Annotated in this window: 52 protein-coding genes, 3 tRNA genes and 1 pseudogene (1 of these 56 running past the window's edge); 32 read left to right on the top strand and 24 right to left on the bottom strand. The window is 69.8% G+C overall.

What is annotated here, in order from left to right:
• The 3 genes from MQH10_RS16135 to MQH10_RS16125 form a co-directional block, all read left to right on the top strand.
• A protein-coding gene (locus MQH10_RS16135; RefSeq protein ID WP_242565043.1) for an NAD(P)/FAD-dependent oxidoreductase crosses the window boundary here: on the top strand, positions 1-939 show its 3' portion. It extends 90 nt beyond the left edge of the window; 939 of the gene's 1,029 nt are visible here — the last part of the coding sequence; its start codon lies off the left edge, out of view; the stop codon is at positions 937-939.
• Between the two features lie 32 nt (positions 940-971).
• Positions 972-2,141, top strand: coding sequence for an acyl-CoA dehydrogenase family protein (locus tag MQH10_RS16130; protein WP_242565042.1), 1,170 nt, complete (start codon positions 972-974; stop codon positions 2,139-2,141).
• A 92-nt stretch (positions 2,142-2,233) separates the two neighbouring features.
• A complete protein-coding gene (locus MQH10_RS16125; protein WP_242565041.1) occupies positions 2,234-4,027 on the top strand; it encodes an ATP-binding protein in 1,794 nt (597 codons plus the stop codon).
• A gap of 21 nt (positions 4,028-4,048) precedes the next feature.
• Here MQH10_RS16125 and MQH10_RS16120 read toward each other — a convergent pair whose 3' ends face one another.
• The gene (locus tag MQH10_RS16120; RefSeq protein WP_242565040.1) at positions 4,049-4,744 is read right to left on the bottom strand and encodes an energy transducer TonB; all 696 of its coding nucleotides are present in this window, start codon (positions 4,742-4,744) and stop codon (positions 4,049-4,051) included.
• 173 nt (positions 4,745-4,917) lie between these two features.
• Here MQH10_RS16120 and MQH10_RS16115 point away from each other — a divergent pair, with 173 nt between their 5' ends.
• Entirely contained in the window at positions 4,918-5,766 is an 849-nt protein-coding gene (locus tag MQH10_RS16115; RefSeq protein WP_242565039.1) for a transglycosylase SLT domain-containing protein, read from the top strand.
• A gap of 117 nt (positions 5,767-5,883) precedes the next feature.
• Here the strand turns inward: MQH10_RS16115 and MQH10_RS16110 are convergent, their stop codons facing one another.
• The 3 genes from MQH10_RS16110 to MQH10_RS16100 all read right to left on the bottom strand — a co-directional run bounded on the left by MQH10_RS16110 (position 5,884) and on the right by MQH10_RS16100 (position 9,583).
• Positions 5,884-6,363, bottom strand: a complete 480-nt coding sequence (locus MQH10_RS16110) for a hypothetical protein (protein ID WP_242565038.1) — start codon at positions 6,361-6,363, stop codon at positions 5,884-5,886.
• A gap of 153 nt (positions 6,364-6,516) precedes the next feature.
• Entirely contained in the window at positions 6,517-7,713 is a 1,197-nt protein-coding gene (locus MQH10_RS16105) for a CaiB/BaiF CoA transferase family protein (RefSeq protein WP_242565037.1), read from the bottom strand.
• A gap of 55 nt (positions 7,714-7,768) precedes the next feature.
• Positions 7,769-9,583: an ATP-binding protein gene (locus tag MQH10_RS16100; RefSeq protein WP_242565036.1), complete on the bottom strand. Its 1,815-nt coding sequence runs from the start codon at positions 9,581-9,583 to the stop codon at positions 7,769-7,771.
• 178 nt (positions 9,584-9,761) lie between these two features.
• On the opposite strand from MQH10_RS16100, the gene spbR reads away from it, so the two are divergent.
• Together spbR and MQH10_RS16090 are read left to right on the top strand one after the other, a co-directional pair.
• On the top strand, positions 9,762-10,910 hold the full coding sequence (gene spbR, locus MQH10_RS16095; protein ID WP_242565035.1) for a SpbR family protein: 1,149 nt from the start codon (positions 9,762-9,764) through the stop codon (positions 10,908-10,910).
• 67 nt (positions 10,911-10,977) lie between these two features.
• Positions 10,978-11,763, top strand: a complete 786-nt coding sequence (locus tag MQH10_RS16090; RefSeq protein ID WP_242565034.1) for an NUDIX hydrolase — start codon at positions 10,978-10,980, stop codon at positions 11,761-11,763.
• Positions 11,764-11,778: 15 nt separating this feature from the next.
• On the opposite strand, the gene MQH10_RS16085 is transcribed toward MQH10_RS16090, so the two are convergent.
• The 3 genes from MQH10_RS16085 to MQH10_RS16075 all read right to left on the bottom strand — a co-directional run bounded on the left by MQH10_RS16085 (position 11,779) and on the right by MQH10_RS16075 (position 14,279).
• Positions 11,779-12,261, bottom strand: a complete 483-nt coding sequence (locus tag MQH10_RS16085; protein WP_242565033.1) for an Hpt domain-containing protein — start codon at positions 12,259-12,261, stop codon at positions 11,779-11,781.
• A 76-nt stretch (positions 12,262-12,337) separates the two neighbouring features.
• The gene (locus tag MQH10_RS16080; RefSeq protein WP_242565032.1) at positions 12,338-13,120 is read right to left on the bottom strand and encodes an NAD kinase; all 783 of its coding nucleotides are present in this window, start codon (positions 13,118-13,120) and stop codon (positions 12,338-12,340) included.
• Positions 13,121-13,154: 34 nt separating this feature from the next.
• Positions 13,155-14,279 (bottom strand): DUF2336 domain-containing protein, encoded by a 1,125-nt coding sequence (locus tag MQH10_RS16075; protein ID WP_242565031.1) that lies wholly within the window; start codon positions 14,277-14,279, stop codon positions 13,155-13,157.
• Positions 14,280-14,421: 142 nt separating this feature from the next.
• Between MQH10_RS16075 and glpK the strand changes: the two genes are divergently transcribed.
• Positions 14,422-15,921: a glycerol kinase GlpK gene (gene glpK, locus MQH10_RS16070; RefSeq protein WP_242565030.1), complete on the top strand. Its 1,500-nt coding sequence runs from the start codon at positions 14,422-14,424 to the stop codon at positions 15,919-15,921.
• Positions 15,922-15,930: 9 nt separating this feature from the next.
• Here the strand turns inward: glpK and selD are convergent, their stop codons facing one another.
• Positions 15,931-16,986, bottom strand: a complete 1,056-nt coding sequence (gene selD / locus MQH10_RS16065; RefSeq protein WP_242565029.1) for a selenide, water dikinase SelD — start codon at positions 16,984-16,986, stop codon at positions 15,931-15,933.
• Positions 16,987-17,088: 102 nt separating this feature from the next.
• Between selD and mnmH the strand changes: the two genes are divergently transcribed.
• The 6 genes from mnmH to MQH10_RS16035 all read left to right on the top strand — a co-directional run bounded on the left by mnmH (position 17,089) and on the right by MQH10_RS16035 (position 25,443).
• Positions 17,089-18,156, top strand: a complete 1,068-nt coding sequence (gene mnmH / locus MQH10_RS16060; protein WP_242565028.1) for a tRNA 2-selenouridine(34) synthase MnmH — start codon at positions 17,089-17,091, stop codon at positions 18,154-18,156.
• Between the two features lie 41 nt (positions 18,157-18,197).
• Positions 18,198-19,625, top strand: a complete 1,428-nt coding sequence (locus MQH10_RS16055) for a M20/M25/M40 family metallo-hydrolase (RefSeq protein WP_242565027.1) — start codon at positions 18,198-18,200, stop codon at positions 19,623-19,625.
• Positions 19,626-19,678: 53 nt separating this feature from the next.
• On the top strand, positions 19,679-19,867 hold the full coding sequence (locus tag MQH10_RS16050; protein WP_242565026.1) for a hypothetical protein: 189 nt from the start codon (positions 19,679-19,681) through the stop codon (positions 19,865-19,867).
• Between the two features lie 95 nt (positions 19,868-19,962).
• Entirely contained in the window at positions 19,963-20,733 is a 771-nt protein-coding gene (locus tag MQH10_RS16045; RefSeq protein ID WP_242565025.1) for a class II aldolase/adducin family protein, read from the top strand.
• A 265-nt stretch (positions 20,734-20,998) separates the two neighbouring features.
• Complete coding sequence (locus MQH10_RS16040; protein WP_242565024.1) at positions 20,999-22,207, top strand: efflux RND transporter periplasmic adaptor subunit; 1,209 nt, start codon at positions 20,999-21,001, stop codon at positions 22,205-22,207.
• Positions 22,207-25,443 carry an efflux RND transporter permease subunit gene (locus tag MQH10_RS16035; RefSeq protein WP_242565074.1) on the top strand — a complete coding sequence of 1,079 codons (3,237 nt, stop codon included), beginning with the start codon at positions 22,207-22,209 and terminating at the stop codon, positions 25,441-25,443. Before MQH10_RS16040 ends, MQH10_RS16035 begins: the two co-directional genes overlap by 1 nt.
• Before the next feature lie 345 nt (positions 25,444-25,788).
• Here MQH10_RS16035 and MQH10_RS16030 read toward each other — a convergent pair whose 3' ends face one another.
• The 4 genes from MQH10_RS16030 to MQH10_RS16015 form a co-directional block, all read right to left on the bottom strand.
• Complete coding sequence (locus tag MQH10_RS16030; RefSeq protein ID WP_242565023.1) at positions 25,789-26,313, bottom strand: c-type cytochrome; 525 nt, start codon at positions 26,311-26,313, stop codon at positions 25,789-25,791.
• Positions 26,314-26,386: 73 nt separating this feature from the next.
• Positions 26,387-26,860, bottom strand: coding sequence for a YaiI/YqxD family protein (locus MQH10_RS16025; protein ID WP_272886977.1), 474 nt, complete (start codon positions 26,858-26,860; stop codon positions 26,387-26,389).
• Positions 26,861-26,920: 60 nt separating this feature from the next.
• Positions 26,921-26,996 (bottom strand) — tRNA-Thr (locus MQH10_RS16020).
• A gap of 47 nt (positions 26,997-27,043) precedes the next feature.
• Positions 27,044-28,558 (bottom strand): ArnT family glycosyltransferase, encoded by a 1,515-nt coding sequence (locus MQH10_RS16015; protein WP_242565022.1) that lies wholly within the window; start codon positions 28,556-28,558, stop codon positions 27,044-27,046.
• Positions 28,559-28,768: 210 nt separating this feature from the next.
• On the opposite strand from MQH10_RS16015, the gene MQH10_RS16010 reads away from it, so the two are divergent.
• Positions 28,769-29,212, top strand: coding sequence for a DUF3617 domain-containing protein (locus MQH10_RS16010; RefSeq protein ID WP_242565021.1), 444 nt, complete (start codon positions 28,769-28,771; stop codon positions 29,210-29,212).
• 41 nt (positions 29,213-29,253) lie between these two features.
• On the opposite strand, the gene MQH10_RS16005 is transcribed toward MQH10_RS16010, so the two are convergent.
• Genes MQH10_RS16005 through MQH10_RS15985 form a run of 5 tightly spaced genes read right to left on the bottom strand, consistent with a single transcriptional unit; the run spans position 29,254 to position 33,543 of the window.
• Positions 29,254-29,910: a tetratricopeptide repeat protein gene (locus tag MQH10_RS16005; protein WP_242565020.1), complete on the bottom strand. Its 657-nt coding sequence runs from the start codon at positions 29,908-29,910 to the stop codon at positions 29,254-29,256.
• A gap of 18 nt (positions 29,911-29,928) precedes the next feature.
• Positions 29,929-30,684 carry an SDR family NAD(P)-dependent oxidoreductase gene (locus MQH10_RS16000; RefSeq protein ID WP_242565019.1) on the bottom strand — a complete coding sequence of 252 codons (756 nt, stop codon included), beginning with the start codon at positions 30,682-30,684 and terminating at the stop codon, positions 29,929-29,931.
• Positions 30,674-31,357, bottom strand: a complete 684-nt coding sequence (locus MQH10_RS15995) for an iron-containing redox enzyme family protein (RefSeq protein WP_242565018.1) — start codon at positions 31,355-31,357, stop codon at positions 30,674-30,676. The genes MQH10_RS16000 and MQH10_RS15995 overlap by 11 nt, the downstream gene beginning before the upstream one ends.
• Before the next feature lie 9 nt (positions 31,358-31,366).
• Entirely contained in the window at positions 31,367-32,830 is a 1,464-nt protein-coding gene (locus MQH10_RS15990; protein WP_242565017.1) for an AMP-binding protein, read from the bottom strand.
• Positions 32,827-33,543 carry a thermostable hemolysin gene (locus MQH10_RS15985; protein WP_242565072.1) on the bottom strand — a complete coding sequence of 239 codons (717 nt, stop codon included), beginning with the start codon at positions 33,541-33,543 and terminating at the stop codon, positions 32,827-32,829. Before MQH10_RS15985 ends, MQH10_RS15990 begins: the two co-directional genes overlap by 4 nt.
• Positions 33,544-33,716: 173 nt before the next feature.
• On the opposite strand from MQH10_RS15985, the gene MQH10_RS15980 reads away from it, so the two are divergent.
• The 6 genes from MQH10_RS15980 (at position 33,717) to MQH10_RS15955 (ending at position 39,650) form a co-directional block, all read left to right on the top strand.
• The gene (locus tag MQH10_RS15980; protein WP_242565016.1) at positions 33,717-34,238 is read left to right on the top strand and encodes an RNA polymerase sigma factor; all 522 of its coding nucleotides are present in this window, start codon (positions 33,717-33,719) and stop codon (positions 34,236-34,238) included.
• 100 nt (positions 34,239-34,338) lie between these two features.
• The gene (locus MQH10_RS15975; RefSeq protein ID WP_242565015.1) at positions 34,339-35,007 is read left to right on the top strand and encodes a FecR domain-containing protein; all 669 of its coding nucleotides are present in this window, start codon (positions 34,339-34,341) and stop codon (positions 35,005-35,007) included.
• 95 nt (positions 35,008-35,102) lie between these two features.
• On the top strand, positions 35,103-35,309 hold the full coding sequence (locus MQH10_RS15970) for a hypothetical protein (RefSeq protein WP_242565014.1): 207 nt from the start codon (positions 35,103-35,105) through the stop codon (positions 35,307-35,309).
• A 101-nt stretch (positions 35,310-35,410) separates the two neighbouring features.
• On the top strand, positions 35,411-37,747 hold the full coding sequence (locus MQH10_RS15965; protein ID WP_242565013.1) for a TonB-dependent receptor: 2,337 nt from the start codon (positions 35,411-35,413) through the stop codon (positions 37,745-37,747).
• Between the two features lie 91 nt (positions 37,748-37,838).
• Positions 37,839-39,251, top strand: coding sequence for an amidase (locus MQH10_RS15960; RefSeq protein WP_242565012.1), 1,413 nt, complete (start codon positions 37,839-37,841; stop codon positions 39,249-39,251).
• 81 nt (positions 39,252-39,332) lie between these two features.
• Positions 39,333-39,650, top strand: a complete 318-nt coding sequence (locus MQH10_RS15955) for a DMT family protein (RefSeq protein WP_419720782.1) — start codon at positions 39,333-39,335, stop codon at positions 39,648-39,650.
• Here MQH10_RS15955 and MQH10_RS15950 read toward each other — a convergent pair.
• Positions 39,647-40,066: a DUF1761 domain-containing protein gene (locus MQH10_RS15950; protein ID WP_242565010.1), complete on the bottom strand. Its 420-nt coding sequence runs from the start codon at positions 40,064-40,066 to the stop codon at positions 39,647-39,649. The genes MQH10_RS15955 and MQH10_RS15950 overlap by 4 nt on opposite strands.
• 159 nt (positions 40,067-40,225) lie before the next feature.
• On the opposite strand from MQH10_RS15950, the gene metG reads away from it, so the two are divergent.
• On the top strand, positions 40,226-42,025 hold the full coding sequence (metG, locus tag MQH10_RS15945) for a methionine--tRNA ligase (RefSeq protein WP_242565009.1): 1,800 nt from the start codon (positions 40,226-40,228) through the stop codon (positions 42,023-42,025).
• Positions 42,026-42,034: 9 nt separating this feature from the next.
• Here the strand turns inward: metG and MQH10_RS15940 are convergent, their stop codons facing one another.
• Entirely contained in the window at positions 42,035-43,411 is a 1,377-nt protein-coding gene (locus MQH10_RS15940) for an aminotransferase-like domain-containing protein (RefSeq protein ID WP_242565008.1), read from the bottom strand.
• Positions 43,412-43,619: 208 nt separating this feature from the next.
• Between MQH10_RS15940 and MQH10_RS15935 the strand changes: the two genes are divergently transcribed.
• From MQH10_RS15935 to MQH10_RS15915, 6 genes are all read left to right on the top strand, one after another.
• Entirely contained in the window at positions 43,620-43,988 is a 369-nt protein-coding gene (locus MQH10_RS15935; protein WP_242565007.1) for a DUF983 domain-containing protein, read from the top strand.
• Between the two features lie 81 nt (positions 43,989-44,069).
• A complete protein-coding gene (locus MQH10_RS26880; protein WP_336605117.1) occupies positions 44,070-44,192 on the top strand; it encodes an alpha-L-fucosidase in 123 nt (40 codons plus the stop codon).
• Entirely contained in the window at positions 44,153-45,208 is a 1,056-nt protein-coding gene (locus MQH10_RS15930; RefSeq protein ID WP_336605116.1) for an alpha-L-fucosidase, read from the top strand. Before MQH10_RS26880 ends, MQH10_RS15930 begins: the two co-directional genes overlap by 40 nt.
• Before the next feature lie 52 nt (positions 45,209-45,260).
• A complete protein-coding gene (locus MQH10_RS15925) occupies positions 45,261-45,515 on the top strand; it encodes a type II toxin-antitoxin system Phd/YefM family antitoxin (protein ID WP_242565006.1) in 255 nt (84 codons plus the stop codon).
• A complete protein-coding gene (locus tag MQH10_RS15920; protein WP_242565005.1) occupies positions 45,515-45,943 on the top strand; it encodes a type II toxin-antitoxin system VapC family toxin in 429 nt (142 codons plus the stop codon). The genes MQH10_RS15925 and MQH10_RS15920 overlap by 1 nt, the downstream gene beginning before the upstream one ends.
• Positions 45,944-45,957: 14 nt before the next feature.
• On the top strand, positions 45,958-46,176 hold the full coding sequence (locus tag MQH10_RS15915) for a hypothetical protein (RefSeq protein WP_242565004.1): 219 nt from the start codon (positions 45,958-45,960) through the stop codon (positions 46,174-46,176).
• On the opposite strand, the gene MQH10_RS15910 is transcribed toward MQH10_RS15915, so the two are convergent.
• Both MQH10_RS15910 and MQH10_RS15905 read right to left on the bottom strand, forming a co-directional pair.
• Positions 46,173-46,922, bottom strand: a complete 750-nt coding sequence (locus MQH10_RS15910; protein WP_242565003.1) for a YjbE family putative metal transport protein — start codon at positions 46,920-46,922, stop codon at positions 46,173-46,175. The two genes, MQH10_RS15915 and MQH10_RS15910, sit on opposite strands and share 4 nt — an antisense overlap.
• Positions 46,923-46,962: 40 nt before the next feature.
• Entirely contained in the window at positions 46,963-48,501 is a 1,539-nt protein-coding gene (locus MQH10_RS15905) for an acetyl-CoA acetyltransferase (protein ID WP_242565002.1), read from the bottom strand.
• Between the two features lie 152 nt (positions 48,502-48,653).
• Here MQH10_RS15905 and MQH10_RS15900 point away from each other — a divergent pair, with 152 nt between their 5' ends.
• The gene (locus MQH10_RS15900; RefSeq protein ID WP_242565001.1) at positions 48,654-49,385 is read left to right on the top strand and encodes an IclR family transcriptional regulator; all 732 of its coding nucleotides are present in this window, start codon (positions 48,654-48,656) and stop codon (positions 49,383-49,385) included.
• Positions 49,386-49,388: 3 nt separating this feature from the next.
• On the opposite strand, the gene MQH10_RS15895 is transcribed toward MQH10_RS15900, so the two are convergent.
• Positions 49,389-50,306, bottom strand: a complete 918-nt coding sequence (locus tag MQH10_RS15895) for an alpha/beta hydrolase family protein (protein WP_242565000.1) — start codon at positions 50,304-50,306, stop codon at positions 49,389-49,391.
• A gap of 191 nt (positions 50,307-50,497) precedes the next feature.
• Here MQH10_RS15895 and MQH10_RS15890 point away from each other — a divergent pair.
• Positions 50,498-51,642: pseudogene (locus MQH10_RS15890) on the top strand (aminotransferase class I/II-fold pyridoxal phosphate-dependent enzyme).
• A gap of 995 nt (positions 51,643-52,637) precedes the next feature.
• On the opposite strand, the gene MQH10_RS15885 reads toward MQH10_RS15890, so the two are convergent.
• Positions 52,638-53,762 carry a hypothetical protein gene (locus MQH10_RS15885; RefSeq protein WP_242564999.1) on the bottom strand — a complete coding sequence of 375 codons (1,125 nt, stop codon included), beginning with the start codon at positions 53,760-53,762 and terminating at the stop codon, positions 52,638-52,640.
• 293 nt (positions 53,763-54,055) lie between these two features.
• A complete protein-coding gene (gene rlmB / locus MQH10_RS15880) occupies positions 54,056-54,862 on the bottom strand; it encodes a 23S rRNA (guanosine(2251)-2'-O)-methyltransferase RlmB (protein ID WP_242564998.1) in 807 nt (268 codons plus the stop codon).
• 66 nt (positions 54,863-54,928) lie between these two features.
• Here rlmB and MQH10_RS15875 point away from each other — a divergent pair.
• From MQH10_RS15875 to MQH10_RS15865, 3 genes are all read left to right on the top strand, one after another.
• Positions 54,929-55,014: transfer RNA gene (locus MQH10_RS15875), tRNA-Tyr, on the top strand.
• Between the two features lie 53 nt (positions 55,015-55,067).
• Positions 55,068-55,141 (top strand) — tRNA-Gly (locus tag MQH10_RS15870).
• 31 nt (positions 55,142-55,172) lie between these two features.
• Positions 55,173-55,277: GTP-binding protein (locus MQH10_RS15865; protein ID WP_242565071.1), on the top strand; the 105-nt coding region annotated here is incomplete at its 3' end.

Genomic DNA, 55,277 nt, shown 5'->3' with positions numbered 1-55,277 from the left:
GTGTTCGATCCGTCCGCCTCCTTGGCCAGCGCCTCGGGCATGGCGGCGGGCATGCTGGCGCCGGCGTTCGAGGCCGCCCTCGATCCTGAGGCGCGCGATCATTTCGACCTGTTGCTGGCCGGCCGCGACCTGTGGCCCGGCCTGGAGGCGCGGCTGGGGATCCGGCTGGACCGCAGCGGCGCCCTGGCCGTCGGCTCACCTGCGCATCTGGAGCGCAGCGACCAGGCCCTGCGGCGACTGGGGCTGCACCCCACGGGCATTCCGCGCGGCGCCCTGGCGGACCTCGCGCCCGGGCTCGCGCCGGGCTGGACCTCCGGCGTGCTCACCCGCGAGGACTGGCGGATCGACCCGGCCCAGGCCCTGGCCGCCCTGCGGGCCGCGGCCGAGGCCCTGGGGGTGACGTTCCAGGCGCGTGCGGCCACCGGCTTCGAGGGCGCGGACCGGCTGGTCATCGCCACCGGCGCGGCCCGCGACCTGGGCGTCGTGGCGCCGGAGCTGTCGCGGCTTCATCCCATCAAGGGCCAGCTGGTGCGGGTGATGACCGGCGCCTATGACGGACTGGTGATCCGCGGGGAGGGCGCCTATGCCGCGCCCTTCGCCGGCGGGCTCACCCTGGGCGCGACCATGGAGGCCGGGCGCGACGACCTGGAGATCGACCCGGAGCGCATCGCCGCGCTGAAAGCGGTGGGCGCAGGCCTGTTCCCGGCGGTGGCCGGCGCTGTCGGCGACATCGCCCAGGCCGGGGTGCGGGCGGCGACGCCGGACGGCCTGCCGATGGTCGGGCGCGGACGACACCATGGGGTGCTGTTGGCGGTGGGGGCGCGGCGCAACGGCTGGCTGCTCGCCCCCCTGGCCGCCAGGATCATCGCGGCTTGCGTGACGGAAGGGGAGGCGGGCCCCTATGCCGGCCGCCTCGATCCCGCGCGGTTCTCGGCCTGAATTTCCAAGACTAGACCTCGGGGAGGGGCGCCATGAGCGGTTTCTGGTTCAGCGATGAGCAGGAGGCGATCCGCGAGAGCGTCGCGCGCCTGTGCGCCGGGTTCGACGCCGAATACTGGCGCAAGACCGACGATACGGGCGACTTCCCGGAAGCCTTTGTCGCGGCCATGGCGGCCGGCGGCTGGCTGGGCGCGGCCATGCCCACCGAGCTGGGCGGTTCGGGCCTGGGCCTGACCGAGGCCTCGATCGTCATGCAGGCGGTCGCCCAGTCGGGGGCCGGGTTCTCCGGGGCCAGCGCCCTGCATCTGAACATCTTCGGCCCCATGCCGATCGCCAAGTTCGGGACCGACGCCCAGAAGCGGCGGCACATCCCCCGGCTGATCGCCGGCGAGGACAAGATGTGCATCGGCATCACCGAGCCGGACTCGGGCCTCGACACCACCAGCCTGACCACCCGCGCCGACCGCATTCCCGGCGGCTATGTGCTGAACGGCCGCAAGCTGTGGACGACCTCGGCCCAGCGGGCCAACAAGTTCCTGATCATCGCGCGCACCACGCCGCGCGACCAGGTCAAGAAGTCCACCGAGGGGCTGTCGCTGTTCTACACCGACTTCGACCGCAGCCGGATCGAGGCCAATCCGATCCCGAAGATGGGCCGCAAGGCCGTCGAGTCGAACGCCGTGTTCATCGACAATCTGGAGATCCCGCAGGACGATCTGATCGGGGAGGAGGGGCGCGGCTTCTACTACCTGCTGCAGGGACTGAACCCCGAGCGGGTGCTGTTCGGCGCCGAGGCGGTGGGGTTGGGCCGCGCCGCGCTCGCCCGGGCCACGGCCTACGCCAAGGAGCGGGTCGTGTTCGGCCGGCCGATCGGCCAGAACCAGGGCATCGCCCATCCGCTGGCCAAGGCCTGGGCCGAGCTCGAGGCCGCCAATCTGATGGCCTTCAAGGCCGCCGCCCTCTACGACGCCGGCCGCGAATGCGGGGCCGAGGCCAATGCGGCCAAGTACCTGGGCGGGGAGGCGGGGTTCAACGCCTGCGAGACCGCGATCCTGACCCACGGCGGCATGGGCTACGCCAAGGAGTATGACGTGGAGCGCTATTTCAGAGAATCGATGATCGCCCGCATCGCGCCGATCAGTCGTGAGATGGTGTTCAACTTCATCGCAGAACGTGTGCTGGGGCTGGCCAAGAGTTACTGACCCCGGCCCCAAATTGGGCGTCGGTCGTTTTGGGGGTTAACCCGAAGACAGGCCTAATTCCGCAGTATTCGAGTCTACTCGGGGGCGCGGGCATGGCAAAGGCGACGGGCGAACTGGACACTCTTCCGGAAGGGGAGGTGGCGGCCGCCTATGTCCCTGTAGTTCGTGGATATTTAATCGCCGCCGCCTGCTATTACTGCATCATCGCGGCCGCCCATCCGGTCTATGGAGTCGGCGCGACCCTGATCTATCTGGACGCGCTGGCGATCCTGGCCGCGGGCGCAGCCTTCTATTTCTGGCGACATCTGGGTCGGGCCGCGCTGAGCCTGCTGCGACTTGAGGTCGCAGCCGCGACGATCAATACGCTCTTCCTGATCAATGTCGTCGCCTACCTCACGGTGCACTTCGAACCGCTGAAGCTGGTCTATTTCGTCCTGATGGCCCTGGTGTTCGGCACCTCGGCGCCCAGCCGCCGCGTCGCTTATGGCAGCGTGGCGGCGGCGGTGACCGGCTTCCTGATGCTGGCCCGCGACGCGCCGGGCGATCTGATCGGCCAGTACGCCTTTGTCGGCGTCGCCGGGGTTTTCGCCGCGATCGGCATGTCGACCCTGATGCGCGGGGCGGTGATGCGCGAACTGCGCGCGCGCCTGGCCTCCGACGCCCTGAACCGCCAGCTGCAGGACAAGCTGGTCGAGAATGAGCGCCTGCGGACCGAGGCCCAGGACCTGGTGGTCACGGCCCAGGCCGCCAACCGCGCCAAGACCGAATTCCTGGCCACTATCAGCCATGAGATCCGCACGCCGCTGAACGGGGTGTTGGGCATGGCCCAGGCGATGGCCCAGGACCCGTTGCCGGACGTGCAGCGCGGCCGGCTGTCCCTCGTGCAGACTTCCGCCCGCACCCTGCTAGACGTCGTCAATGACGTGCTCGACATCTCGAAGATCGAGGCGGGCAAGATGGAGCTGCTGCCGGCGCCCTTCTCCTTCGACCGCTTCGCCGAGGCCATGCGCCGTCTCTATGGCAGCCTGGCGGAGGAGCGCGGCCTGAGCTTCGCCTTCGAGGTGGCGCCCGGCGCGGCCGGATGGCGCCTGGGCGATGAGGTGCGGCTGCGCCAGGTGCTGAGCAACCTGATCGCCAACGCCCTGAAGTTCACCGATCACGGCGGCGTCGAGGTGCTGGTGACCGGCGATGCGCGGCGCATCTGCGTCGATGTCACCGACACCGGTGTCGGGATCCCGCTGGAGCGCCAGGCCCAGATCTTCGAGAAGTTCGTCCAGGCCGACAGCTCCAGCACCCGCCGTGTGGGGGGCTCGGGCCTGGGCCTGGCGATCTGCCGCGAGGTGGTGTCGCTGATGGGCGGGACGATCGCCTTCGACAGCGCCCCGGGCGTCGGCACGCGGTTCAGCTTCGAAATCCCGCTGGAGGCCGTGGAGCCGCCCCTGGGCCAGGCGTCCGACCCGGGCGCCGCGCTGGAGGCCGAGTCCGCCCTGCGGGTGCTGGTTGTCGACGACAATCCGACCAACCGCACCGTGCTCACCACCCTGCTGGAAAACCTGGGCGTCGCCTCCGAGGCGGTGCGCAACGGCCATGAGGCGGTGGAGGCCTGGGGGATCGGGACCTGGGACGTGATCCTGATGGACATCCATATGCCGGAGATGGACGGGCTGGACGCCAGCCGCCTGATCCGCGCGGGCGAGGCCGAGACGGGGCGGGCGCGCACGCCGATCGTCGCGGTCACGGCCAGCGTGCTGGCCCACGAGACCGAGGGCTATTACGCGGCCGGCATGGACAATGTCATCGCCAAGCCGATCGAGGTTCAGCGGCTGATCGAGGTGATCGAACAGAGCCTCGCCCAGGCGCCGGCCGCGCGCGCCGCCAGCGCCTGAACAGGGTCTACTGAACAGGGTCTATTGGGCCAGCTTGAAGCGGATCGGAATCCGCACGATGGCCCCGTCGACCGCCTGGCCGTCCTCGGTCTGGGGGCTCATCCGGAACAGGGGCGCGAGCTTGAGGGCCGCGGCGCCGAAGCCCTCGCCGGCCGGCGTCTCGGAGATGGCGCTGCAGTCGCGCACCGTGCCGTTCGCGGCGACCACGCAGGAGAGGCTGGCCGAACCCTCGATCCCCCGGCGCACGGCCCGGTCCGGATAGACCCGGGCGAGGTCGCGGCCATCCGGACGGCTGAGCCAGTGCGGCTGTCCGATCACCGGAATCCTGGGCGGCGTCACGGGCTGGGGCGGATCGACCGGCAGGGTGACCGGGCCTGCGGGCTCCACGTGGTTCAGGGCCGGATCGGGCGGCGGCGTAGGAAGCGGATCCACCGTGGGCTGGGTGAGGTTCGTCGGCGGATGCAGGACCGGCGTCGGTTTGGGGGGCGTGGGCGAGGGGACCGGCGGCCGGAGTTTGTCGATCGTGACGAGGATGGGATCGTCGGACGGGGTGGTCGCCTCCGGCGGCGGGGCGACGAACCTCTGGACGCCCAGATAGCCGAGCACCGCCAGATGGGCGGCGACCGACAGGCCGATGGCGACGGTGGCGGGCCGCGACAGGCGTGGTCGGGACTGGGGAATCCCCGCATAGGCGGGGGTGAACGGACCGGTTGTCATGACGTCTCCTCCCAGGAGCTCTGTTGTGGTCACGACATCAGGGTCGCGCGCCGATCGCGGCCGAACCTTGGCCTTGCGGCAGCGGGACGGTGACCTTCCTGGGGCGGCGCCTGGGGCGACCCGCCGCAGTATGGTTAGCGCGGCGTTAACCATGTCCGTTCACATCTGGCCCCATGGCCATCCAGGGACTCAGGGGCGTCGTCGAGACCGCCATCCAGCGCGCCTCCAGCGCGACGGGGGTCGACTTCTCGTTCCTGATGAAGACGGCCAATCGCGAGAGCAGCTTCAATCCGCGGGCCAAGGCGGCGACCTCATCGGCCGCGGGACTGTTCCAGTTCACCGAGCAGACCTGGCTGTCGACCATCAAGCAGCATGGCGCCAAGTACGGCTACGCCCGCTACGCCGACCTGATCACCAAGGGCTCTGACGGCCGCTACCACGTGGACGGGGCGGAGGCGCGCAAGGCGGTGATGGAGCTGCGGATGGATCCGCACGCCGCGTCCCTGATGGCCGGCGAGCTGGCCTCGGACCACGCCTCCTATCTGCGCGGCCGCACGGGGCGCTCGCCCACCGCCGGCGAACTCTATGCGGCGCACTTCCTGGGGCCGCAGGGCTCGGCCAGGCTGATCGAGGCCGCCCAGACGCGGCCGGGCGCCAGCGCCGCCAGCCTGTTCCCCGACGCCGCCCAATCCAACAAGGCGATCTTCTACCGCGATGGCCGCCCGGCCACCGTGGCCGAGGTCTACGCCAATCTCACCCGCACCGGCGGCGGCGCGCCAGCTGTGGAGGCCCCTCAGGTCACGCCCGACCAGGGCTTCGTCCAATACGCCTCGGCCCGTAACTCCGACCGGCTGAAGGAACAGGCGGCCCTGGTGGACCTTATCCTGCGCGGGCCGCAGGGCGTGGACGGGCTGTCGACCGGCGGCGGGAGCCGCGGCGGGACCGCGGGGCTGGCGAGTTCGATGTTCTCGACCGAGATGCTGCGGGTGCTCTCTGACGCGCGGGACGACCGGAAGAGCTAGACGGGCGCGATCGGGCGTTTGGTGGCTGCTGATGGCACCCAGCTGGCGAAAACTGAACGTTTGAATTTGGGCCTAAACCCAACGGGCGAAATCAACCGTGGGCGGACTTCTCGCGATCTAACGAGCCCAGGGCTCAAGCCCGGCAACGATGATCGCAATAAGTCCAATGGGGACTGAGGCAGTGGCGACGAGAAGGAGTCCCCGGTTCGCGCTAGCAAATGAAACCTGAGATCCCGACATCGCCGCTTGATTAGCTCGTCGCAGTGGGGGCACCACCCAACTGATGCCATTTGCACCAAGCGCGGCGACCGGTATTGCCACCAGAGAGCAACCAAGCACCACGTAGACGGCTGTGGCGCCGGTGACCTGCCCTTTGTGGAAGATGGCGAAGGTTCGGAAAAGCAGGCCGCCCACGAGCAGAGCCAACGCGTAAAGCGCCACCTTCTCGAAGATGGCTACCGACGAGGATATCCGCTGTTTAACATCGCGCGTCTGTCGGAAATCGTCAGTCCGACTTCGCAGCCGCCTGAACCAAAAAATGCCGAGCAGTAACAACCCCAAGAAACCGAACGACCAGACCGTTTCAGCGAGAGACATGCGAGGTCGTCGTCCTTCCGTTTGCGAGCGTCACGTTCGCAGGTTGTAGAGAGTTCGCAATCGACCCTTCGGCGGCCCTGACGAGTACTGCTTCCGGGCAGCGGCTGCTCACCGCTAAGTCCATCCTCGGCGCGCCAGCCACCGGCGCGCCCGTCAGGCCGCCGCGCCCTCGGCGATCATCGCTGCGACCTCGGCCTCGCCATAGCCCAGTTCCGCCAGCACCTCGCGGGTGTGTTGGCCGAGCACCGGCGCGGGGGGGCGGCTGACGGCGTCGGCGCCGGGGAAGCGGGCCGGGGCTGCGGGGGAGCGGAAGGTGGAGCCCTGGCCGTCCTCGACGCCCACCCAGGCGCCGGCGGCGGCGACCTGGGGGTCGGCGGCGACATCGGCGGGGCTCTGGAAGGGCGCCCAGACGAGGTCGGCGGCGTCGAGCCGCTCGGCCACGGTGGCGAAATCGAAGACCCGGAAGGCGGCGTCCAGTTCGACGGCGAGGGCCGGGGCGTTGACGCGGCGGGCCTTGCCGGTGGCGAAGCGCTCGTCCTCAGCTAGATTCGGCCGGCCGGCGGCGGTGATGATCGGGACCCAGTCCTTGCCGGCGCCGCGGGGATTGATGACGAACCAGCGGCTGTCCGAGGTCTGGTAGAAATTGGCCAGGGCGTCGAAGGGCTGGCTGTGCGGCCGGGCCGAGGCCAGGCGGCCGAAGGTCAGCTGGACGGCGAGGTCCGAGCCCACTGTATAGACCCCGGTGGCGAGCAGGGAGGTCTGGACCAGACGGCCCTCGCCGGTGCGCTCACGCTCATAGAGGGCCGCCAGGATCGCCGAGACGGTGGCGAGCGATGTCGTGTGGTCGCCGACCCCGGTGCGCAGCAGGAAGGGCTCCTGGCCCTTGGGCACGGTCATGTGGCCGACCCCGGCGCGGGCCCAGAAGGCGGTGACGTCGAAGCCCGGCTTGGCCGCGTCCGGCCCCTCCAGGCCGTAGCCCGTGACCACGGCGTAGACCAGCCTGGGATTGGCGGCGCGCAGGGTGGCGTCGTCCAGGCCCGCGCGCTTGAGCGAGGCGGGCCGGACATTGGTCAGGAACACGTCGGCCTCGGCGGCCAGTTTGGCCAGGGCGTCACGGCCGGACGGCTTGGAGATGTCCAGCACGATGGCCCGCTTGCCGCGGTTGTCCATGCTGAAGGTCGGATTGCCGGCGAGGTCGGCGGCGGCGTCGGCGAAGACGTGGCGCATGGGGTCGCCCTCGGGCCGCTCGACCTTGATCACCTCCGCGCCCCAGTCGCCCAGGATGCCCGCCGCGCCGGGGGCGGCGATGTAAGAGGCGAATTCGACGACCTTCAGACCCTTGAGCAACACGCCCGGCACTCCCTTTTTCTCGTTGGGAGCATTGTGTCGGTCGGACGCGCCGGCCTCAAGCCACGACGCGATTTTCCGGTTCGGATCGGCCGGCGGAAATGGCGTCGGCCACGGCGCGGGCCACGGCGCCCACGCTGACCGGCTTGCGCAGCACGGCGTCGGCGCCGGCGGCGGTGCAGTCCATGGCCTCTTCGGCGTCGCCGCCGATCACGGCGATGATTGGCGGCTGGCCGCCATGGCCGGTGAGGGCGCGGATGGCGGCGATGGTCTGGGGCCCGTCCATATTGGGCATGCGGCCGTCGATCATGATCAGGTCGAACTCGATCGCCTTGGCCAGTTCGAAGGCCCGGCGGCCGTCGACGGCGTGGACCACATGGTGGCCCAGCTGTTCGAGCACGGCCCGCAGCATGGCGGCGTTCAGGCCGTCATCCTCGGCGATCAGCACGCGCAGGGCCTTGCGGTCGGCGGGATCGGGCGTGGTCGAGACCTCGGCCTGGACGACCTCTCGCTCGGCCGTGGCCTCGGGATCGTAGGGCAGTTCGAGGCGGAAGCAGCTGCCGACGCCCACGGCGCTGTGGGCGGTCAGGTCGCCGCCCATCAGCCGGGCCAGCTGACGCGAGAGCGACAGGCCCAGGCCCGCGCCGGAGGTGCCGGCGCTGGTGCGCTCCACCCGCAGGAAGGGTTCGAAGGCGCGCTCCATCTCCTCGGCGGCGAGCCCCGGACCCGTATCAGCGATCTCGATGGCGATGCGGCCGGACAGGGTCTGCTCGATGCGAGCCTCGACCCGGCCGCGGACGGTGAACTTCACGGCGTTGCCGATCAGGTTGGCGAGGATCTGGCGGGCGCGATGGGCGTCGGCCAGGGCCGCGCCGGTCTTGGCGCTCGCGAGGTCGTCGGACACGTGCAGGGCCAGTTCCAGCCCCTTGGCCGTGGCGTTGGGACGGTTCAGCAGCACCAGGTCGCGCAGGAGGTTCACGGCGTCGAAGGGCCGGGCCTCGACCGACAGGCGGCCGGCCTCGGCGGTCTCGGAATCGAGCGTGGTGTTGAGCACCGAGATCAGGTCGTTGGCGGCGTCGAGGGCGGCCGACAGCTGCTCGCGCGACGGGGCGCCACGGCCGTTGCGACCGGCGGCGGCGGCCAGCACATGGGCGACGCCGGTCAGGCCGTTGCGGATCTCGTGGCTGAGGGTGGCGACGAGGTCGGACTTGGACTGGGCGAGCCGGCGGGCGGCCTCGACCATGCCGGCGCGGTCGGCGATCAGGGTCTCGCGCTCGGCGGCCATTTCGAACTGGCGGCGCAGGACGCGGTTGAAGATCAGGGCGAGCGCCATGGAGAGCGCGATCGCCCCCCAGCTGAGGCTGGCCAGCTCCCGGGTCTCGGGCTGGGCGAAGAGGGCGATCAGAGGCCCGGCGGCGGCGGCGGGGCCGACGATCAGCAGGCTGGGCAGCCAGGGGGAGGCGAAGAAGATCACCACCACGGCGGCGGCCACGGCGGTCAGCAGCAGGGGCTCGCGCGCCGCGCCCGCGCCGTCGGCGAAGAAGGCGATCTGGCCGACCGCCAGGGCCCAGATCAGGGCGCAGAAGATCTGCACCCGCCCGCGCATCTTCAGGTCGGTCGCGGCCTCAGGCTTCTTCAGCCAGTTCACCGCGCCATAGAAGGCGGCCCAGGCGGCCGCGAAGATCGCGAAGGTGGCGCTCATCCACACCGCATTGGGCGCGTGGCTGCCGGCCCAGACGTAAGCTGGCAGGCTGACGGTGAACACCGCAAGCGCGTAGGGCAGCAGGGCGGTCTGGGCGTCCAGGGCCTGTTGGGTGGCCGAAAGGCCCCCGCGCTGGGGCTCGGACGATCGAAGATCGGGCTGGGCGGGCACGGGGGTGGAACCTCGAAATTGATGCAACCCAGGCTAAGCCCACAGCCTTGGCGACCCGTTACGGAACATCATTAATCGCGACGTTATCCACCGATACGCCTGCAACAGATCATTAAGCCTAATTCACCATTATACTCGCGACGGACCTCCGATTCCGGAGGGCAGGGGCTGGGTGAGCATGTCGACGACGCGGGCCGCGCTGACGGATGAGGACATCCGCACGCTGGTGAAGGGGGCGACCCCCGACGAACGCGCGGTGGCCGCTCATAAGATCTGCCGCAATATCGATCGCAGCGTCGTCACTCCGGCCGACCGGGACAAGGCGCACGAGATCCTGCGGGTCATGGCGTCGGACGCCGCCGAGCTGGTGCGCCGGGCGCTCGCGGTCACGCTGAAGAATTCCCCCAATGTGCCGCGCGACGTCGCCCTGAAGCTGGCGCGGGACGTGGAAAGCATCTCCCTGCCGATCCTGTCGGCCTCGCCGGCCTTCACGGACGAGGATCTGATCGAGATCGTCCGCCTGGGCGGGCCGGTCCGCCAGGTGGTGATCGCCAAGCGTCCGCGCGTCTCCCAGGCCGTGACCGAGGCGATTGTCGAGAACGGGGTCGAGCGCGCGGTCGAGGCGGCCTGCGCCAACGACAACGCCGACTTCGCCGAGCGGACCCTGCAGAAGGTGATCGAGCGCTTCGAGCGCTCGGAGCGGGTGCTGGCGGCGGTGGCCTATCGCCAGGCCCTGCCCATGTCGGTGACCGAGAAGCTGATCGACATGGTCAGCGAGCAGGTCCGCGACCACCTGATCAATCACCAGACCCTCTCGCCGGAGCTGGCGCTCGAAATCGCCATGGGCGCCAAGGAGCGGGCGACCATCGACCTGGTGGATCAGGCCGGCCGGGCGGCCGACGTGAAGACCTTCGTCGCCCATCTGCACAAGAACGAGCGGCTGACCGCCTCCCTGCTGCTGCGGGCCCTGGCGCATGGGCACATGACCTTCTTCGAGTGGGGCGTGGCCGAACTGGCCAGTGTGCCGCATCACCGCACCTGGCTGATGATCCACGACGCCGGACCGCTGGGGCTGCGGGCGATCTATGAGCGCACGGCCCTGCCGGCGCGGCTGTTCCCGGCCTTCCGCGCGGCGGTCGACACCTATCATTCCATGGAGTTCGACGGCGGGGCCAAGGACCGCGAGCGGTTCCAGGAGCGCATGCTGCAGCGGTTCCTGACCCAGCCGGCCAACGCGTCGCGCGACGATGTGGAATACCTGCTGGAGAAGATGGACCGCATCTCCCAGGAGGCGCGACGGGGCGCGCGGGCGGTCCAGACCGCCTAAGGCGGGTGACCTAAGGGCGCCCGAAACCCTGCTTGCACGCGCGGCGTCTGGCGCCCAAGCTGAGGGCATGACCGATATCGCGCCCGACTCCGCCATCAAGCCGGCGGCCACCATCCTGATCCTTCGCGACGACCCCGCCTTCGAGGTGCTGATGGTCAAGCGGCACCATCAGATCGACTTCGCCTCAGGCGCCCTGGTGTTCCCGGGCGGCAAGACCCACGCCGGCGACGACGTCGCCGAATGGGCCGACCACCTGCTGGGCTGGGACGATTTCGACGCCGTGCAGCGGGGCCTGCGCATCGCGGCGATCCGCGAGGTGTTCGAGGAGGCGGGCCTGGTGCTGGGCCGGCGCAAGGACGGCTCGCCGATCGGCGGGGAGGCCGCGCCGCTGGACGTGCGCAAGGCCGTGGACAAGGGCGAGATCGCCTTCCTGGACGTGGTGCGCGACCTGGGCGTCCAGCTCGACCTGCATGCGCTGACCGTCTTCGCCCGCTGGATCACCCCGCCGCTCACGCCCAAGCGGTTCGACACCTGGTTCTACGCCGCCAAGGCGCCGGAGGATCAGCTGGCCGCCTGCGACGGGCACGAGACGGTGGACGCGGAATGGATTGCGCCGTCGGAGGTGCTGCGCCTGGCGGAGGCCGGCGAGCGCAAGGTGATCTTCCCGACGCGGATGAATGTTCAGCTGCTGGCGGAGGCCTGGAGCGCGGCGGACTGCATCGGCCGGGCGCAAGGGCGGGAGCTGGTGACCGTGCTGCCGCAGATCACCGAGCGGGACGGGCGGCGCGTGCTGGTGCTGCCGCCGCACGCCGGCTACGGCGACGTGGCCGAGCCGCTTGAAAACGTGATGTAGGGTCGGGGAGGGCGCTTAGGCGCCCATCTCCGTGACCATGCGCTCGAGTTCGGTGATCAGGACGCGGCCGACCGGATGGTCGTCGGTCTTCACCTCGTCGCGCACCGCGGCGCGGATGCCGTCGATGTGGGCGTCGATCAGGGCCATGGGCGCGGTCAGGCGCTTGTCCTTGTCGTCGATCAGCTTGCAGAGCGAGGCGCCGATGCGGGTGATCAGCGGATATTCGTAGGTGGTGCCCAGGCCCTTGAGGTCGTGGGCGCGCAGATAGAGGAACTCCATCGTCTCGGCGGTCATGCCCTCGGCCTTGACCCGCTGGCGGGCGTTCTCGAGCTTGACGACCTCGTCCTGCAGCCACTGGGTGAAGTTGCCCGACAGGCTCTTGAGGGCCGCTTCGGCCTTGGCGATGGCGCTGGGATCGAGCGCGCCGAACCGGCCGCCGACCTTGAGTTTCAAGGTATTGGGGACCTGGATCACCTGACCGGGGTTCTGCTGGCTCACAACGTGGCTCCTGAAATAGGTCGACTCAGCCTAGCGGCGATCCGTTAACAACGAATGAGGCGGCAAGGCCTTATAATCAAACAGAAAATTGCTCCGCAAGCACGCGTTCCTCGAGACTCCGTCCCGCGTCGAACAGCATGATCATGCTCTTGTCGCGATCTTCGGCAACGTGAACTTCCAGCACGTCGCGCACTTCGAAATTATCGGCCACGGCGCTGACCGGCCGCTTGTCGGCCTCCAGGATCTCGAACGAGACCCGGGCGGTGTGGGCGAGCAGGGCGCCGCGCCAGCGGCGCGGGCGGAAGGCGCTGATGGGGGTCAGGGCCAGAACGCGGGCGTCCAGCGGGATGATCGGGCCGTGGGCGGAGAGATTATAGGCCGTCGACCCCGCGGGGGTGGCGACCAGCGCCCCGTCGCAGGAGAGCTCGCCCAGCCGCACCTTGCCGTCGATCGAGATGCGCAGCTTGGCCGTCTGGCGGGTCTGGCGCAGCAGGGAGACCTCGTTGATGGCGAGCGCGTTGTGCACCGTTCCATGGGCGTCGACGGCGCGCATGGACAGCGGATGGATGACGGCGCGCTCGGCGGCGTTGATCCGCTCCAGGAGGTCGTCCTCGCTGTACTCGTTCATCAGGAAGCCGACCGAACCGCGGTTCATGCCGTAGATCGGCCGGCCCGAGGCCATATGGGCGTGCAGCACTTCCAGCATGAAGCCGTCACCGCCGAGGGCGACGATGACCTGGGCGGACTCCGCGCCGGCGTCGCCGTAGCGGAGCGCGAGGGCGTCCCGGGCCTCCTGGGCCTCGGACCGATCACTGGCCAGGAAGGCGAGGCGAGTCACGTGGGGTTCGGCCTTGAACATGCAGGCGCCAGAAGCGCGGGATTGGGCCGGATTGTCAAACCTTGGCGAGGGCCTTGGTGAAGGCGGTGCGCGCGATGTCCGGAGCGAAGGGGCCGAAGGCGCCGGCCGCCCGTCGCGCGCCCTCCGCGCCGCCGCCGGGATGGCCGTCATTCAGCTCGCGGACCAGCTCGAGAATGGTCGGAAAGACGCTGCGGTCGATACCCACCGAGGCGCAGGCCAGCGCCAGCAGCTCCGGGCGATCCGAATCGATGGCGCGGCGGATCTGGTCGGGATCGAAGCGGCCGAGCGTGGTCAGGCCGCCGATGAACAGGCTGAGCTTCTGTTCGCGCAGGGCGCGCAGCAGGTAGCCCGGGCGGAGCTGGCCGGCCTGGTCGAGCTTGGCGAGCAGCCGCTTCTCCATCTCGGCGCGCTCGTCCTCCTGGGGGAAGACCACCGTGCCGTCGACCTCGGACACCACGCCGCCGTGGGCCTCGCGGATCGACTCGGCGATGGCCGCGTCGAGGGCGGTCTGGTCCAGGCGGAAGCGGGCCGCCAGGCTGTTGCGCAGGGCCTGGCCCACCCAGACATAGAGCTCGCGGGCCAGATCGTCGGTGAGGCCCGGGTGGCGGGACAGGGGGGTGCGCAGGGCGGCGATCCGCCGGGCGGCGCCGATCAGGCGCTTGAGGTCGTCGCGGCTGACCTGGGCGGAGACATTGCCCGCCAGGGCGGTGAGCACGGCCGGCTCGTTCTGCTCCAGGATAGCGGCGACGACGGGCGCGCCGAGCTGGGGCCGGCGGGCGACCTCGATCTGATGCTCGATGGTGGCTTCGACCAGCAGGCGCACCAGATCGTTGTCCTTCAGGACCGGACTGGAGGCGATCACGGGCCGCGCGATCTCGATGTCGTCCAGGGCGAGCACATTGATCAGGGCGACCGGCGCCCATTCGGCGTCGGCCAGCTTTTCGGCCAGCCGGCGGCGGATGTCGCGCTCGGCCTCGACCACCAGGCTCATGAAGATGGAGGAGAGCAGGGCCTGGACCGGCGGCGATTCCATCACCGCCGTCGCGCCGTCGCCAGCATCGCACAGGTCGACAATGGCCAGGAGCAGGCGTTCACGGTCCTGCACGGCCCGACTACGGGCCAGGGAGAGAATCTCCTGGGTCTTGGCCGCGACGGACAACGCCGAATTCCTCAATTCCACTCTGGAACAAACGCGCTGGCGAATCTGCTCCGGGTCGGATGAAAACATGGTTACAAGCCGCTGACTATGAATGTGGCGGAACAGCGCAGGCGTACTGCCCCAGTTTGAGCGGAGGACCGTTTTGGCCGAGCCTTTGATCCTGGCCCTGGACCAGGGCACGACCTCAACCCGCGCCATTCTCTTCGACGCCAAGGGCCAGGCCCTGGCCGAGGCCGGGCGTCCGCTGGAGCAGTTCTATCCGGCCGACGGTTGGGTCGAGCACGACGCGACCGAGATCTTCCGGACCAGCGTCGAGGTGCTGCGCGAGGCGGTCGAGAAGGCCGGCCGGACCATGGCCGAGGTCACCGCCATCGGCGTCACCAACCAGCGCGAGACGGTGGTGATCTGGGACAAGGCCACCGGCCAGCCGGTCCGCAAGGCCATCGTCTGGCAGGACCGCCGCACGGCCGCGACTTGCGAACGGATGCGCAACGCGGGCCACGAGCCGCGGGTCAGCGAGGTCACGGGCCTGCTGCTCGATCCCTATTTCTCCGGGACCAAGATCGCCTGGATGCTCGATGAGACGCCGGGCCTGCGCGCCCGCGCCGAGGCCGGCGAGCTGCTGGTCGGCACCATGGATTGCTGGGTGATCTGGAACCTGACCGGCGGGCGCGTCCACGCCACCGACGCCACCAACGCCTCGCGCACCCTGCTGTTCGACCTGAAGGCCCAGGCGTGGTCGGCCGAGATGCTGGCCCTGTTCGAGGTGCCGGCGGCGATCCTGCCGACCGTGCTTGATTGCGCGGCGGACTATGGGACGACCGATCCGGCCCTGCTCGGCGCCGCCGTGCCGATCCGCGGCGTGGCCGGCGACCAGCAGGCGGCCCTGATGGGTCAGGGCTGCGTCGCGCCGGGCGAGATGAAGGCCACCTACGGCACCGGCTGCTTCATGCTGGTCAATACGGGTGAGACCTTCGCGGTCTCGCGCGCCCGGCTGCTGACCACGGTGGCGGCCCGCGTCGCGGGACGCACGACCTATGCCCTGGAGGGCTCGATCTTCATCGCCGGCGCCGCCCTGCAATGGGTCAATGAGGGGCTGGAGGTCGCGGGCGGCGGCGGCGGGGTCGAGGCCCTGGCCCAGACCGCGCGCGCCGATCACGGGGTGGTGATGGTGCCGGCCTTCACGGGCCTCGGCGCGCCCTGGTGGGACGCCGACGCCCGCGGCGCCTTGTTCGGCCTGACCCGTGACACGGGCCTGGCAGAAATCGCCCAGGCGGCCTTCGACGCCTGCGCCCTGCAGACCCGCGACCTGATCGAGGCGATGCGGGCCGATGCGCCCCACGCCTTCGGCGCCGGGGTCGAGTTGCGGATCGACGGGGGGATGTCGCGGTCGGCCTGGTTCAGCCAGCGCCTGGCCGATCTGACCGGGGTGGCCGTCGGCCGCGCGACCTATCAGGAGACGACGGCGCTGGGCGCGGCTCTGTTCGCCGGGCTGGGGGCCGGGGTCTACGCTACGATCGAGGAGGCCGCCGCGGCGCGCCCCTCGACGGACCGGCATGAGCCGGCGGTCAGCAGCCACATCCGCGAGGGGGCCTATGCCCGCTGGCTCGACGCCGTGGCCCGGGTGCGGACCAAGGCCTGACGAGCCGCCTCAGCCGCGCAGCACGAGGGGCGGCGCATCGCCGCTCCGCGCCTGAAGCGCCCCGACCCTGCGGGCCAGGCCGAATCCCTGGGCCTGGACGAGCGCCATGACCTGGTCGGCCTGGGCGGGATCGACGGCGATCAAGAGCCCGCCGCTGGTCTGGGGATCGCACAGCAGGTCCCGCGTCCCGTCGTCCAGGGCGTCGGCCCCGCCGACCTGGGCGCCGTAGCTCGCCCAGTTGCGCACCGAGGCGCCTGTGCGCACTCCGGCCTTGGCGAGGGCCTCGACCCCGGGCAGCAGGGCGGCCGCGTGGGGGTCGATCACGGCGGTCAGGCCGGCTCCGCGGGCCATTTCCAGGGCGTGGCCCAGGAGGCCGAAGCCGGTGACGTCGGTCATGGCGTGGACGCCGTCGAGCTCGGCGAGGGCGGGACCCACCGCATTGAGCTGGGTGGTCGAGGCCACCAGGGCGTCATAGCCCGCAGCGTCGAGCTTCTCCTGCTTGAAGGCGGCGCTCAGCACGCCGACCCCCAGGGCCTTGGTCAGGATCAGCACGTCGCCGGCCCGGGCGGCGGAATTCTTCAGCACCCGGTCGGGGTGGACGAGGCCCAGGGCGACCAGGCCGTAGATCGGCTCGACGCTGTCGATCGAGTGGCCGCCCGCCACCGGAATGCCCGCCGCCGCGCAGACCGCCGCGCCGCCCGCCAGGATCTGGCCGATGGTCTCGGGCGCCAGCTTTTCGATCGGCATGCCGACAATGGCGAGCGCCAGGATCGGCTTGCCGCCCATGGCGTAGATGTCGGAGAGCGCATTGGTCGCCGCGATCTGGCCGAAGACGAAGGGATCGTCGACCACCGGCATGAAGAAGTCTGTGGTGGCCACAAGGGCCTGACCGTCGTTCAGCCGCCACACGGCCGCGTCGTCCGAGGTCTCGGTCCCCACCAGCAGATTGGGGAAGGCCGCGGCAGCGGGCATCCGCGCCAGGATGTCCTGCAGCACGGCCGGAGAGATCTTGCAGCCGCAGCCGCCGCCATGGGCGAGGGAGGTCAGGCGAACGGGAGCGGTCATGGGCGTGTCCGGACGATAGAAGGGCAGGGCTTCTCTTAGGCCTGCCCCGCGCCGCCGACCAGCCGCTCGCCTCACGGCGAACGGAGATGCTAACAGTCGGCCATGGAGATCCGGCACACCGAGGCGGTCGACGCCCAGTCGCTGAAATATTACGACGCGATCCTCGACGTTCGCAGTCCCGGCGAGTTCGCCGAGGACCACATGCCGGGCGCCGAGAACCTGCCGGTTCTGGACGATGCCGAGCGGGCAGAGGTGGGGACGATCTATGTCCAGCAGTCCCGGTTCCTGGCCCGGCGCATCGGCGCGGCACATGTCGCCCGCAACATCGCGCGGCACCTGGAGGGGGCCCTGGCCGACCGGCCGGCCAGCTTCCGCCCGCTGATCTATTGCTGGCGCGGCGGGCAGAGGTCCAACGCCATGGCCACCATCCTGTCCCAGGTGGGCTGGCCGGTCACCCTGCTGACCGGGGGCTACAAGACCTATCGGCGGACCGTGACGGCGCGCCTCTATGAGGAAGCGCAGAACCTCAGGCTCGTGCTGCTCGACGGCCACACCGGCACGGCCAAGACCGAGATCCTCGGCCGCCTGGCGGCCCGCGGCCTGCAGACCCTGGACCTGGAGGGGCTGGCCGCCCATCGCGGGTCCCTGTTCGGCGCGATCGGCCGGGAGCAGCCCAGCCAGAAGATGTTCGAGAGCCGGCTGCTGGCGGAGCTGGACGCCCTGGATCCGGCCCGCCCGATCTTCGTCGAGGCGGAATCCAGCAAGATCGGCGAGCGGATGACCCCGCCGGTGATCTGGAAGGCGATGCAGGCCGCGCCGCGGGTGGAGATCACGGCGCCCCTGGACGCCCGCGCCCGCTACCTGGTCACGGCCTATGGCGACATCATCCGCAACCCCGTCGAGCTGGACGCCGCTTTCGCCCGGCTGCCGGTCTATCCGGGCCAGAAGCGGCTGGAGAACTGGCGCGGCCTGGCCGGGGCCGGGGCGTTCGAGGAGTTGGCGTCGGCGCTGATGGAGCACCACTACGACCCGGCCTATGACCGGTCCGCCCGCAAGGACCAGCGGCCCCGGCTGGGCGTGATCGCCCTGAGCGATCTTTCGGCAGGCAGCCAGGAACGCGCCGCGGACGAGATCATGGGCTTGGCGGCCGGGCTCGACTCCGCCAGTTAGCCGCGCTCAATAGACGTGATTGTGTTTGCGGTAGGTGGGACATGACGACCAGGACCCTGTTGCTCGGCGGCCTTTCGGCCCTGCTGCTCGCCGGTGCGGCGCAAGCGGCGCCCGCCGCCAAGCCCGCGCCCCTGCCGCCGGCGGCGAACCAGGCGCTCGCCCACGACATTCTGAAAGAGCTGATCGCGATCAATACGGTGCATGACCATGGCACCCTGGTCGCCGCCAAGGCCGTGCTGGCCCGGCTGAAGACGGCGGGGTTCAGCGACGCCGACGCCCAGCTGCTGGTCATGCCCGAGCATCCGAACCAGGGCCAGGTGGTGGTGCGGCTGCGCGCCAAGGCGCCCAAGGCCAAGCCGGTGCTGTGGATCGGCCACCTGGACGTGGTCGAGGCCAAGCCGGAGGACTGGACCGTTCCGCCCTTCGCCCTCACCGAGAAGGACGGCTGGTGGTACGGCCGCGGCGTCCAGGACATGAAGGGCGAGGACGCCATCGTCTTGGCCGCCCTGATCCGCCTGAAGCAGGAGGGGTTCACCCCCGACCGCGACCTGATCTTCGCCTTCACCTCGGACGAGGAGAGCGGCGACGCCAACGGGGTCGAGTGGCTGGTGAAGACCCACCGCGACCTGATCGATGCGGGGCTGGTGATCAATCCCGACGGCGGCGGCGGCGCGACCCGCGAGGGAAAGCCGCTCTATTACGGGATCCAGACCAGCGAGAAGGTGTTCGTCACCTTCCAGATCGAGGCGACCAACAAGGGCGGCCACTCGTCGATCCCCGAGCCGGACAACGCCATCTATGAGCTGGCCAAGGCGCTGGACAAGATCGCCGCCTACAGCTTCCCGGTCGAGACCACGCCCACGACGCGCGGCGACTTCCTGGTCGCCGCCGCCCAGGCCAGCGGCCAGACCGCCGCCGATCTGAAGGCCGTGGCCCAGACCCCGCCGGACCTCGCCGCCGCCGCCCGGCTAAGCGCGACGCCGGAGCGCAACGCACGTCTGAGGACCACCTGCGTCGCCACCGGCCTGTCCGGCGGCCACGCCGAGAACGCCTTGCCGCAGCGGGCCAGCGCGCTGATCCAGTGCCGGATGATGCCGGTCGACAGCCAGGCCCAGGTTCAGGCCAAGCTGGCCGAGGTGATCAACGACCCCAAGATCGCGATCAAGGTCTATACGCCCGCCAATCCGGCGCCCGACTCGCCGCTCGATCCGGCGCTGAACGCCAAGCTCAGCGCGGTCATCCACGCCGAATGGCCGGGCGTGACCATCGCCCCGCACATGGACCTGGGCGCCTCGGACTCGATCTACACCCGCGCCGTGGGCATTCCGAGCTACGCCATGGCGGCGGTCTGGTACGACGCCGACGACAACCGCGCCCATGGCCGCGACGAGCGCATTTCCGAGAAGGCCTATTATGAGGGCCTGCAGTTCCAGTACGGCCTGATCAAGAGCCTGGGCGGCGGCAAGTAGGAACATCCCCGTCGCCGCGGAGTTCTATCCGGGAGCCACCCAAGGAGGTTCCCATGGCCGACAAGATCCAGGGCGAGGGCGACTACGACGCCGCTCGCCGTTTCGACAAGGCGGAGGCGGAATTCGTTCGCAAGGGCCCGGTCGACGAGAAGGCGCGCGAGGCCGAGCAGGCGCTGGACGGCGCCGAGGGCGCCGAGCTGGAGCGCGCCCGCAAGGCCTCGGCCAAGGGCCCGAAAGGCTGAACCGAAGCCGATAGACGAAGCAGCGCTTGACGCTGCGGCCCCCCGGCGCGACTCTGGGTCCAACAATCGTTTGGATTTGGACAGGGGAGGCCGCCATGGCCGATGGTTCGCTGGTTGGCGTGAACTCGCTCAAGGGCAAGGTCAGCGCCGAAGAGTGGGAAGCGCGCGTCGAACTCGCCGCCCTTTATCGCCTTGTGGCGCTGAACGGGTGGGACGACATGATCTACACCCACATCTCCGCCCGCATTCCGGGGCCGGAGCACCACTTCCTGATCAATCCCTACGGCATGTTCTTCGGCGAGATCACCGCCTCGTCGCTGGTGAAGATCGACCTGGACGGCAACATCCTCCAGGACACGCCCTATTTCATCAATCCGGCGGGCTTCACGATCCACTCGGCCATCCACGCGGCCCGGGAAGACGCCATGTTCGTGATGCACCTGCACACCGACCAGGGCGTGGCTGTCGCCGCCCAGCAGGAAGGCCTGCTGCCGCTGTCGCAGCACGCTCTGATCTGCCTGCCCAAGCTCGCCTATCATACCTATGAAGGCATCGCCCTGAACCTCGACGAGCGCGAGCGCCTGATCGCCGATGTCGGCGACAAGCCCATGGTTCTGCTGCGCAATCACGGCACGCTGACCACCGGCGAGACCGCCTCCGATTGCTGGCTGAACATGTATTACCTGGAGCGCGCCTGTAAGATGCAGGTCATGGCGCTGTCGGCCGGCCGCGAGAACGTGCTGATCGCGCCTCAAGCGGCCCAGGATGAGGTTCGCGGCCAGACCATGCGCGGCCTGGGCGGCAAGCTGGCCTGGCCGGGCAATCTGCGCCGGCTGGACAAGGAGTCGCCGGGCTACGACGCCTGACGATTGCGCTCCGCGGGCCCGGCGTTTCAAGGGCTCGCATAACGGCATTCTGCGGGCGCCTCTCGGGGCGCCCGTTTTCTTTGCGCCCTAGCGGGATTTCGCGCCGATAACCGGCGGGGTTTCGCCAATCGGCGTGGTTATTTCCACGACGCAATGGATCGACATGCTGCAGTCACTGGACGACCCGCAGTTTAAGGCCATAAGAGCGCTGGTGATTTGCCCCTTTAGCGCCTGACATTTCAGAGGCGACGGAGTTCCTTAGGCCTTGTTGCGACGCCATTTCTTCCTCGCCGGCGCGGTCCTTGTGCTGATCCTGATGATCGTCGTGGGGGGCGCCAAGATCCTCTTCGGCAAGAAGGCTGACCCCGCGGGCGGCCCTCCTGGCGCCTCCGCGTCCAAGGCGGGCGGGCCGGGCGGCGGCGGCGGGCAGGGCGGACGTCGCATGGGCGGCCCCGGCGGCGGCGGACCGACCCAGGTCTCGGTCGTGGTCGTCGCGCCGCGCACCTTCACCGACACCATCGACGTGCTGGGCGTGGCCAAGGGGCGGCAGTCCGTCACCCTGACGGCGGCGACCACCCAGCTGGTGGACAAGGTGCGGTTCACGCCGGGCCAGAGCGTCGCCAAGGGCGCGGTCCTGGTCGAGCTGAAGGCCAGCGAGCAGGATGCGGGCCTCGTCCAGAGCCAGGCCAAGGCCCTCCAGGCCGAGCGCGAATATCAGCGTTGGAAGACGCTGGCCGACAAGGGGTTCGCCTCGAAGTCCGCCGTGGATCTCTATGAGGCCAACTGGCTCTCGGCCAAGGCCGACGTGGCCGCGGCCCAGGCCCGGCAGGGCGACCGGGTGATCCGCGCGCCGTTCGCCGGCGTGGTCGGCCTGTCCGACATCGCGCCGGGCGCCCTGATCAATCCGGGGGCGGCCATCGTCACCCTGGACGCCATCGACACCATCCGGGTCGACTTCCAGATCCCCGACCGGGACCTGGCCGCGGTGCATGAGGGCCAGATGATCACCGCTTCGGTCGACGCCTATCCGGGCGTCAAGATCGCCGGCCGCATCGCCAAGCTGGACACCCGGATCGACGAGAAGACCCGCGCGCTCACCGCCCGCGCCGAGTTTCCCAATCCCGGCCATAAGCTGAAGCCGGGCATGATGCTGCGCGTCGGTATCGCCGAGGGCGTGCGCCAGGCGCCGTCCGCGCCGGAATCGGCCCTGTCGGTCCTGAGCGACAACGCCTTCGTCTATGTGATCAACGACCAGGGCGGAAAGCTCGTGGCCGAACAGCGCCCCGTCGTGACCGGTGTGCGCCAGGACGGCTTCGTCGAGATCAAGGACGGCGTCACCCTGGGCGAGAAGCTGGTCGCTGACGGGCTGAACAAGCTGCAGCCCGGCCAGCCGGTGCGGATCGGCGGCGGCGCCGGCAAGCACGGCGCGGGCAAGCCGGGCATGGGAGCGGGCGGCCCCCGACCCGGCGCATGATGCTCTCCGATCTCTCCGTCCGCCGCCCGGTGTTCGCGGCGGTGGCCGCGATCATCCTGTGTGTGGTGGGCCTGGCCTGCTTCAGCGCCCTGGCCGTTCGCGAACTGCCAAGCGTCGATCCGCCCGTGGTTTCGATCTCCACCACCTATCGCGGCGCGTCCGCCGAGGTGGTCGAGGAGCGCATCACCCAGGTGATCGAGCGCCAGGTCGCCGGCATCCAGGGCATCGACCGGGTCAATTCCGACAGCCGGGACGGCCTGTCCCGGGTGAACATTTCCTTCACCCTGGACCGCGACCTCGACGCCGCGGCCAATGACGTGCGCGACGCGGTCAGCCGGGTGGTGTCGCAATTGCCCGACCAGGCCGACCCGCCGCAGATCGCCAAGGCGAACGCCGACGCCTCGCCGATCATGTTCCTCAGCTTCTCCTCCAGCAAACTCAATCGTTTGCAGCTGTCGGACTACGCCAACCGCTATCTGGTCGAGCGCCTGTCGACCGTGCCTGGCGTGGCCCAGGTCAATCTGGCCGGCAACCAGGCCTATTCGATGCGCATCTGGCTCGATCCCCAGGCCATGGCCGCCCGCGGCCTGACCGTGGACGACGTCGAGAACGCGCTCAACGCCCAGAACCTGGAACTGCCCGCCGGCGCGCTGGAGGCCCCGACCAAGGACTTCACCATCCGCGTCGCCCGCGGCTATTCCACGCCCGAGCAGTTCGCCAAGCTGCCGGTCACTCCGGCCGCGACGCGCACGACCACCACCACGACCGTGGCCGGCTCGAACGGCGCGCTCGGGACGACTTCGTCCTCGGCCGGCGCCCTGACCACGGCCCAGGCCAATCCGGACGCCTATGTCACCCGGCTGGGCGATATCGCCCGGATCGAGGAGGGCCCCGACGAACACCGCCGGATGTTCCGCTCCAACGGTCTGGAGCAGGTCGGCATGGCGATCACCCGCCAGTCCCAGGCCAATGACCTGGACATCGCCAAGGGGGTGAAGGAGCAGCTGGCCGATATCAACAAGTCGCTGCCCAAGGGCACGCATCTCGATATCTCGGTCGACTACACCGTGTTCACCGCCCACGCGATCCAGGAGGTCTGGATCACCATGGGCATCTCGCTGGCCCTGGTGGCGCTCGTGAACTTCGTGTTCCTGGGCACCTGGCGCGCGGCCCTGATCCCCTCGATCGTGGCGCCGATCTGCGTGCTCTCGACCTTCATCGTGCTGGCCCCGCTGGGCTTCTCGATCAACCTCCTGACCCTGCTGGCCCTGGTGCTGGCGATCGGCCTGGTGGTCGATGACGCGATCGTGGTGGTCGAGAACATCCAGCGCCGCATCGACGAGGGCGAGCCGCCGGTGGTGGCCGCCCAGCGCGGGGCGCGGCAGGTGTTCTTCGCCGTGGTCGCCACCACCATCGTGCTGATCTCGGTCTTCGCGCCCCTGATGTTCCTTCCGGGCTATATCGGCCGGCTGTTCGTCGAGCTGGCCGTGGCGATCTCTGCGGCCGTCGGCTTCTCGGCCCTGCTGGCGCTCTCGCTGTCGCCCATGCTGGCCTCGCGCCTGCTGCGCCCCGCCCATGGCGAGGGCTGGCTGGCCCGCAAGGTCGACGCCGGCATGCTCAGCCTGCGCAACTCCTACCACGCCTCGCTGGAGGGCCTGCTGGGCCGCCGGTCCTCCGGGATCATCGGCGCCGCCCTGGTGGTGCTCCTGGGGCTTTGCGCCGTCCTGATGCTGAACGTGCTCCCCAAGGAGCTGGTGCCCAACGAGGACCGGGGCCGCGTCGACGTCATGATCCAGGCCCCTGAGGGCGCGGGCTTTGACTACACCGTCAAGGCGGCCAATCAGATGGAGGCCATGCTGGCCCCGCTGCTGAAGTCGCAGACCATCAAGCGCTACAATCTCAGCGTCCCGCGCTTCGGCCAGAACCAGTTCAACACCGGCAACGCCTCGATCTCCCTGCCGGACACCCGCAAGCACGCCATGACCTCCCAGGACCTGGCGGCGCAGCTGAACAAGCAGTTCGCCTCGATCACCTCGGTGCGGGCCATCGCCTCGGTGCGGCCCAGCCTGCAGCGTGGCGGCGTGGGCGGCGGCGGCGGGGGCGGCAACAGCGTCGACCTGATCGTGCTGGGCAACGAGTATCCCGAGATCGAGGCCGCCATCCGGCCGCTGATGCAGGCCGCCCAGGCCAATCCGCAGATGTCGCGCGCGCGCCTCGACTATGAGCCGACCTCGCCGCGCCTGCTGGTCGATCTCGACCGCGACAAGGCCGCCAGCCTCGGCGTCTCCGCCCAGTCGGTGGGCCGGGCGCTGGAGACCATGTTCGGCTCGCGCAAGGTCACCACCTACATCAAGGACGGCCAGGAATATGACGTGATCCTGCAGACGGATCGCGCCCAGCGGCAGACCGAGCAGGACGTGGGCAATCTCTATGTCCGGACCGGCGGCGGCTCCACCGTTCCCCTGTCCTCGGTGGTCAGCACCCGGGTGCGGGGCGACACCCCCGACAGGGCGCGGGTCGACCGCCTGCGGGCCATCACCCTCAGCGTCCAGCTGAACCCCGGCTATACGGTCGGCGAGGCGGTGCAGTACTTCCAGGCCGAGATCGCCAAGCATCCGGGCATCACGGTCAAGTGGGGCGGCACGGCCCGCGACTATCTCGAGGCCGGCGGCGCGGTCGGCCTGGCCTTCGGCATGGCGCTGCTCTTGGTGTTCCTCGTGCTCGCCGCCCAGTTCGAAAGCTGGATCCACCCGGCTGTCATCATGCTGACCGTGCCGGTGGCGGCGGTGGGCGGGCTGTTCGGCCTGCTGATCGCCGGCTCGACGGTCAACACCTACAGCCAGATCGGCCTGATCATCCTGGTCGGCATCGCCGCCAAGAACGGCATCCTGATCGTCGAGTTCGCCAACCAGCTGCGCGACGAAGGCCTGTCAGTGCGGGAGGCGGTGATCGAGAGCGCCTCCCTGCGTCTGCGGCCGATCATCATGACCTCGATCTCGGCCGCGGCCGGGGCCCTGCCGCTGATCCTGTGGGGCGGGGCGGGCGGCGAGAGCCGCAAGACCATCGGGGTGGTGATCTTCTTCGGGGCGATCTTCTCGACCCTGCTGACCCTGTTCATCGTGCCGGTGTTCTACAATCTGCTGGCCCGCTTCACGAAGTCGCCCCTGGCGACCGCGCGGCGCATCGAGGCCTTCGAAGCCGACGAACAGGCCCGCGTCGCCAACGCCGCCGAATAGGCCGTCCGGCGCGCCCATGAAAAAGCCTCCCCGCTGAAGCGGGGAGGCTTAAATCCTCATCGAGATCGTCGCCCGCGGACGGCGGGGGGACGCCGTCCGTCGGGCGAAGGCGCGGTTGCGGGGCGCGCCTGCCGCATGACGTCCGCGCCTTCCGATGGGACGCACGCCGAGAGGCGTGGGAAGGCGTGGGCTCGTCCGACCCGGCTCAGGCCCGGGGGACCTGATGACGGAGCGGGTGATGTCAGGCGGCGGTCGTCGGGGCCGCCAGATGCTCAAACGACCCCGACATCCCCAATTTGGGGGGATAGTCGGGTCGCGTCAAGGTTGTTGTGCTGGATTGCGCGCCTATTGCGGCGCGGCGCTGGTCTCGGTCTTCAGGTAGGCGATGACGTCGATGCGATCCTTGGGGGCCTTCACGCCCACGAAGGACATCTTGGTGCCGTCGACCATGGCCTTGGGATTCTCGATCCACTTGTCGATCTGCGGCGCGTCCCAGGTGATCCCGAGCTTCTTCATGCCGTCGGAATAGGTGAAGCCGGCCTCGGAGGCCGAGGCGCGGCCGAACACGCCCCACAGGTTCGGGCCGGTCATGTTGGCGCCGCCCTGGACGACCGTGTGGCAGGACTTGCAGACCGCGAAGACCTTCTTGCCGTTGGCGATGTCGCCGGTGTTGTAGGGGGCGGGCAGGCTGGCGACCAGGGTCGCCTTCTGGGCGTCGGTCAGTTCGACGGGCGCGGCCGCCGGGGCGGTGGCGGGCTCGCTGGAGGCCTCCTCCGAGCCGGTCGCCTGGCCGCCCTGCGGCTTGCCGCACGCGGTCAGGGCGGCGGCGGTGATGAGGGTGGCGGCGAGCAGCAGGCCAGGACGACGCATCGACTTTCTCCGGGTTTGGAAGACGGCCGGAAGCTACCGCAAGCGCCACGGTTAGCAAGCTTTGCACAGGGATTCAGCCGCGGCGGCGACGCTCGCGATTGATCACCTCGTCCAGCGCCTGGAGGAAGCGCGAGCGGTCCTTGCGATCGAAGGGCTTGGGACCGCCGGTGACCTCTCCGGTGGAGCGCAGCTGCTCCATGATGGCGCGATGGGCCAGGGCCGAGCCGATGGAGTCCGGGGTGAAGGGCTTGCCCGTCCCCGCCAGCACATGGGCGCCGTTCTTCAGGGCCCGATCGGCGAGGGGAATGTCATTGGTGATCACCACGTCGCCCTCCATGGCGCGCTCGGCGATCCAGTCGTCGGCGACGTCGGGGCCCGCATCCACGATCACCCGCACGATCATCGGCGAGGTCGGGATCATCATGAAGGCGTTGGAGACGACCCAGGTCTTGAGGCCGTAGCGCTGGGCGACCTTGTAGACCTCGTCCTTCACGGGACAGGCGTCGGCGTCGATGAAGATCTCGATCGGCTTGCGGGGTTCGGTCAAGGAGGGGTCCGATGGGCGGGGAAGCGGCGGGCCGCCGCGATGGCCGCCCGCGATCTCGATTGGTGCCGGCTACAGGACTCGAACCCGTGACCTTCGGTTTACAAAACCGCTGCTCTACCAGCTGAGCTAAGCCGGCCCCATGACGACGCCGGCCGCGGGGCCGACAGCGCCTTCCTTAGCGGCTCAGGACCCGGAGCGGAAGCGGTTGCGGATGCGTTCGGGCGAGTCGGGGCAGCCGTCCTTGACTACGTCGACCTTGGGCCCCTCGACCCGATAGGCGGCGTAGTGGGCATGGCGGCCACCGTGGACGCCGCGGTCGAGTTCGCCGACCGGGGTGACGGTCGCAAAGCAGCGGGCGAGGTCTTCGGGATCGAGCCGCCGCGCCAGATCGACCACCAGGCCAGGGCCCTGCAAGGGGGCGTGCGGGGCGGCGTCGAAGCGATAACGGTCGCGCTCCAGGATCTGCAGGGTCGGCGCCTGGATGCGCCGCTCGGCCTCGAACTGGGCCAGGGTGCCGTAACCGACCGTGCCGACCCAGCCCGCCCCTTGGCGCTCGCGAAGGGTCTCGACGTCCTCGCTGAGCTCCCTCCAGCCGCGGAGCGCCAGGATGAGATCAACCTTGGCCAGGGTCCGCGAGTGGGTCTGGGTCATGTAGATCAGGAGGCCTGCGGACAGGATCAGGCCCGCCGAGGTCCCGATGATCCGCCAGCGGCGGGCGACGGCGCCGCCGGGCCAGGTCTCGGCCGCCAGGGCCGCGCAGACCGCCAGCCCGCTGAACAGGGGGACGGGCCAGTGGGCCTGGACCGTCGCGTGCAGGGCGTGAAACACCAGATAGGCCGCGAAAGGCGCGGCGGTCAGGATCGGCAGGGCGAGGGCGGGTCGCGCCTGCGGCGTCTTGAGCCAAGGCAGGCGCAGGCCGCGGAGCGCATAGACCGAGACCAGCGGATTGAGCAGGACGAACTGGGCCGCCAGCAGCTCCAGCACATGGACAGGGGCGAACTTGCGCGGCGCGACCCGGCCGAACTGCTTGGCGATGGTGATCCAGTCATGGTTGGCGTTCCAGGCCAGGTTCGGCGCGAACAGGGCCACCGCCAGCACCGCCGCCGCCCAGGGCGCCGGGGTGGCGAGCAGCCGCCTGCGGTCGCGGTCGACGACCAACCAGAGGACGACGCCGGGGGCGATGAACATGGCGGAGTATTTCGACTGCACCGCCAGCCCGGCGGCCGCGCCGGCCGCCAGCCACCAGAGCGGTGAGCCGCCCTTGGCCACACGGGCGAGCGCGCAGAGGCAGGCCACCCAGAACAGGGCCGCGGCGGCGTCGGGCACGGCGAGGATCCCGCCCAGGCCGATGGTCAGGCTGGCGTTGTACCAGACCGCCGCGCGCAGGGCGGTCTCGGGCTTGCCGCCCAGACTGCGGGCGAGATCGGCGACCAGCAGGCTCGAAAGCGCCGTCGCCAGCACCGGCAGGAGGCGCACGCCGAGCGGATTGTCGCCCGCCAGGGTCATGCCCGCCCGGATCCACCAGGCCACCATCGGGGGGTGGTCGTAATAGCCGAAGGCCAGGTGCTGGGCCCACAGGCGATAATAGGCCTCGTCCTCGGTCAGATGGATCCAGCGGGCCGCGATCAGGCGGACCAGGGTGACCAAGGCCAGGAACAGGAGGGTCTTGCCCTCCGGACGACGGAGATAGGCGGTCACGCTTGGGTCTGTCCCAAGGCGATATCGGCGCTCAAGCGGCCCACCGGTCTCATGCATCGCGCCCTTGCAGCCTTCCCGTCGACGGGGTCGGGGACGATATGACTCGGCGCGGGCGCGGGCGCCAAAAAAATTATTGCGAAAATGAGTGGCGCCGTCTCGCCGTCATTGTCACCTAGACTGGTGCGGACGGACGGAGATTGAGGAGACGACATGGGCGCTGGCCTGATCTTGGGACTTTTGGCGGCGGGCTCGGTGAGCGCGGCGGAGGCGGCTCCGGCCGCGGCGACGCCCATGCCTGGCTATTGGGAAACCAACAACACGGCCACCTTCCTGTTCAGCTCCCACTCGACCGAGCGCAAATGCCTGACGGCCAGCGACGTGACCAAGTTCATGAACGGGCCGTCGAACCGCCACTACGCTTGCGAATATCCGAGCCGCACGGTGGGCGGCGGGCGAATCCGGCTGGCCGGCAGCTGCGCGACCAAGAAGGGGCAAGTGGCCTATGTCACCGCCAAGGGCACCTATTCGGCGACCACCTTCAAGCTGGAGGCGACGCTGAAGACCAAGATCGGCGGCATTCCCCTGTCCGGCTCGGCGATCACCGACGCCCACCGCCTGGGCGACGACTGCCCGGCGACGACCGCGTCGAAATAGGGCGGCCCGCGCAGGGTTCGACGTTGAGCCCTGATTTGGACTCACCCGTGCCGTTTGTTGCGGGCCTGGGCCAGCAGGGCCGCGGCCTCGGCGCGGCGGCCGTGGTCGGCGACCTCGCGGCCCGGGCGGGCCGGGGCGGCCAGGGCGCGCTCCAGGGCCTTGGCGGCGCCGGCGTAGTCGCCCTGGCGCAGCAGGAAGTCGCCCCAGAAGAAGTTGGAATCGATGCCGTTGGGGTTCGCCGCGAGAGCTTTCTGCAGATAGGTCCGGGCCTTGGCCGGATCTCCGAACCCGATCGGGAAGCCCGGCACCTGGGCGTAGAGCGACCCCAGGCTGGTATAGACCGAGCCGTCGCCGAGGGCGGCGGGATTGATCTTCTCGGCCCGCTCCAGGAGACCGCGCGCGGACTTGGCGAGCGCCAGGCCGCCCAGGCTGCCCTTGGCGCCGGCTTCGGTCGCCGAGGCGATGGCCTCCCAGACCAGGGGCTCGGCGCGGCCGGGGAACTGCTGGGCCACGGCGTCGGCCTGGGCGACCAGGGTCGCGGCGGCCGCGGCCTGGGCCGGCTTGTCGCGGATCTCGTAGTTCACATGGGCCCAGCCGCGGGCGAGGCCGTCGAGCTTGGCGTCGAGGCCGTCGGCGGCCAGGGCGGATCCCGCCGAGGCGGCCAGGGCGAGGGTGAGGACAAGGGAGGTAAGGCGCATGGTGGGCTCTCTGGGGGCTCAGCGGGCGAACAGCCGGGCGGCCTTGCGGTCGTTGGCCGACAGGGCCCGGTCGACGAGGCCGGGGAAGATGGCGTTGAGGCGCACGAAGATGGCTTCGGGGAAGCCGAAATAGGCGTCACGCCTGCGGGCGCGGATCGCATCGACGATGCGCTCGGCGATCAGCTGGGGCTCGTCCATGTTCATGTGGGTGAGCTTGGCGAATTCCAGCACGGCCGAGGTGTTGAGGGCCGTGCGCACCGCCCTGGGGGCGACATAGGTGACGGCGATCCCGCTGCCCGACAGTTCCCGCCGCAGGGCCTGGCTGAAGCCGCGCAAGCCGGCCTTGGCGCTGGAATAGGTGACGAAGTGGGCGAAGTTGATGGAGCCGAAGATCGAGCCGACATTGACGATCTGGCCGGACTTGCGGGCCTTCATCTTCGGCAGGGCGGCCTGGGTCAGGCGCACCGGGGCGACCAGGTTCACCAGATAGCTGGCCATCAGGTGGCCCGGCGACTGCAGCTCCAGCGGTCCGAAGTGCTGGATGCCGGCCAGGTTGACGATGATGTCCCAGTCACGGGCCGCCACGGCCTCGGCGGCCGCCTCGATGCCGTCCGGCGTCGACAGATCCTGGCGCATGAAGCGCAGTTCGCCGCCCGGCTCGGTGCGATCCAGCACGGTGACCCGGCCGCCCTCGGCGGTGAGCAGGCGGCTGATCAGGCCGCCGAGGCCGCCGGCGCCGCCGGTCAGCAGAATCTCTTTGCCTTCAAAGGACATGGGCGAACTCCTCGGTCGCGACGCGGGTGTGGGGGATGGCGCGGAAGACGTCGGCGAAGCGCTGGAAGACGCCCTGGGCGACCTCAATGATCGCGGCCTGGTCGGCGGGGTCGTCGACCTCGTCCATCAGCTTCTGGAAGAACACCAGATGGTCCTGGTCCAGCGCCCCATGCGAAGTCAGGTAGGAGAAGCACTGGGGCCCGAGGTTCAGGCTCCTGGCCACGGCCTGGGCGCCTTCGGTCGCCAGCCGCACGCTGGTCCCCTCCAACACCAGGACCATGCCGAAGAAGCCCATCGGATTGACCCGGGCGATGTAGTCATAGGCGTAGTCGACCATGGCCTGGGTTGCGGCGCGGGGCTGGCCCTGGCGCACCGCCTCGGCGTCGCCGCCGCAGTTGCGGATGTCGTTGAGGATCCAGGCCTCATGACCGGTCTCCTCGGCGATGTATTCGTCGAGCGCGTCGCGGAACCGGGCGTGGCGGTCGTCCAGCCCCGCCTTGGCCGCCTGCATCAGGGGCACGGTGTGTTTGACGTGGTGATAGGCCTCGGTGAGGTAGGCGATGTAGGTGGGAAGCGAGATCCGGCCGGTCAGGCCGTCCTGGATCTGCGGCACGGCGACGAGGGCTTGCTGGCCATCGACGGTCTCGGTGATCAGGCGAAGGAAGAAGGTCACGTTGCGATCCTATTGCTGAGCGATTTGAGGGCCTTCGACGAAGGCGCTGTGGCGTTTGAGGATGACGGCGCGGCGAGGCCGGCCATTGCCGGTCAGTTCGCCGGCGGCGGGGTCCAAGGGCGGACGCACCCGCCAGCGACGGACCTGGGCGTAGGGCGGCAGGGCCTGGTTGGCGCGGTCCACGGCCTGGGCGAGCGCCTCGTCGGCGAGGTCCGGCGACAGGGGCACGATCAGGGCGCCGAGCTCGGCCTGGGCCTCGCCGAACACAATGGCCTGGCGGATCTCCGGCTGGGCGAGCAGCTCGCTCTCCACCCACTCCGGCGCGATGTTGCGGCCGAAGGCGTTGATGATGGTGTTGGCGCGACGGCCCTGGATATGCAGGAAGCCGTCCGTGTCGAGGCGGCCGAGGTCGCCGGTGCGGACCGGGCCTGAGTGCTTCGCGCCACCGGCGTAGCCGAGATAGGGATGCGGCCCGACGAGGATCTCGCCGTCCGCCGCGATCTCGACGGTCAGGTGGGGCAGGGGCCGGCCCACGGCGCCGATCTGGCGGGCGGCGGGCGTGTTCAGGGCCACGACCGAGGCGCATTCGCTGAGGCCGTAGCCCTCATAGACCGGCAGGCCGAGACTGTCGGCCTGGGCGAGCAGCTGGGGCGATACCTTGGCCCCGCCGACGGCCACCAGATTCAGCGCCGGGAACCGGGTCCCGGTGAACATCATCACCATCAGGAGCGCGCGCAGCAGCTCCGGCACAAGGATCAGGCTGGTCGCGCCCTCGGCGGCGATGGCGGCGGCGAGCTTGCCGAGGTCCGGCCGGAACGGTTCCGCCAGTCCAAGCTCGGCGGGGCCCAGGACATGGTAGCGGCCACCGGCCAGCAGGGTGGTGTAGAGCCCGGCGACATTCTCCAGCAGGATCGAGAGCGGCAGCAGGGGAAGGTGGACGCCCGCATAGTCGGCGCCGATCATCTCCACCAACGAGGCCGCCACCGCCTCCATCTGGTCTTGCGACAGGCAGACGCCCTTGGGCTGGCCCGTGGAGCCAGAGGTGTAGGTGATCTTGGCGGTCCCGGCCGGCAGGGACGAGGCCGGGGTGTCGAGCAATGTCGCCCCGAGCGTGGCGCCGGCGACGAGCAGAGGGCCGTCGGCCTCGTAACCCGTGATCATCAGGCCCGCGCCGGCGTCGGCCAGGACGTGGCGGCGCTGAGCCTCGGTGAAGAAGCCGGGGATGGGCAGGCTGGGCCAGCCCAGGCGGACCAGGGCCAGATCGAGCACCGCCCATGCGGGGCCGTTCTCCAGCATCACCGCCACCGGCGCCGGGGCCCGGTCTCGCGGCGCCATGGCCGAGAGCTGGATGGCGGTCGCCTCGATCTCGACCAGCAGGTCGGCATAGGTGAAGGCGCGGTCGTGGTCGCTGAGCGCGATCGCCTCGGGCGTTTCGGCGGCGCGCCGGACGATGGCGGCGAGGACGCGGCTCATCGGGCGACTCCGGCGCCGAGGTCGGGATGCAGGCGGGGCAGGACCCCGCAGGCGGCGATCGGGTCGGCCAGCAGCATCTGGGCCAGGGCAGGCAGGGCGGGTGCGATGGCGCCGGCCAGCACCTCGGGGTCGCGGCTGTAATAGGCGCCCCAATCGGCGCCCTGGTCGGGGAGGCGGGCCGGCTCGGCGCGGGTCAGGAGCTCTGTGGCGAAGCCGACGCGGGCGAAGCTGCGGCGGAGCTGGCGGGTAGCGGTGGCCACGGCGTGGGTGCAGCCCTGGCGGTCCAGGTGACGGGCCAGCGCCAGGAACAGGAACAGCGAGGCGCCCGGGCTGTCGGAGGCGAGGTTGCCGATCTCGGCGACCTGGGCGCGGCCGAGCGGCGCGCCGAACCGGCTCTGCAGCTCGGCCTCGACCGGCGCGTCGAGGTACTGTTCCAGGAACAGCGGGGCCTGGGCGGCGAGGCGGAAGCCGACGGCGGCGTGGATGTTGCCCTGCCGGTCCTGAACGCTCATCAGGGTCGGGTAGTGGCGGCGGATGCGGCCGTCGAAGGCCTTGGCGTAGGCGGCCTCGAGGAAGGCCTCGACCCGCAGCCGCTCGGGTTGCAGCAGGTGATGGATGGAGATCACCCCCGGCTCCAGGGAGGTGAAGCGCCGCACGCGGTCGGCGTCGAACCTCAGGCAGCCCTGCAGGGCGCCGTCATCGACCATCATCACTTCCAGCAAGGCTCATCTCCGGTGTTTGGCGCGCGCCCCGTCGCCCTTCACCCAGCCATGACGACGTGCTCACCAAACCTCCTCATCGGTTTCGATTGCGCGGGGGACCGCCATGGGGAAGATCGCGGCCGGGACGCGGATTCGCTTCGAACCCTGGAGCCTCGATCGACGCCTTGGACGACGCTGACCCCCATCCCCTGCTGGCCGCCTATCTGGCGCGGCGCGAGGAGCTGGTGCGCTATTTCCGCGTCCGCCTGCGGTCGGAGGCGGCGGCCCAGGACCTGGTGCAGGACATCTTCCTGAAGATCACCCCGCCGCCGGAGGACGACATCGGCAATCCCGGGGCCTATCTCTACCGGCTGGGCACGAACCTGATGCTCGACCGGATCAAGCAGCAGCGCCGGGCTGGCCGCCGCGACGCCGACTGGCGCGACAGCACCACCATGGCCGCGGGCGGCCAGGACATGGCCGACGAGCCGCCGGCCGACGAGGTGGTCGCCGCCCGACTGCGCCTGGCGCAGATCGTCGAGGTGGTGGCCGACATGCCCGAGCCGGTGCGCGAGGCCTTTCGCCTGCACAAGCTTGAGGGGCTCAGCCATGCCGAGACGGCCAAGGCTATGGGCGTCTCCCGCTCCAGCGTCGAGAAGTACATCATGGCCAGCCTGAAGCGCATCCTGGCGAAGGTGGGCCGATGATCCCGCGAACCCCGCCGAAGATTTCTTGGAGGCGCCTGGCGGTTTGTGGCGTCATTGGGGCGAGGACCATGATGCGCACCCGCCAGACCAAGAGACCGACATGAGCGCCGACGCCGATCAAATGGCGGCGGACGCCCTGCGCGACGAAGCGCTGGCCTGGCTCGTGCGCGTTCAGTCCGATGCGGCGACGGCCGAGGATTGGGCGGCCCTGACCGACTGGCTGGAAGCGTCAGAGGACCATCAGGCGGCGTTCGAAGAGGCGGAGCTGTTGTCGGCCGAGGTCGGGGACCGGGCCGCCGAGATCGCCGCGGCGACGGCGCCGCGCTCCGCCCGGGTGATCCCGTTCCGCCCGCGTCGCCTGGCGCCGGTCTTCGCCGCCCTGACGGCGGCGGCCGCGGCCCTGGTCATTGTTCCGATGGTGTGGAGCGCCTACGAGGGCGCGCCAGTGACCTATTCGACCGCGCCGGGCAAGACCCGCGAGGTGGCCCTGGCCGACGGCACCCATATCCGCCTCGACGCCGCCTCGAAGCTGACGGTGCGGCTGGGCTGGACGGCGCGCCGGGTGGAGATGGCCGACGCCGAGGCGACCTTCGACGTCGCCCATGATCGGTCCAAGCCCTTCCTGATCTCGGTGGGCGACCAGCAGGTCCGGGTGGTGGGCACAGAGTTCAATATCCGCCACTTCGACAAGGCGGTGGTGGTCTCGGTGCGCCGCGGGATCGTCGAGGTGCGCCAGCCGGCGCTGGGGCCCAGCCGATCGCCCGCCTGACCAAGGGCCAGGAGCTGCGCCATCTTGAGGGCGCGGCGCGATCCACCCGCGCCGAGGTCGATCCCGACGCGGCCTTCGCCTGGACGCAAGGCCGGATGATCTGCGCCGACCGTCCGCTGAGCGACATCGTCGCCGATCTCAACCGCCGCTATCCGACCCCGATCCGGCTCGGCCCCGTCGCCGCGGGCATGACCTTCTCCGGCGTGCTCGACCTTGGCGACCAGGACGCCCTGGTCCGCCGACTGGCCGGCTATCTTTCGCTGCGGGTGGATCGCACCGGGCGGGAAATCACTCTAGGCTAGTCGCGCCATTCGGCCCTGGGGACCTTCGTCTTGCCTCGCCATGTCTGGCGCCGGCCGCGCTTGTCCTCAGTCTGATCGCGGGGCTCGGCCTGGCCGCGCCCATGCAGGCGGCCGAGGCGACCTATAGCTTCAACATTCCGCGCAAGGCGCTCGGCGCCGCCCTGATCGACCTGGCGATCCAGTCGGGGGTCTCGATCAGCACCCAGGCCGCGGCGGGCTGCGCGGCGCCCGCCCAGGATCTGGTCGGCCGCTACAGCCTGAAGGCGGCGCTGGAGCGCCTGCTGGCCGGGACGGGCTGCGGCTATCGGCTGGTCGACGCCCATGCGGTGCAGATCGTCCGCGCTCCGCCCCGGCCGCGCCCGGTGACGCCCCCCGCGCCGTCGTCGACCTCCAACCTGTCCGAGCTGGTGGTTGTCGCGACCCGCCGGCCGACGCCGGCCGACCGCCTGGCCTATCCGGTTAGCGCGCTCAGCGATCGGGCCTTGGCGGCCCAGGGGGTTCGGGACGCCGGCGATCTGGCGCTGGTGACGCCGGCCATGACCGTCACCAACCTTGGGGCGGGGCGGGACAAGATCCTGCTGCGCGGCCTGTCGGACGGGCCCCTGACCGGGCGCACCCAGTCCATGGTCGGGCTCTATCTGGACGATGCGCGGATCACCTACAACGCGCCGGACCCGGACCTGCGCTGGGTCGACCTGGCCCAGGTCGAGGTGCTGAGGGGACCGCAGGGCGCGCTCTATGGGTCGGGGTCGCTGGGGGGCGTGCTGCACCTGGTCACCGCCGCGCCGGACGCCTCGGGCCGGTCGGGCTGGATCTCGGCGACTGGGGCGGCGACGGCGGGAGGTTCCGGCTCCAACACCCTGGAAGGCATGGTCAATCTGCCGATCCTGTCCGGCCGCGGGGCGGTGAGGGCGGTGGCCTATCGCGAGGCGCTCGGCGGCTATATCGACGACACCGGCGTGGGTCTGAAGGACGTCAATCGGTCGGTCCGCACCGGAGGCCGACTGGCCGCCAGCCTGGCGCTCAATGACGACTGGACCGCTCGCGCCGGCCTGGTGATGCAGGCGATCAACGCCGACGACACCCAATACGCCCTTGCTGGGGAAGGTCGCTACACCCGCCGCAACGCCTTGCGCGAGCCGCATGACAATGATTTCGGCATGGCGGACCTGGGCCTCACAGGGGACCTGGGCTGGGCGCAGGCGCGCCTGTCCGCGGCGGTGGTGCGCCACCAGCTGACCAGCCGATATGACGCCACGGCCGCTCCGCCGGTGGCGGTTCCCGCGGGGCCCGCGGCCTTCGACGACCAGGACGACATTTCCAGCCTGGTCACCGAGGCGAGCCTCTCCGCTCGTCCGGACGCCCGGGTTCAGTGGCTCGCCGGTCTATTCGTCGCCCGGACCCGCCAGGACCTCAGTCTCGACCTGACGGCCCTGGGCGGGTCGCCCGTGGTCGCCTTCGCCGAGGCGCGTCGCGACCGGCTGGAGGAGGCCGCCCTCTATGGCCAGGTGATCTGGCCGCTCACCGACCGGCTGAGCCTGACCCTGGGTGGGCGGCTTTTCAGCACCGACACTCGGGTCACCAGCCAGATCCACGCGCCCCTGGCGGGCGCGACCATCCCCTATGACGGACGGCTGAGGCACACAGGCTTCGCCCCCAAGTTCGTTCTGTCCTACGCCCCGACCGCAGAGGCCCTGGTCTATGTCGAGGCCGCGGAGGGCTATCGGGCGGCGGGGATCAACACCACCGGCGCGCCAGGCCAGGTGTTCAGCGCGCCGGGCGGACCCGAGCCCTATCGCAACTATCAGGGCGACGAGCTGTGGAGTTTCGAGGTCGGCGGGCGGGTCACCCTGCTCGACGGTCGGCTGGGGCTGCGGGGCGCGGTCTTCCAGGCCAACTGGAAGAACATTCAGAGCGACCAGCTGCTCGCCTCGGCCCTGCCGTTCACCGCCAATATCGGTGACGGGCGCAATCGGGGGATCGAGGCGGAGGCGGTCTATCGGTCCGGGCCTCTGGAGCTTCGCGCCGAGGGGCTGGTGAACGCGCCCGAGCTGGACCGGGCCAATCCGGCCTTTCCGGCCCGCGCCGAACTGGGCCTGGCCGGCGTGCCGAACACCTCCCTGGGGGTGAGCGCGCACTTTGGCTGGCGCCTCGCCGGGGACCGCACCTTCGAGCTCGATGGCCGCTACGCCTATGTCGGCGCCTCGCACCTCACCTTCGACGCGGCGACCTCGCCGCGCATGGGCGACTATGGCACGGGGCGGATCGCCGGGACCCTGGGGGCGGACCGTTGGAAGCTGACCCTGGCCGTCGACAATCCGGCCAATTCGCAAGGCGACACCTTCGCTTACGGCAATCCCTTCACGCTCCGGACCACGCGCCAGATCACGCCTTTGCGGCCCCGCACCGTGTCTCTGACCCTTAGAGTCGCCTACTGACGGTCTCCCCGAATTGGGGACGGAACCGCGAAAGAGGCTTTGGTTCGAGCCCGGGCCTGTGATCCTCTCAGCGCTTCAGGGAGAGACCGGCATGAAGTTCGACGACTATCGCAAGCATGACGCCGTGGGCCTGGCCGGTCTGGTCGCCAAGGGCGAGGTCTCGGCCGGCGAACTGCTGGAGACCGCTGTGGCCCGGATGGCCGAGGTCAATCCCAGGCTCAACGCCGTCACCCTGGATCTGGCCGACCGCGCGCGAAAGGAGACCGCCGCCGCGGCGCCGACCGGACCGTTGGCCGGCGTGCCCTATCTGCTGAAGGACCTGGGCGCCCTGCTGGCGGGGACGCCCACCACCGGCGGCTCGGCGCTCTGGAAGGACAATGTCCCCGCCGCCGACAGCGCCATCGTCACCGCCTACAAGCAGGCGGGGCTGGTGATCTTCGGCAAGACCAACACCCCGGAATTCGGCCTGATGCCGGTGACGGAGCCCGACTTCCTGGGCGTCTGCCGCAATCCCTGGGACACGGACCGCACGCCCGGCGGGTCGTCCGGCGGCGCGGCCTCGGCGGTGGCGGCGGGGATCGTGCCTGCGGCGCACGCCAGCGACGGAGGCGGCTCGATCCGCACCCCGGCGGCGGCCTGCGGCCTGTTCGGCATGAAGCCGTCGCGGGGCCGGGTTTCGTTCGCACCGCTCGGCGAAGGCTGGGGCGGCGCCTCGATCCAGCATGCCGTCACCCGCTCCGTGCGCGACAGCGCCGTGCTGCTGGACGCGGTCTGCCGGCCCCAGTCTGGCGACCCCTATTATCTCGATGCGCCCGCTACGCCCTTCGCCCAGGAGGTCGGGCGCGCGCCCGGCCGGCTGCGGATCGGCTTCACCACCGCGGCCCTGGCCGCGCCGGCGCTGGATCCCGAATGCGCCCAGGCCGTACTGGATGCGGCGAAGCTGTGCGAGAGCCTCGGCCACATCGTCGAGGAGGTGACGGTTTCAGGCGATCTCGCCGCCATGCAGGCGGCGGCCGGCGACGTCATCGCCGCCAGCGTCGCCGCCACCCTGGAGGCCGAGGGCGAGAAGCGCGGGCGGGCCGTCACCGCCGACGATGTGGAGCTCCTCACCTGGGCCATGGCGCGCCGGGGCCAGCAGGTGACGGGGGCCAGCTATGTGCGCGGGCTGGCGGCCATCCACGCCTATGGCCGGGCGGTGGCCGAGCTGTTCAAGACCTATGACGTGCTGCTGCTCTCGACGCTCGGCAGCCCGGCCATTCCGATCGGCTGGCTGACCGAGAACTTCGAGACCTATGCCCCCAGGCTGTTCGACTTCATGCCCAACACCCAGGCCTTCAACAACACCGGCCAGCCGGCCATGACCGTGCCGCTTTCCTGGTCGACGTCGGGCCTGCCGATCGGGTTGCAGTTCGTCGCGGGCATGGCCAACGAGGCGGTGCTGTTCCGCCTGGCCGGCCAGCTCGAACAGGCCCGGCCCTGGTTCGACCGGGTGGCCGAAATCTAGTCTCGGGCGTTATAGGCGCCGCTTGTTCTATCCCGGAGCCCGGCCTTGCCCCTGACCTTCGCGCGCGTCGCACCCGTCCTGATGCTGATCGCGTCCAACGTCTTCATGACCTTCGCCTGGTACGGCCACCTGAAGGTCCATAACCGGCCGCTGTGGCTGATCATCGTGGTCAGCTGGGGGATCGCCTTCTTCGAATACTGCCTGGCGGTGCCAGCCAACCGGATCGGCGAGCAGGCCTATTCCCCGGCCGAGCTGAAGACCATGCAGGAGGTCATCACGCTTTCGGTCTTCGCCGTGTTCTCGGTGACCTATCTGGGCGAGCGCTTGACCCTGAACCACGCGCTCGGCTTCGGCTTCATCGCCATCGGCGCCCTGTTCGTCTTCAAGGGGCCCTTCTAGTCCGCCGACTTGGCCGGCAGCAGGCCCAGAATGGCGCCGGCGATCAGGTAGCTGACCAGCTGGTAGCCCATGTTCATGATCACCAGCCGGCCAGGCAGCTGCAGGTACAGGAAGTCGATCGACATGGTGGTGAAGTTGAAGAAGAACCAGACCACGACCGCGGCCCCGATCCCGGCCAGGGAATTGACGCCGAGCCGGGCGAAGATCCAGGCGAGCCCGACGACCAGAATCAGGGTGTTGACCACCCCCAGGCTCATATTGACCGCCTGATTGGTCATCGAAGGCGCGTGGCCCATGGCCTCGGTATAGGCGGCGGTCCAGACGTCGGACAGCAGCACCCCGTACCAGAGGTAGCCCAGCCCCTCGAGCAGCACCACGCAGATGGCGACAGCGACCCAGTTCACGCCCTTGATCATCACAGCTCTCCCCAGAACGTCGGTATGCTGAAGCTATTGTAGCCGGAAGGCGAGGGGCAATTCGCGTCCGGAGCGGCCGCCGGCGAGAAGGCGGCTTTGGCGAAGCGGCCGGGCGCCCTATAAGCCGCCGCTTCCAAGTCTCCTCATTTCGAGCCCTCCATGACCCGCATCCTCATCACCTCGGCCTTGCCCTACATCAACGGGATCAAGCACCTGGGGACGCTCGCGGGCTCCATGCTGCCGGCCGACGTCTTCGCCCGCTTCCAGCGGTCGCTGGGCCGCGAGACCCTCTATCTCTGCGCCACCGACGAACACGGCACGCCGACCGAGCTGGCGGCCGCCGAGGCCGGCCAGAAGCCGGCCGAATTCTGCGCCGAGCAGCATGAGATCCAGCATCGCCTGGGCCGCGCCTTCGGCCTGTCCTGGGACCACTTCGGCCGCTCGTCCTCGCCGCAGAACGCCAAGCTGACCCAGCGCTTCGCCCAGACCCTGTGGGAGCAGGGCTTCATGGAGGAGCGGGTCACCCAGCAGGTCTATTCCAACGCCGACAAGCGCTTCCTGCCCGACCGCTACGTCATCGGCACCTGCCCGCACTGCGGCTACACGGCCGCCCGCGGCGACCAGTGCGAGAACTGCACGCGGGTGCTCGACCCCGCCGACCTGATCCATCCGCGTTCGGCGGTGTCGGGTTCGGAAGACATCGAGATCCGGGATTCCAAGCACCTGTTCCTGCGCCAGAGCCTGTTCTCCGACCGGCTGCGCGCCTGGATCGACGGCAAGAAGGGCGACTGGCCGCTGCTGGTCACGTCGATTGCGCTCAAGTGGCTGGACGAGGGTCTGCAGGACCGGGGGATCACGCGGGACCTGGAATGGGGCGTGCCGGTCAACGCCGCCGATTGGGGCCCGAACCCGGACGGCGCGACCCCGGATGTCGAGGGCCTCGCCGGCAAGGTCTTCTATGTCTGGTTCGACGCGCCGATCGAATACATCGCCGCCACCTGGGAATGGGCCGACGCCCAGGCCGCCGCGGCCGGCAAGGGCCCGGCGGTCGACGCCGACTGGGAGCGCTGGTGGCGCAACCCGCAAGCGTCGGACGTCACTTACGTGGAGTTCATGGGCAAGGACAATGTGCCCTTCCACACCGTGGGCTTCCCCTGCACCCTGATCGGGGTGAACGAGCGCTTCGACGGGGCCAACTGGTCGCCGGCCAACAACGCCCCCTGGAAGCTGGTCGACCGGCTGAAGGGCTTCAACTGGCTGGACTATTACGGCGGCAAGTTCTCGACCTCGCAAAAGCGCGGGGTGTTCATGGACCATGCGCTGGAGCTGCTGCCCGCCGACTACTGGCGCTGGTGGGTGACCGCCAATACGCCGGAGACCTCCGACGCCACCTTCACCTGGGAGCAGTTCCAGGCCCAGGTGAACGCCGACCTGGCCGACGTGCTGGGCAATTTCGTCAACCGCATCCTGAAGTTCACCGAGACCCGGTTCGAGGGCGTGGTGCCCGACGGCGGCGAGGATGGCCCGCTGGAGATCAAGCTGCGCGCCGACATCGACGCCAAGCTGGCCGAGCTTGAGGAAAACCTCGAGGGCATCGAGCTTCGCAAGTCGGCGCAGTCGCTGCGCCAGCTGTGGGTGCTGGGCAATCAGTACCTGACCGAGGCCGCGCCCTGGACCGCGATCAAGACCGACCGGGACCGCGCCGCCGTGGCCGTCCGCACGGGGCTGAACCTGGTGGCCCTGTTCGCCAAGGTCTCCGAGCCCTTCATCCCCTTCGCCTGCGAGAAGATCGCCGACGGCGTGGGCGAGGCCTTCCCCGGTCGCTGGCCCGCCAAGGGCGAGGCGCTCAACGCCCTGCCGCCCGGCCGGACAGTGAAGGCCCCGGACGTGCTGTTCCGCAAGGTCGAGGACGCCCAGGTGGCCGAGTGGGTCGAGCGCTTCGGCGGGGCCGAGGCCTAAGGCCGAGCCTCAGACCACTGAGGACGACAGGGCGGGGGCGGCGGCCAGCAGGTCGCCAATCCGTTGCAGGGCGGCGGCGAGGCGCGGTCGGCTGATCGGTCCGCCCAGGCCTATGCGGACGGCCTCCGGCGGGGGCGGCACGCCGACATGAAAGGCGTCTGACCCCACCACGCCAATCCCCGACCCGGTCATCCGCGCGGCGAACTCGCCCCGGCTCCAGCCTGGGGGCAGGGTGAGCCAGAGATGGAAGCCGTCCGGCGCCGGAGCGGCGTGGGCGTCGAGCTCGCCGGCCAGGGCGCGCCGCGCGTGGGTCTCTGAGCGGATCGCCTCGAGCACCGCCTGGGCGCAGCCGCCGTTGATCCAGCGGCTGGCGATGGCGGCCGAGAGCGGCGAGGCCATGGAGACGGTGGCGCGCAAAGCGCCCCGGGCGAGGGCCGCGGCGCGGGCGGACGGCGCGGCGAGATAGGCGATCCTGAGCCCCGGCGACAGGCACTTGGCCAGGCTGGCGACATGCCAGGTGATGTCGGGCGCCAACGCCGCGAGGGGCGGGAGGGGCTCGGCCAGCAGGCGGCCATAGGCGTCGTCCTCCAGGATCGTCACGCCATGGCGTCGCCCGATCTCGACGATGGCCTGGCGACGCGCGAGGCTCATGGTGGCGGTGGTCGGGTTCTGCAGGGTCGGCGTGCAGTAGAGCAGGCGGGGGGCCTCGGCGCGGCAGGCGGCCTCGAAGGCCTCCGGCGTCAGGCCCTCGGCGTCCATCGCAAGATCGATCAGCCGGACCCCGGCCTGGGCGGCGGCGGCGCGATAGCCCGGGAAGGTCAGGCGTTCCACCGCCACGGCCTCGCCGGGACGGAGCAGCAGGCTGGTCAGGGCGAAGAGCGCGCTCTGGGCGCCGGGAACCACCAGCAGGCGATCGGGATACAGACCGGGCAGGACCGGCGCCAGCCATGTCGTCGCCGCCTCGCGATCGGCCAGGGCGCCGGCGGGGTCCTGGTAGCGCAGCAGCAGGTCCAGGCCGCCGGACCTCAGGCGGGCGGCCTCGTCCCACATGCGCGAGGTCAGGGCTGGGTCCGAGAAATGCGGCGGCAGGTTCATGGTCAGGTCGACCGGCGCCGCGGCAGGCGGCTCGGCCCCGCCCCGCGCGAAAGTGCCCTGGCCGACGCGGCCCTCGACCAGCCCCCGACGCGCGGCCTCGGCATAGGCGCGGCTGATGGTGGTGAAATCGACGCCGAGGGCCTGCGCCAATCTGCGCTGGGGCGGCAGGCGCGCGCCGGGGGGCAGGGCGCCGGACGCCAGGTCGCTGGCGATAGCGTCGGCCAGGGCCAGATAGAGCGGTCCCGTTGCCTGAGTCAGGTCGGGTGTCCAGGCGAGATCGGCTTTGGGCATGGCGAAGGCTCTGGAATCCAGTCAATAAAATATTGTATGCATCCGGCCTTGGTATTTTGCAATGGGGAATAGAGCTCGGAAAAGGCGGGATAATCACCCTTTCTCGACCGAATTGGCGATGTTGTTCGGCATATTGTAGGGGCGCGTAGATGGAATTATATGTGTGGTCGATCCAGTCAATGTGGATTGTTCGGACAAGGAGTCCGTCATGACCGCTCTTACGATGCGCTCGCCCGGCCTGGGGCTGAAGCGCGGCCTCGCCCGCCACTGCCCCAATTGCGGGGAGGGCCACCTGTTCAGCGGCTATCTGAAGGTGCAGCCGACCTGCGAGGCCTGCGGCCATGACAACGGCGCCTATCGCGCCGACGACGGCCCGGCCTATTTCACCATCCTGCTGGTGGGGCACCTAGTCGTGGCGCCCTTGCTCTGCTTCAGCTTCATTTGGACCTGGCCGGTCGGCCTGGTGCTGACGCTGACGCTCAGCCTGGTGGCTGGGGCCACCTTGGCCCTGCTGCCCTTCGTGAAGGGCGGATTCATCGGGGTGCAGTGGGGCTCGCGGGCGCTCGCCGCCGAATAGCTGGAGTTGACTCCCCGCCCGACGCCCGTCGGAATAGAGGGCGACGCCCGGACATTCAGAAGCCGGGCGCGGGAGGAATATGTGACCACGAGCGCCTTCAAGGGCCGGCCGTGCCCGGACTGGTACGCCGAGCCCCAGCTGGGGATCTTCATCCACTGGGGCATGTGGGCGATCCCGGCCTGGGCGCGCGCGGCGCGTCCCTGACCGAGCTGGTCCGCACGGACTACGACATGGCCTTCGCTCTGGGCCCCTATGCCGAGTGGTATCCGAACGCCATGAAGGTCGAGGGCAGCCCCACGGCCATCCGGCACGCGGAGCTCTATGGCGACCAACCCTATGCCGCCTTCCGCGAGCCGTTCGAGGCCGCCGCCCAGGCCTTTGACGCGGACGCCTGGGCTGACCTGTTCGTCGAGGCCGGGGCCAAATATGTGGTCTTCGTCACCAAGCATCATGACGGCTTTTGCCTGTGGCCGACGGCGATCGATAACCCCAATCGGCCCGGCTGGCATAGCGAACGCGACTTCGTCGGCGAGCTGGCCGAGGCGGTGCGCAAACGCGGGATGCGGTTCGGGCTCTATTATTCCGGCGGGCTCGACTGGACCTTCCACCACACGCCGATCGCCAATTTCGGCGACATGTTCGCCTGTGTCCCGCCCGGCGAGGCCTATCGCCAATACGCCCTGGCCCAGGTTCGCGAGCTGATCGACCGTTACAAGCCCTCGGTCCTGTGGAACGACATCGCCTGGCCCGACGGCCGGGATCTCGAGGAGCTGTTCGCCTATTATTACGCGGCCGTGCCGGAGGGCGTGGTCAATGACCGCTGGAGCGGGAACACCGCCCTGTTCGAAGGCTTGCGCACCCCCATGGGGCTCGCCGGGTTCAACGCCATGGTCAAGGCGAGGCTGGCGGAATCGGATGAGGAGCCGACCTCAACCCCCGACCATCATTACGATTTCCGCACCGTGGAATATTCCAAGGGCGGGGACATGGGCGGCGCCAAGTGGGAGTCCACCCGCGGCCTGGGCATGGCCTTCGGCTACAACGCCAATGAGGAGACCGGCGACTATCTGACCGGCGAGGGCCTGACCGAGCTCTATCGCGACGTGACGGACCGGGGCGGGAACCTGCTGATCAATGTCGGGCCGATGGCGGATGGGACGATCCCGCAGGTGCAGCAGGCGCCGTTGCGCGACCTGGGTCGGATCCTGCGGGGCGGGTGACATGCGCGGCCAAATGTAGTAATGTGCCTACAAGTTGGCCGATAGGGTCGCCATGCTCATCACCACGCTCTCCAGTCGCGAATTCAACCAGGACGCCAGCGGGGCGAAGAAGGCGGCCAACAAAGGTCCGGTGTTCATCACTGATCGCGGCCAGCCGCGGCACGTCCTGCTCAGCATCGAGGAGTATCGGCGGCTCACCGGCGCGCCGCGTCGCATCGTCGACGCCCTGGGCATGCCGGGGGACGAGCCCGTCGAGTTCGAGGCGCCGAAGGTCGACATCGCCAGCCGGGCCGGCGACCTCGGCTGATGTTCGTGCTCGACACCAATGTCGTGTCTGAACTGCGCAAGGCGCGCCAGGGCCGGGCGGACGCCAATGTCGTGGCCTGGGCCGACCGGACGGACGCGGAGGCGCTCTATATCTCGGCGATTACCGTCCTGGAGCTTGAGTTGGGCGTGTTGCAGGTCGAGCGCCGGGACGCGCGACAGGGCGCCGCGCTGCGCGCCTGGCTCCAGGAGCAGGTTCTTGTCGAGTTCAAGGACCGCACCCTGGCGATCGACACCGCGGTCGCACGGCGCTGCGCGGCCTTGCACGTGCCCGATCCGCGATCCGAGCGCGACGCCCTGATCGCGGCGACGGCCCTGATCCACGGCATGACTGTGGTCACACGCAACAGCGCGGACTTCGCCGCCACGGGTGTGAACATGCTCAATCCGTGGGGGGATGGCGCCGGATAGAGCGGAGGCGGCCTGTGCGGGACCCGAAATTCGTCTTCTTCAACCGGCGGCCGCGCCTGTTCGAGGCGTTCGACTACCGCACGCCCTACGCCTTCGACAGCTTCGCCAAGTGGATACTGAACACCCTGGGGCCGAAGGCGGCCGGCGGCGGCGTGGCGGGCGACCGCCGCGAGACCCGTCTGAAGGTCCTGGGCGTGGCCGGGCGCGGATCGAAACGGCGGATGCGGGACTAGCCCTTCTTCGCCTTGTGCGCGGCCAGTTCGGCGGGGGTGATGTCGAGGGTCCGCGGCATGATCTCGTTATAGGTCGCGACCTTGCCCAGATCGATGATCACGCTGCGGTGGCCTTCCCAGACCATGCGGAGCGAGACGCCGAACACGATCACCAGGCCGAGATAGCCCAGCCAGCGGAAGCGGTGCAGCAGCTTGGCGATCCAGCTGGCGGCGACGCCCATCAGGGTGATGGAGAGCAGCAGGCCGGCGATCAGGACCTGGGGATGCTCCCGCGCCGCGCCGGCCACAGCCAGTACATTGTCCAGCGACATGGTCAGGTCGGCGACCAGGATCTGCAGAAGGGCCTGGCCCATGGTCTTGGCCTTGGCGACCCGCTTGGGATGCGCGCCGATGCTCACGCCGGTCGCTTCGCCCAGCGCCTCCTCGCCCTCGGCTTCCGCCTCGTGGCCCTGGTCGGCGAGCTCGCGCCACATCTTCCAGCAGACCCAGAGCAGCAGGAGGCCGCCCGCGAGCAGCAGGCCGACCAGCTTGAGCAGCTGGACGGTGATCAGGGCGAAGCCGATCAGCATCACCACGGCGCCCATCAGGCCGAAGATGATGGCCTTGCGGCGCTGGTTGGCGGGCAGGCCGGCGGCGGCGAGGCCCACGGCCACGGCGTTGTCGCCGGCGAGCGCCAGGTCGATCATCACGACCTGGAAGAAGGCGACGAGGGCGCCGGCGGCCGGCAGATGGCTCAGGAAATCCATCGCCCCTTAGTGCGGCGCCCCGTCGGAGGGTGCAAGTCCGTCAAACTACGGGGGTGAAGGCGGTCACCACGTTGCGGCCGCGCTCGTCCTGGCGGACCTGCACTTTCGCGCCCAGGGGGTCGGACGCGATCATCTGGCCGACGATGTCGCCCTCGGCAGCATCGGTCATGGCCACGAACCGCTCGCCCTCCGCCGTGGCGCAGACCAGCACGCCGTGCGGCGCCTCGCGGCCATAGTCGATGGTGTAGGTGACCACCGTCCCCGTGGTCGGAGCGGGAGCGATGACGGGCTTGGGCCAGGCGTTGATCTCCGCCTGCAGGCCCTTGGACTCAAAGCCGGTCCAGGTCGCCGGCTTGGTCGAATAGACGCCGGTGGAGTATTTCGACAGGAAGCCGCCATTGGCGCCCACGAAGCCGAAGGCCCCCGGCTGGGCGCGCAGGGTCCGGACCATGCTGGCGATGGCGTGCATGGAATAGTTGTTCCCGGCCCCGCCGAAGAAGGGCAGGCCGCCGGTGACCGTCAGGGGGCGCAGATCGTTCGCGGCGATGCCCAGGTCGTCGCGGACATTGGTGACCGCGATGGGGAAGCAGGAATAGAGGTCGAACACCGCGATGTCGGCGGCCGTGACGCCGGCCCGCTCCAGGGCGGCCTTGCTGGCGATGGCCGCCGCCGGATAGGCGGCCAGGTCCTGGCGCTCGATCGGGGTGCGCTCGGCGACGTCGGCGCCGCCGTGCAGATAGACCCACTTGTCTTCGGGGATGCCCAGCTCGCGCGCCTTGGCGACGGACGTCATCAGGACAGCCGCGCCCTGGTTCGCCTGGTCGCGGGCCACCATGCGGCGCGGGAAGGGATCGGCGACGATGCGGTTCTTCGGCGTCACGGTCGCCAGGCCGGCGGCGTCGAACACCTCCTGGCTCATGGCGTGGGGATTGGTGTGGGCGACCTCCGTGAACGGGGCGAACAGCTTGCCCATCTCCAGGGCGTAGGCCTCGCGGCCGAGGCCGGTCTTGGCCCGCCGGGCGTTCTCGAACAGGGCATAGAGCTGGATGGGCGTGCGGGCGCCGTGGCCGGCGAGATCCATCGTGACCAGGCCGTCGAGGCCATAGCCGCGGTTCTCCATCTGGCCGCCGACCTCCTCGCTCCAGTCGCGCTTGTCGCCCTGGCTCATCAGGTGGCGGACGGTGGAGATGGCTTCCGAGCCGAAGAACAGGGCCATGCCGGTCTCGCCCTTGGCGATGGCCTGGGCGAACTCGTTGACCAGGTGCTGCGGACCCTGGCCGCCCACCGGCTCCAGGATCGCGCGGGCCGGGTCGGCGCCGATGCGCTGGGCCACGGCGCGCGGGAAGTTGTCGGCGCGGCCGAAGGGGGCGACCGCCTGGGGGCCGGAGATCTCGAACTGCGGAATGCCGGCGACGACGTCGAGGTGCGGCGCCAGGGCCTCGACCGACAGGGCGTCGTCCAGGGCGGCGCGCGCGGCGGCGGCGGCCAGATCGACCGGCGACAGCGCCTTGTAGTCCGGCGCGTCGATCCGCTCCGAGGCCTCGCCCACGCCCACGATGATCGGGGTCAGATCGCTCATTCCATCGTCTCCGCAAAGTCCGGCGCGGTCGGACGCGCCTGTCGCGGCGGAGACTAGCGGCCTGACGCGGCGGCGCCCAAAGCCGATTGCGTGGATGCGCGATTGCGGCCGCCAGGATTCCGCATATGTGGATCGGGCGGAAGGGGCGGGCGATGACGGACGCGGTGGTGAAATCGGCCCAGCGGGCCTTTGCGGTGCTGGAGCTGTTCGAGCTGGAGCGCCGGGCCCTGAGCCTGAGCGAGGTGACCAGCGCTCTGGGCTATCCGACCTCCAGCGCCGCGGCCCTGCTCAAGAGCCTCGTGGTGACCGGCTATCTCGAATACGACCGGGCGGCGCGGGCCTATATGCCGACCATGCGCATCGCGGTGCTGGGCCAGTGGGTGCATGAAGGGTTGTTCGGCGAGGGGGCGATCCTGGCCGCCGCCCACCGGCTGCACGCCGAGACCGGCCTGACCGTGGTGCTGGCCGCCCAGTCCGACCTGCACGCCCAGTATCTGCATCTGGTCCATTCGGGAGAGCCCCTGCGCGCCATGGTGTCGCCGGGCCAGTTGCGGCCGCTCGCCCGCTCCGGCATGGGGCTGCTGCTGCTCAGCGCCCAGCCGGACGCCGAGGTCCGCCGGCTGATGCGGCGGGTGAACGCCCGCCAGCCGGACGACCGCATCGAGATCGCCGAACTGCTGGTGCGGCTGCATCAGGTGCGGGCCCGGGGCTACGCGTTCTCCAAGGACGCGGTCAGTCCGGGCTTCGGCCTGGTCGGCGTGCTCGCCCCGCGCGCCGTCGCGGCCCGGCAGCTGGCCATCGGCGTCACCGGGCGGACCGAGGAGCTGGAGCCCCAGGAAGCCGAGCTGGTGGCGCAGCTGCGCGAAGCGGTGGCCGACCTCTAGGCTCTACTTCAGGGGCGGCGCGCCGGGCAGGGTGGCCAGCCACTTGAGCACCAGGATCTGCAGGGCGATGCGGTGGTCGTTCGAGCCGTGGTCGCTGTCGAGGGTGACGGCCTGGACCTTCTTGGCCTTGGCCGCCGCAAGGGCCGGCATGAGGGCCAGCGCCTTGTCATCATCATCGTCGCGCGTATCCGTCACCACCAGGACCGGGCGATTGGCCAACGCCGGGGCGAAGTCGGCCAGGCTCCATTGCTGGCCATTGGTGGCGATCTGTTCGGCGATCTCGCGGGCGGTCATGCCGGCGATCCGGCCGTCGATGTCATTGAGGCTGGTCGTCACGAAACTGTCCCGCTCGGCGGGCGTCATCTTGGCCAGGGCGGGCTGATCGGCGCTTATGTCCCAGGGGGCGATCAAGCCGCAGCCGAGCACCGAGGGCGTGTGGGCGCAGGCATAGGCGGCCGCATAGCCGCCCATGGAGTGACCCAGCACGGCCACGCGGGCGGAATCCAGACGGTAGGTGCGGGTCGCCCCGGACATGTGGACCCAGTCCATCACGGCCATGGCGTCATCGCCGATCCCGTCCAGGCTGAAGGCGCCGGCTGAACCCCAGGCGCCCCGATAGTGGAAGGTCACCACGGCCCAGCCGGCGCGGCGCATCGCCTGGGCGAGGTCGAGGTTCTGCTCATTGCCCGGCAGGCCGTGCATCAGGATGGCGATCGGATGAGGTCCGCGACCGGTCGGCAGATAGAGCATGGCGTTCATCATCTGGCCGCCGCTGGGAATCTGCACGGCGACGCCGCTGGCCGGAAAGGCCGGATCTGCGGGCGGATCGGCATAGATCGCCGCGGGGATGTCGGCGGGGGGCGCGGCCAGGGCCGGTCCCGCGAGGGCCAGGGCCAGGAGCAGGGGGGAGATCACCTTCATGGGGCCGGACTCCGGGGGTAGGGGGGCGGATCGGATCTTGATCCGACCATGGCCCGTAGCGGCGGGAATGACCATCGGGCTAGGATCATTCGGCGCGAAGGGGGACAGGTTGTGGTCAGGATCGACTTGAAGACCGCACTCCGGCCCTGAGGGGCGGTGGTCAGGAGCCCCGTTTATGGCTACCAAACCGCATGTCCGCTGAGATCGATCCGTTCCACGCCATCGCCATTTCCAGCCTGGCCCATCGGCTCAAGGCGGAAGGGCGCTCCATCATCCACATGGAGTTCGGCCAGCCCTCCACGGGTGCGCCGGCCGCCGCGATCGCCGTGGCGCACGAGGTGCTGGACACCGACGGCATGGGCTATTGGGAAAGCCCGGCGCTGAAGGCGCGGATCGCCCGGCACTATGACGAGACCTATGGCGTCACCGTCGAGCCGGACCAGATCATCCTGACCTGCGGGGCGTCTCCGGCCCTGCTGCTCGCCCTGGCTTCGAGCTTCTCGCCGGGTGACGAGGTGGCCCTGGCCCGGCCGGCTATGTGGCCTACCGCAATACGCTCAAGGCCCTGCACATGGTCCCGGTGGAGATCGACTGCGGACCGGAGAGCCGGTTCCAGCTCACCGCCGCCCACCTGGAGGCGCTGGATCCGCCGCCGGCCGGGGTGATCCTGGCGAGCCCGGCCAATCCGACCGGGACGATCATCGAGGCCCAGGAACTGGCGGCCATCGCCCAGGTCTGTCGAGACCGCGGCATCCGCATCGTCTCCGACGAGATCTATCATGGCCTGAGCTATGTGGGGCCCGCCCGCTCGATCCTGGACTTCGCGCCGGACGCCCTGGTGATCAACAGCTTCTCGAAATATTTCAGCATGGTGGGCTGGCGGCTGGGCTGGTTGCTGGCGCCCAAGGCGCATCTGTCCCGGGCGAGGGCCTATGTCGGCAACCTGTTCCTGACCGCGCCCTCGCTCAGCCAGCATGCGGGGCTGGCGGCCATGGACGCCCGTGACGAGCTCGAGGGCCATGTGGCGGTCTACCGACGCAATCGCGAACTGCTGCTGGCCGCCCTGCCGGATCTCGGCCTGCGCCAGATCGCGCCGCCGGACGGGGCCTTCTATATCTACGCCTATGTGGGGCATCTGACCGACGACAGCCTGGCCTTCTGCAAGCAGCTGCTGCGCGACACCGGCGTCGCCACGGCGCCGGGCGTCGACTTCGACCCCGTCGAGGGCCGTCACTATATCAGGCTGAGTTTCGCCGTCTCGACGCCGGAGATCGAGGAGGCGCTGAGGCGCCTGGCGCCCTGGTTCGCCGCGCGGGCGGCGGAGACCGCGATCTAGTCTATTGCGGCAGACCGGCGCGACCGTGCAGGGCGCAGCCGCGCCACAGGGCCGCGATCATCATGCCGATGAATGCTCCGAGGGCATTGATCATGCCCGACCTCCTGCCGTCCTCCGCGCCGCGTCTGACGCGCGGCTAAGGCGGGAAGTGAAACACCGATAACGCTGTTTGGCAATGTGGCGACGGCGCGCCCCGGCCTGCTGGCCATGGCGCGCCGCATTCGGCGCCGGATCGCCTTTGTCCGGCGCCGATCGCGGATCGGGTCTGCGCCCGATCCGTCAGTGAGCGTGCTCGAGTTCCTTGGCGTGGCCGTGGTTGTCGTGGCCATGGTCGTCATGACCGTGCCCATGATCGTCGTGGCCATGTCCATGGTCGTCATGCGCGGCGGCCGGGGCGTGACCATGATCGTCGTGCCCATGGCCGTGGTCGTCATGACCATGCCCATGATCATCGTGGCCATGCCCGTGATCGTCATGCGCCGCGGCGGGCGCATGGCCATGGTCGTCATGGCCGTGTCCATGGTCGTCGTGCGCCGCGGCGTGGCCGTGGTCGTCGTGGCCATGGCCGTGATCGTCATGGCCGTGGCCATGATCATCGTGCGCGGCGGCGGGCGCATGCCCATGATCGTCATGGCCGTGGCCATGGTCGTCATGCGCGGCGGCGCCGTGCCCGTGATCGTCGTGGCCATGGCCATGATCCCCATGGCCGTGGCCGTGGTCGTCGTGAGCCGGGGCGGCGTGGCCGTGGTCGTCGTGACCATGCCCGTGATCATCGTGCGCCGTGGCGGCGTGGCCGTGATCGTCGTGGCCGTGACCATGGTCGTCATGCCCGTGGCCATGATCGTCGTGCCCATGGCCGTGATCATCATGGGCGTGCGCCGAGGCGATCACCCCGGCCGCAGCTGCGCCGGCGGCCGCGGCGGCCAGCGGCGCGGCGAGGCCGCCATGACCATGGCCGTGGTCCTCGTCCGCGACCGTGTGGCTGCTGGTGTCGGTCATGGTGCGGAACTTGCGGCGCCGCTCGTTGCGCCGGGCGTTCTCACCGGCGTTGCGGGCGATCGCCACCAACAGGGCCAGGCCCAGCAGCAGCAGGCCGACGGCGACCACCGACTTGGACGGCACCACGCCGACACCGGGGATCTTGACGGTCGCATGCCGGGAATGGCGAGCTTGTCGAGCAGCGAGCCCTTGTCGCGCGGCGCGGGCGGGGGCAGGGCGGCCTTCACCGCCTGCTCCAGGCTGGCGAGCGAGAAGTTCATCGGCAGCTTCAGGCCCTTGAGGCTGGCGTCGACATCGGCCTTCAGCGGGCCCTTCTCGCCGGCGCCCGGCTTGACCTGCCAGTTGAAGGACGGCGCTTCGCCGAGCTTCAGCTTGGCGGTCTGCGGACCGTTCGGCGTGATCTCATAGCCTTCGCCCGACAGGGTGGCGGTGACGTCGGCCTTCTTGGCGGCCTTGCCCAGCCCGAGCTTGCCAGCTTCCCGCTGGATCATGGCCAGCAGGGTCTGGGGCAGGGACAGGCTGACCTGGGCCGTCTGGCCCTGGGCCAGGGCCTCGGGCACGGTCAGCTTGGAGCCGGCCGCGACTTCGCCGCCGACCGCCGTCTGCAGGGCGGCCAGCTTCGGGTTCTCAGGCGTCGGCAGTCCGCCGGGCGGCGGGGTCATGGCCGCGGTCACCACCGGCGCGGGCTTGGCGACCTCGGAGACCACGGTCTGCGGGGCGGCGGGCGGCGTCACAGGCGGGAGCGGCTTGGCCGCCATGACCTGAGGCGCAGGCTTGGCCGCGGCCATCACCGGCGCGGGCTTGGCGACCGCAACCGGCCGGGCCGTCGGCTTGGCCGGCGCGGCCTGGGCGACGGCATAGTCGCGGCTGTGCCCGCCGACATAGGCGCGAGGCGCATAGCGGGTGCCATAGACCTGACGCCGCTCGGCGGCGGTCATGTCCTCGGGGTTCTTCACCGGACGCATCGCGGTGACCAGCACGCCGTCCGCGCGGCGATAGGTGACCAAGCGCATCAGATACTTGGGATTGGACGTCGAGGCCGGCGGCGGCGCCTGGGCGCGAGACCCGCCGGGACCGCCCAGCAGGCCGGAATTGTCCGCAGAGCCGGGCGCGCCGCCCATCAGGGCCGGCGGCGGCGCCTGGCCGACGCTGTTCGGCGGCGGCGGTGACTGATGCGGCGACGGACCGCTACACCCCGCAAAGGTCAATAAGGCGACCGCTGCAGCCCCCCGCAACGCCGTCTTGGTTAACACGCCCGCCATCGGAAGCCCCCATCCCATCGCGTAGATCACAGGTCACAGTGACCGAACTTGGTGTCAGGATGACAACAAAACACGGTGGAGGTGGAAATCAAAAGGGTGAATCGATTGAGGTATATGCAATTCGCCTGACGAGCGAACGCCGTTCGCAGATTCTATCGAACACGGGTCGCTTCATAGAGGGCGACTGCGGCGGCGGCCGAGACGTTAAGACTCTCGAAGCCGCCGGGCATGGCGATGCGAACCAGCTCGTCGCAGTGCTCCGCGACCAGCCGGCGCAGGCCTTCCCCTTCGGAACCCAGAATGAGCAACACGGCCTGTCCGTCGAGGGCGGCGTCCAGGGTCCGCTCGCCCGAACCGGCGAGGCCGAGCGCCCGCCAGCCGGATTCGGTGAGGGACTCGATCGCCCGCGACAGGTTGGTGACCCGGGCGGTGGGGATCTTGTCGACGGCGCCGACCGCCGCCTTGGCGAGCACGCCCGTCAGCTTCGGGGCGTGGCGATCCTGCAGGATGACGCCGGCCGCCCCGAACGCAGCCGCAGAGCGCAGCACCGCGCCGACATTCTGCGGGTCGGTGACCTGGTCCAGCATGATCAGCACCGCGCCGGGGCGGGCCACGAAATCGTCGAGCGACACGTCCTCCAGCGGCGGACTGCGCAGGGCGACGCCTTGGTGCACCGCGCCGGCGGGCAGATTCTGCGCGATCTGGGAGCCTTCGACGACCTCCAGAACGGCGGGGCGTCCGAATCGAGCCGCGATCTCCTTGGCGCGATCGGCGGTGGCCAGAAGACGCAGCGGCGCGCCTCTTTCCGGGTTGCCAAGCGCCGCCGCGACCGCGTGCCAGCCCCACAGCCAGTCGTCCGAGGCGTTATTGCGCCTGGGTTCGAAGCGTGCGGGCGCACTCTTTCCATGCGGCTTGCGAGAACCCTTTCGGGCTGCGTTGCGTTCGTGAGACGACGACACTATAAGACGCCCTCCAAATTGGGGCCGGAGATGATTACCGCGTCCTAATAGGGCTCTGAGCGCGCTGGGGGAATGTCCCGAGTGGCAAAGGGGGGGGACTGTAAATCCCCTGGCGTCAGCCTTCGTAGGTTCGAGTCCTACTTCCCCCACCACGCGCCAGAGCAAAACATCTTCAGGGAGGCTCGCCCGAGCACCGCCCCCAATTGCGGGTATAGCACAGTGGTAGTGCAGCAGCCTTCCAAGCTGAGGATGCGGGTTCGATTCCCGCTACCCGCTCCAACCCAATAGACCTACGCCGTCAGGGACCCCCATGGCCAAAGAGAAGTTTGAACGCACTAAGCCGCACTGCAACATCGGCACGATTGGTCACGTTGACCATGGGAAGACGACGCTGACGGCTGCGATCACCATCACG

It is taken from the genome of Phenylobacterium aquaticum, from assembly GCF_022695515.1.
GTDB classification, from domain to species: domain Bacteria; phylum Pseudomonadota; class Alphaproteobacteria; order Caulobacterales; family Caulobacteraceae; genus Phenylobacterium; species Phenylobacterium aquaticum.
The sequence above is the reverse complement of the archived record's forward strand: the minus strand, read 5'-3'. Positions and strand labels throughout refer to the sequence as shown.

What these genes read in the sequence shown, in the direction of transcription:
- MQH10_RS16010 (WP_242565021.1), top strand. Translation starts at nt 28,769, where the DNA reads ATGGGCGCTGGCCTGATCTTGGGACTTTTGGCGGCGGGCTCGGTGAGC.
- MQH10_RS15950 (WP_242565010.1), bottom strand. Translation starts at nt 40,066, where the DNA reads ATGATCAAGGGCGTGAACTGGGTCGCTGTCGCCATCTGCGTGGTGCTG.
- MQH10_RS15965 (WP_242565013.1), top strand. Translation starts at nt 35,411, where the DNA reads ATGCAGGCGGCCGAGGCGACCTATAGCTTCAACATTCCGCGCAAGGCG.
- MQH10_RS16115 (WP_242565039.1), top strand. Translation starts at nt 4,918, where the DNA reads ATGGCCATCCAGGGACTCAGGGGCGTCGTCGAGACCGCCATCCAGCGC.
- MQH10_RS15940 (WP_242565008.1), bottom strand. Translation starts at nt 43,411, where the DNA reads ATGCCCAAAGCCGATCTCGCCTGGACACCCGACCTGACTCAGGCAACG.
- MQH10_RS15925 (WP_242565006.1), top strand. Translation starts at nt 45,261, where the DNA reads ATGCTCATCACCACGCTCTCCAGTCGCGAATTCAACCAGGACGCCAGC.
- spbR (WP_242565035.1), top strand. Translation starts at nt 9,762, where the DNA reads ATGTCGACGACGCGGGCCGCGCTGACGGATGAGGACATCCGCACGCTG.
- metG (WP_242565009.1), top strand. Translation starts at nt 40,226, where the DNA reads ATGACCCGCATCCTCATCACCTCGGCCTTGCCCTACATCAACGGGATC.
- MQH10_RS16130 (WP_242565042.1), top strand. Translation starts at nt 972, where the DNA reads ATGAGCGGTTTCTGGTTCAGCGATGAGCAGGAGGCGATCCGCGAGAGC.
- MQH10_RS16110 (WP_242565038.1), bottom strand. Translation starts at nt 6,363, where the DNA reads ATGTCTCTCGCTGAAACGGTCTGGTCGTTCGGTTTCTTGGGGTTGTTA.
- MQH10_RS16045 (WP_242565025.1), top strand. Translation starts at nt 19,963, where the DNA reads ATGGCCGATGGTTCGCTGGTTGGCGTGAACTCGCTCAAGGGCAAGGTC.
- MQH10_RS15920 (WP_242565005.1), top strand. Translation starts at nt 45,515, where the DNA reads ATGTTCGTGCTCGACACCAATGTCGTGTCTGAACTGCGCAAGGCGCGC.
- MQH10_RS16080 (WP_242565032.1), bottom strand. Translation starts at nt 13,120, where the DNA reads ATGTTCAAGGCCGAACCCCACGTGACTCGCCTCGCCTTCCTGGCCAGT.
- selD (WP_242565029.1), bottom strand. Translation starts at nt 16,986, where the DNA reads ATGACCGCTCCCGTTCGCCTGACCTCCCTCGCCCATGGCGGCGGCTGC.
- MQH10_RS15885 (WP_242564999.1), bottom strand. Translation starts at nt 53,762, where the DNA reads ATGGGCGGCGCGCCCGGCTCTGCGGACAATTCCGGCCTGCTGGGCGGT.
- MQH10_RS16000 (WP_242565019.1), bottom strand. Translation starts at nt 30,684, where the DNA reads ATGTCCTTTGAAGGCAAAGAGATTCTGCTGACCGGCGGCGCCGGCGGC.
- MQH10_RS15960 (WP_242565012.1), top strand. Translation starts at nt 37,839, where the DNA reads ATGAAGTTCGACGACTATCGCAAGCATGACGCCGTGGGCCTGGCCGGT.
- MQH10_RS15975 (WP_242565015.1), top strand. Translation starts at nt 34,339, where the DNA reads ATGAGCGCCGACGCCGATCAAATGGCGGCGGACGCCCTGCGCGACGAA.
- MQH10_RS16055 (WP_242565027.1), top strand. Translation starts at nt 18,198, where the DNA reads ATGACGACCAGGACCCTGTTGCTCGGCGGCCTTTCGGCCCTGCTGCTC.
- MQH10_RS15990 (WP_242565017.1), bottom strand. Translation starts at nt 32,830, where the DNA reads ATGAGCCGCGTCCTCGCCGCCATCGTCCGGCGCGCCGCCGAAACGCCC.
- MQH10_RS15900 (WP_242565001.1), top strand. Translation starts at nt 48,654, where the DNA reads ATGACGGACGCGGTGGTGAAATCGGCCCAGCGGGCCTTTGCGGTGCTG.
- mnmH (WP_242565028.1), top strand. Translation starts at nt 17,089, where the DNA reads ATGGAGATCCGGCACACCGAGGCGGTCGACGCCCAGTCGCTGAAATAT.
- MQH10_RS16050 (WP_242565026.1), top strand. Translation starts at nt 19,679, where the DNA reads ATGGCCGACAAGATCCAGGGCGAGGGCGACTACGACGCCGCTCGCCGT.
- MQH10_RS15970 (WP_242565014.1), top strand. Translation starts at nt 35,103, where the DNA reads ATGATCTGCGCCGACCGTCCGCTGAGCGACATCGTCGCCGATCTCAAC.
- MQH10_RS15910 (WP_242565003.1), bottom strand. Translation starts at nt 46,922, where the DNA reads ATGGATTTCCTGAGCCATCTGCCGGCCGCCGGCGCCCTCGTCGCCTTC.
- MQH10_RS16030 (WP_242565023.1), bottom strand. Translation starts at nt 26,313, where the DNA reads ATGCGTCGTCCTGGCCTGCTGCTCGCCGCCACCCTCATCACCGCCGCC.
- MQH10_RS16120 (WP_242565040.1), bottom strand. Translation starts at nt 4,744, where the DNA reads ATGACAACCGGTCCGTTCACCCCCGCCTATGCGGGGATTCCCCAGTCC.
- MQH10_RS15895 (WP_242565000.1), bottom strand. Translation starts at nt 50,306, where the DNA reads ATGAAGGTGATCTCCCCCCTGCTCCTGGCCCTGGCCCTCGCGGGACCG.
- MQH10_RS16035 (WP_242565074.1), top strand. Translation starts at nt 22,207, where the DNA reads ATGCTCTCCGATCTCTCCGTCCGCCGCCCGGTGTTCGCGGCGGTGGCC.
- MQH10_RS15955 (WP_419720782.1), top strand. Translation starts at nt 39,333, where the DNA reads ATGCTGATCGCGTCCAACGTCTTCATGACCTTCGCCTGGTACGGCCAC.
- MQH10_RS15905 (WP_242565002.1), bottom strand. Translation starts at nt 48,501, where the DNA reads ATGAGCGATCTGACCCCGATCATCGTGGGCGTGGGCGAGGCCTCGGAG.
- MQH10_RS16090 (WP_242565034.1), top strand. Translation starts at nt 10,978, where the DNA reads ATGACCGATATCGCGCCCGACTCCGCCATCAAGCCGGCGGCCACCATC.
- MQH10_RS15935 (WP_242565007.1), top strand. Translation starts at nt 43,620, where the DNA reads ATGACCGCTCTTACGATGCGCTCGCCCGGCCTGGGGCTGAAGCGCGGC.
- MQH10_RS16005 (WP_242565020.1), bottom strand. Translation starts at nt 29,910, where the DNA reads ATGCGCCTTACCTCCCTTGTCCTCACCCTCGCCCTGGCCGCCTCGGCG.
- MQH10_RS16125 (WP_242565041.1), top strand. Translation starts at nt 2,234, where the DNA reads ATGGCAAAGGCGACGGGCGAACTGGACACTCTTCCGGAAGGGGAGGTG.